Raw genomic sequence first — 57,671 nt, 5'->3', positions numbered from 1 at the left:
AGGAAAATGCTTATATCCTTCAGCCTTTAGCACGGCCGACTTCCGAAACATCACTACCGGATGATTCACCGGGCATCTTCCTTTGGAAAACCTCAAGATATCTTCATGCCATTCCGGTACTTTCCGCACGGAAAGCACATTCGATACCTCTCCTTCAAACTCATCGATCCAAGCCCCCACTACATCAATTTCCGGATGTTCCCGAAATATCGCCAATTGCTTCTCAAAACGATCCGGCTTAGCGATATCATCCGTGTCCATACGGGCCACAAGGTCATACGAACAATGCTTCAACCCCTCGTTCAGAGCCTTGCCGAGACCTTGGTTGGTGGGCAAAGAAATCACTTTTAACTCAGGATGCTGGCTTGTGAATTCTTTTATGACCGCATACAGCTCATCCGTCAAAGGACCATCTTCCACCAAGACAACTTCTATAGGCAATAGCGTTTGCGTGAAGATACTGGTCAGACTTTGACGTAAAAATAGTGGGCTCTCTTTATGATATAAAGAAAGTAATACGGAAAATAACATAAAAAGTATATATGTAATTTATTATTAATAATAAGAGAATATTTTCCTTTGCAATGCACAAAACACAAAAGGAACAAAGTATTTATTTGACTCAGGGAATATTAAAAACCATTCACTTATATTCCTAAAATGAGGATCTAATAACAATTTCTGTTTTGCAAACTGTTTGAGTACCGCTAATTTATTTCTATATTTATTAGATTTCCCTATAGACTCTACAAACCTATCCAAGTCTGAGACTGCTGCTATCATATGAGCAGGTACATCATAACTAAAAATAGTGGAACAAAGAGATTTACTATTGTATTGTGTATAATGATAATATATTCCTTCACAAAACATTATACTTTTAGCACACATCAAGCATTTAATTAAAAATATAGAATCTTCCCACATACAAACATTTTCAGGAAAAACAATTTCATTAATTCTAAACAGATCTGTCAAAACAAGTTTATTAACTATAGCCCCCCAACATTTTCCACACATTACAGCAGACAAATAATCCTCTATATCATTTGCTCTATACATCCTTACAGGCTCGGATCTATCCTCGAATTCTTTAACTAATCCCATATAAACTATATCCGCTTGAGTAGACTTCGCCTTACTTATCAGTTTTTCAAAGCAATCTTTATCTATCCAATCATCAGAGTCGATCTGTATGCAATACTTTCCTCTACAATGGTCTATACCAAACTGTCTAGTAGCGCTTACCCCATGATTAGAACGATTAAAAAAACGTATTCTAGAATCCTCTTTCTCATATCGTTCACAAATAGTAACAGAGCTATCGGTACTGCCATCGTTGATAAGTAACACCTCGAAATCCACAAATGTCTGAGATAAAACAGAAGATAGACATCTATCCAAAAAAAGTTCTGAGTTATAAACCGGTACAATAACCGATATGGTAACTTCCATATTATTATTTTTAAAGATTTACGAACTGGAAAGGAGAACATTTATGCACGGAGTTCCATATATAAAGCAGAAATGTAATATTTGTAATAAAAAAGATAGTGAACGAACACGCCATCATCACTAAATTACATTTCCTAATATGATGAAAGACATATCTGTACATATAAGCATAAACGATAAAATTCAAGCTTACTAACGGATAGATCAATCGAGAGAGCAATATAGAATTAGCGAATATAGCCGTAAACAGCATTCCCATAAAATATAATCTGTAATACACGACAAAAATTTCATCGGTATGCCTATGGAGGAGATATTTAGAGGATATGGCAATAATCAATGTAGTTACAAAATTTAAAAAGAGGCTTTGTTCACTGAGCCCTGTTTCCTTGGAAAATACTTGTTCTCCATACCCTGCATAGCCTCGGGGAGCATAATTTATAATAAGGTCAAACATGTACGATAATATAGGTTTGGACAGAAAAATCACCAACACACATAGCATACATTGAATCCGCCAATCATCAATAAGAATCTTACGTTTCACACCTAACAAATAACACGGCAATAAGATGAAGGACGAATAATGGAATCCCATCGCTATCAATATACAAATCAAAAATTTAAACAACGATCTATTATAAATATATCGGATAGAGAACAAAAATATACAAAAGGCCATTGCATGACGTTGTATGTTAAGAAAAGAAAACAGCGTACCCGAAATTAACAAAGTCACACTATACCATTTGACCATATCTCTATCTTTATCAAGAGAAATATAAAACAAAGAAAACATAATAAAACATACCAATATACTCATGCAATAATAAGGTAAACCGAACAAAAAAGGTATATGGTTTACAATTTGATATAAAGGTTCTATTCTTTCATTCAATATATTCCATAACAAGTCAGCATTTTGAGTGTCATATATTTCTTCATAAGCAAGATAATCTGTCCCTATATTATATCTTAAACCTAGGACTAACGACAATACCATAATAGGAATTGCATACACCAATTTTGTTTTTTTCCTGAAAGTATTGAAAGATACAGATCTATAACCTATAGAAGAAGCAAAAAGAGAAGAAAATTCATTACTCAGCCCAAAATACACGAATAAAAAAGTAATCAATGATAAATACAGAAAATAAGACTCAATCATACTTTATAGTACCATTATATGATTTAAAAAGGTAATATTCTAGCCATGGCATATAAAATCCGGATCGGCATAAGGCATAGAACATATTTAACCTTATTCTTCCAAGAGCAAGATAGAAGATTTATTCGATAAAAAAAGCGTTTATGCTTCCGCCCTAAACATTGTAACAGCTCACTCGCATATGCTTTGTCATTTAGTCTATACCCATTACATATCAAAGTAAGATAAAATGTTCTTAACTTTGAGTAAATACATGCTCGATGATACTTTTCGCTTAATGACAAACAGGTGTCAAAAATAAAAAGCATATCTTCCACATGTTTCATTGTCAAATTACTCATGATTGAACCATTTTTCCGAATTCGATAGAAATAAGTAACCCTATTACAAACAGCCATAGAATTAGCGACTAATGCTAATTTGAATGACCATAATTCATCCTCATGATATATATTGGGGGCAAAAAAAACTTCATTCTTCAAAAGAAATGAACGAGAGACCATCTTGTTCCAAGCCATCATATACCACAGAGATTCCGAATATGAATGGGATATCTTTTTATTTCCGAACAAATAGCCTGATTCCATACGTAGGTAATCCTTCTGTTCTGAATCCTCTCCGAAAGTTGCGATATCCCCAACCACAAAATCTACCGCATGTTTCTCCAACATCGTAACCATACGCTCTATGGCATCTTCCGCTATATAATCATCACTATCCAAAAAGTATAGATAATCACCCGTAGCTTCTCGGATACCACTGTTTCTAGCCTCTGACAAACCTTTATTGGCCTCATGAGTCACAATCCGGACCTCCAGACTAGGCGATTTAACTGTCAGGATAGATTTCACAATACGCATGGAATCATCTTGCCCACAATCATCTACAATAATACACTCTATATTTGGATAAGTTTGGCTCAATACAGAATTCAGACAATCCTCAATATAGGGAGCCACATTATAAACCGGAATAATAATCGAAACTTTCAACATATTATCACCATAAGAATTGATTTTCTTCTAAATTACTTAACCAAGAAAAGTTGATTTTCCTTTAAACAATACGCTTTTAAAATTATCATCTATTAAATCCTCACAGCCATTAAAGTTTTTTCAGACAAAAGCATTCTCCTCTTGCTTTCCGTAAAACCATACCCCTTTCTCCCTTCGTACAACCTAATAAAAAAACAGAGACACAAGCAATAATAAAAAGAACAAAGGATAATGCTATTGGATGCATCTGGACATATCTATCAATATAATAAGAAGGTACGATAGAGACCAATAATACCAATGCGCAAGGTTTCATCACCTCCTTTATATATCTACCGACCGAAAACGGCAACAATCTTTTCACTAAGATAATCCTTGTTACTTGTACGATAGGCGCCAAAAACAAACCACAATAAAACACACTTTCTGGACTTCCTCCACACTTGAGCATGATGTACGAGATCGGTACTATCAACATAATAACCGAACTCGCTATCACCTGATAATTACGCATCCGCCCCGTGGCATGAACCAAGGTGCCTATAGGACCGGAAAAGCATTCTATCATTACTGTCAAAAACGTGATATTCGTGAAAATCGGAGCATACGAAGGCATTCCCTCTCCTAACCATAAAGCAATAAAATAGTCGGCTGTAAACAAAAAGGGCAAATTTATCATCCACAAAAGCATAAAGGAAAATTTCGATATCTGATTAGTCAAGGAAAGCATCTCTGATATGTTATCTTGGGCGTAAAACCTCATGACCTGTGGACGAGCCGCAACCTGGAAATTTTGAAAGAACGAGGTTACTCCCGCCTTTACCTGAAAAGCCACACCTCGTGCGGCATTAATGGATGGCGAGAAAAACATACCAAGCAAAAGATTAACCCCGGCTCCCTCCCCCGCATGAGACAACGAGCCAAACAGGTTCCACCCGCTAAAGCTCATCAATCTCTTTTGCAAATCCTTATCAAAAGCAGGTCTAAAAACCAAGCTTTTATTCAAGCGCAAAGAATAACGCAGATATAATAAGACTGAGATAAGCTGAACCACGATGGTCAAGGAAGAGTACAAGATCAACTTGTCTTCTCCCACTATTATCATATATGCGATCGCCAGTTTTAAAATAGCATCTATGACACTTATACCTGCCATAATCCGCATCTCCTCATAAGCGATAATGATAGCCTCGCAAGGTGATGCGATCAGTGTAAGAAGAAACACACATATAGCACTTTGATATACGATATTGGCCGCAAATATTCGATCCTCCGGTATCGCTAGTTGGGTATTAACAAACCATAGTCCCACAGTCTCAGAGAAAAATAGAAAAACAACCCCGACTATCAATTGTACCCCTACCGATACAGAGAATAACCTCAAGAACTTTTCTAAGTCTCCTTTGCCTAGCTCTATATTAAAAAAACGCTGAAAGCCATGCGCCATGGATGTCCGCAAAAATGCCATAAATGAGACAACTCCACCCACCACATTATAAATCCCATAGTCCGTTATTCCCAATGTATGCAAAAGGACTCTCGTCGTAAATAGGCCAATACCCAACACGAAAGCCATACGGACATAGAGATATAAGGTATTTTTTGCGATTCGTTTATTAATGCTTTCTGTTTTCTCCATGCTTTTATCTCATTCCTTCCTTAACTTCTTCCGAAGAGAGCTGCTGCTTATCCCTTCCGTATGAGATAAATACTCTATACGTGCCTCATAGTTCGAGAATTCCTCTTCATATCGATTGTAGAGTTCTGTTCCCTTCCACTCATCCCCATGGAACATGACATCAAAATGACGCTCTTTCAAGAATGCCAATTTATCCATCGATACCTGGGGAACCACCTCATCCACATACCTAATCGCCTTTACAATGGCGCATCTTTGCTCAAAGGGAATGATGGGAGTCTTATGCTTATAAGACTGGACCAATTCGTCCGTACTAACCCCCACTATCAAATAATCACACTTCTCCTTCGCCCGGCGAAGGATATTGAGATGCCCGATATGAAACATATCGAATACACCTGTCGTATAACCTATTATCATAATCGATTATTATTGTTCTTCAACCGTAACCCGATGCGGCGCTTTCTCAAAAATGAGTTCCGTTTGATCCGAGAAAACTACCCTTTCCGGATAATGGCTTCTTCTCTTCTCTAAAGGAGGTAATAGCATATAGTTCTCCCCATAAATAGATCTCAAAACCTTCTGATACTCTGTCGGCGCATTATATTCTTTGCCCTCAAAAGATACGGTAACACCCTCGCCATACCACTCAACGGGCATCGTCTGTTTCCTCAACGCATATTGAGAACCAAAATTTGCGTAATGCGATTTTCCTTTTTCACATACGGAAAGCGCCACTCTTCTCTGCCATTTAAAACAATTTTCATTAGATATAAAAAAGGAGGCCATCTTATAAAGACACAACCTTAAAGTCTTTACCTCCTTCGCTCCTCTCGCTAAATATAAATAGCTAAGCCGTTGAATCCGCCTCTTCAAAACTTCCATGCCGGGAGAATAAGCGGGAGATAAATCCAAAGGGAAAACATCTATAAATATCCCCATCGGCCTATCACTTTTTATGACACCCTCATCAAACGTCGTATTTCGCAAACAAACCTTGGGGAAGAAAAGCCAGTAGTTAGGATTCGTCGTTATCCAATTCAGATAGAATTCAGGTCCAAGCTCCTTTTCCGCAATACGGATAAATCTATCGAAATCCACCCTTGGCATCGCAATATCCAAATCATCATCCCAAGGGATGAATCCTTGATGCCGGACAGCTCCTAGCAGTGTTCCTCCTACCAAATAATATCGAAGACCGTTTCTCGTACAGATACGATGGATCTCATCCATGATACGAAGAATCTCCCCATGTAATTTTCGCAAATAATCTTGATTTTCCATTATTGTGTATTCATTACGTTATTAATCAACGCATAAACCTTTCTTTTTACTCTCTTGAACAAGGAGAGTTTGGTCAGTTTGAAAACGGCTCCGCTAAAACCCAATTCCTCGAACAAGGCATAGAACTCCTCATCACGAGGATGAAGCGAGGTGGGGTGATTAAAGAGCCCTTGGCTATTCAACGCCCATTCTTTAGATATAGATTTCACGTTCAACGCGTCCCTCACATCCTCAAAATAAAGGGATGCCTTATCCGTATTGACAAGGATCAATGAGACGCCAGACAAAGGATCGTAGGATGGATCAACCTTATCGTAATTCCAAGCATCCGCGAACGTGAAATCCGAAACGCGTTGCTTCGTCGTGAACCTACAAGACCCACACGAAGGCCTATAGCCTATACGATGATAATAAAATGAGAGAAACGGATCCTCCTTTATGCCCACGATCCTAGAACTTCCGTCCTCATATTCGATGTAAGCGGTTCGTGAGTTGATCTCACCTTTAAAAGCCCTTTTGTTTTTGAACTGAAATCCGATCGTTTTTCTCCCGAAAAGTTGTTTTTGTTCCTCCCGATAGGATTCGAACATTTTTGGGGAAGGAACCCCGTGACAAAGAATATTCGCTGTCAAAAGATTATCCGTGGGTATATGTCGCTGACGAAGGAAGTTCATCAACGCAGCGCATTGACAAGAGACACCGGTAAAGAAGACCTTGCGTCCTTGTTTCAGATCCTCGCCGATACGCCTATAACAATGGTTGGTATCACTTTGCACGTATTTGGATTTCCGGAAGGCCTCGCATTCCTCAACCGTGGTCGCCCTATCGTGTATCACACTTAGGTCATGATCATACCGGACTCCATACACCACGAAACCTTTATCAATAAGACTTCTCGAAAGAATCGCTAATCCACCACCAGAGGCACTACTAAATACTTCCTCCGCGGATCCTTTCCCTACGTATGCCTTTACGTAATCGGGAGAGATAAATTCTGCGTTGTCAACCGGACACACATTCTCACACAGGTGGCAATCCACGCAGGACTCTTTATCCACCACCGGATAAATATGTCCCAACCTATCGTCTTCCTCCATGCGGATACATCCTTTGGGACAGATGTCGATACATGCGGCACAACCAGTACAGTCTTTTCCTACTTGAATCATCAATATCATTATTAATTTAAATCACAAACAATCATTCTCCCTTCAAATTAGGATCAACCGTAATACTCATCAAGTTTTCGAGCGTATAACGTCGGTAAAATTTCACGAAACCTAGATAAAAAACATATGTCGCACAAAAAAGAAGAGCCAATACGCATATAGCAGGCCAGTCTATATCCGAATGTATATCTATGGTCAACACTTCTATCCAAAGGCAGTAGATAAACAGACTACTGAACAAGAAGCTAAGACTCCTTAAAAATCCATAAAGAGCCACGTAATTGTCGTATTTAGGAATATGATTTTTGTAATTCTCGTAGCAATAATGCATAATAATCCGATGGATATCTTTATTCTCATCGATAGGAGATAAGGACAAATATTCCGACAATAATCTCATCTTCTTCCTTATTGATTCTTTCAAATAGCCATCCAATGGCTTCAAAACATAGACACGAAACTTCAACCATTTTCCAAAGAGAAGAGAGGCAAAAGCGATCGGAAAAATAAATACACAGACCAAACCTTTCCAGAAATTCGTCCAACACTTTCCTAATTGATCATTTACATCAAAAAAACTCTTATCATGATTGTCGTTCAGCAGAAATACGGAGGGATATCCATAACTCCAGATCAAGAACGGTTCTACTGTCAATGAGGAAAAGTAAGAGATAAAATGTCCCGCCACATAAGCCAAGACCGTATAAGGGATCGTATCATTCCAAGCGATGGATCCTTCTATACCTTTCGAATAAAGAGCTTGTATCGTCACAGGCCCTTCTACGGAATAGACCACCTTCACCAACATGACGCACAGTAAACCCGGGAAAAGATATCCCAAGAAATCATAAAACGAGAACGGATTCTTCAACATTTACACAAGAGCTTAAATCATTGATAATTTGAATATCATCAAATTGTAATACGATCGTATTTGTCCTTGAAGTATTCCCGCAGCTTATAATATCCTCCAAGGCTTCATCCTTCATATTCGTGATCCAAATAAAATCACCTTCACCAATTTTCATGTTTGGCAAACGAATCAGATCTCGAGTCCATAACACATTAAACTCAAATCTTATATCTGATAACTTGAATGATCTAATAGCCTTAAATATCAGCATCTCAACGCCTTCCGAAAAACACACTTTACGGATATACTTTAACCTTTCCATTTGGATAATATTTTCTTATTCATTTTTTTTGATTCCTTCTCTATATTATGGCACCCCGCCATAATATTCTTGAACAAGACTGAGTTCTCTGAATTCAACAACTTACAAGAGAAACTTGTCGTTATGGCGGTCTTATAGGGCTTGGTCTCCAAGATTATGGAGCCTGTAGCCTTTTTTTCATCCACGGCTATCACGGTTCCAAAAGGAATTGTATTATGCAGATAGATCTGAATTTTCTTGTTATTTTTACACAGTCTGAAAAGGGACTCTGCGGACTTCCTTATATTTGACCGTAAAGTTTCCTCTGGTAGATCCAATATAGGAGCCATCACTTTTATCAAACTGGGATTATCCGGATTCAATAACGAGATTTTCAGTTCCAATTCTTTGTTTTTCTTCAATAAGGATTCCAATACCCTTTCAAGATCATGATAAAGAATAGCGTTACTCAGAGAAACACTCATTATTCTTATGGAAGAGGTCGCCTTAAATAAATAGCTCTCTATACTAGAATCCTTGTCGCTCTCCCGATAGTTTTTCCTTGTAGGAACAAAGTCCGCCAATCCACTTCTCAATATGGCTTCTTCCTTTATAAAATCCTTACGCTTAAGAGAACAAGCACAACGCCCCTCATAACCCAATAAATCAAGAACGACCGATATTTTCTCCTTAAAGACAGTGTCAGCGATCCCCGGAAGTTCATCTATAGCCTTACTCACCTCATCCAATTCTATTTCTGAACGGACAGAGTCCGACGGATTGATATGTATGATGTTCTTTGAGTGAATCAGGTCTTCCGAATATTCTTTGGAAAATGATTCAGAGGAATTAAACATAGCACTTATCACGTTCTTTATCTTTGACGGGTTAAATGTCCTCAAGGAATTATATTGCCTTGCCTGTTCTCCCGGAGGAATACATTGGGTTCCAAGCGACAAGACCCGTATCCTATCAACAGGTATATCCAACTCATTCACGCAATACAAAACAGAAAGTAATGTAGGATTATTAGCCCACAACCCTCCATCCAAGAAATAATGATCCACATTGCTCGAAGCCCGATAAGCATCAAAATAAAACGGGGCAGCAGCACTTGACATCAAAGCATCCACCATAGAGGTGTTACTGTCCTGAGTGAATATATTATGCTTGTAATTCTCCAGGCTTGTCGAAGGGATGAGAAGCTTTGTTTTTGCCTCATTCAGACAAGTATCTCCAAAAGTCAAAGACAATTTCTTCTGTAGATTCTCACTGGAATACCAGGAATGTCTTATATACTTCAAATGTTTCCCCCTAAAAATCGCATTTCCATCCTTTTTATAGAGGTCAACAACCTTTTCCATTCTGATGCCACAAGCCAACGCAGCCCCCACTATAGAGCCAGTAGAGGTACCGGCCACCAGATCAAACACATCATATAAAGGAAATTCATACCTTTCCTCCAACAATTTCAAAAATGCAGCTTGGAAGATACCCTTTATTCCTCCTCCGGATAAAGCTAATATGTTGAACGTATTTTGAAACATCTACACGAACCTAATTTTATCTAATCCCATCATCCAACCCTGTATAAGGACTTCATCCAGTCTTGAATAAGGCGGTTATACAAGGCTGAATGAAGGGATCATACAGCGAGCCTATTCTATTTATGGATAAAGAGGGTTTGTCGTTCCCCAGATTTTAAATCTCATTAGGACTTTCGCTGTCGCCACCGCCATCAGCGGGTTTGCCGCCAATCCAAACTGGCACGCTTACGCTACGGGGCGTTTTCAAAAGACGGTTTGATGTGGAATACTGCGTCATCACAGTCAGCGTGTACTCACCTTCCGCCAAATCAGCCGGCAGGAGCAACGTGAGCGAAGAAGGGTTGTTGATGGTGATCTGGTCGTCCGTCAGTTTCGTGGTGGCACCTTTGGAATCGGTCAGCGTAACACCTACCGACTCGTGGTCACCAACCACCTTCAGCATCGCGCCACGGACAAAGAAGTTGTGGCCCGCAGTGGCACTGCCGTCCTTCAAGCCCGTCTTGCGATCCTCGGTCTCCAGGATGTACATGATATTAGACTTCTCGCCGAGGATCTCAACCACGGTCTTGGCGATCGCCTCGCGCAGGGCCTTGTCTTGCGTGAAAGAGACGTAGATGGAATTATTCTCCTTGTTCCAAACGCCGCCCTCGACCACGCCTTTCAACTGGGGGACGGCACGGAACAGACCCGTGTTCACGCTATAGCCGTTTAAGATCAAGTCCATTACTATCCGATGGTAGAGAGTCACAGAGTGACGCATCGTCTCCGGGCGTAGACCGGTGTCTTGCTTGTACATCTCCTCCAACACGTCATCCAAAGTTAAACTTCCAGCCGAAGCCAGCAGCAGGATCTTGTCCGTCTTGTTGTCGGTGGTCACCGAATTGTCGATAAGCCAGCCTTTCAATACTTTCTTCATGGTATTTTGATTTATGGGAAGGACGGAATTGCCCTTTCCGGTTATCCTTGCCTAGAACCTCTTGTCGAATGCCGATTCCCTCTTCTGCCGATTCCGGGCGATCAGCCAATCGATCACCAAGTGAAGAACCGTCCATAGAGACAGGTTTAAAAATAATATACAATTGACATTCAAATGATTAACCAATACAATATTCAATGCGATAAAGAAAACGGACACGCAAATGATCGTCACCATCACCATCCGCACCCGCATACCCGTGCGCAACAACTTATGATGGAAATGGTTCTTGTCCGGCAAGAACGGGTTCTTGTGCTCACGAAGGCGGCGCAGCACCACACGTACCACGTCCAGCAACGGTACCAAGACCGTGGAAAAGGCAATCACCAAATAAGGATTCAAACGCTCCGTAGAGGTACTATTCGATACGCATAAATGAATGATCAGGAAACTGATCACGTAGCCCAACGTCAAACTCCCAGCATCGCCCATGAAGAGCTTATGCCCGCGGTTGGCATTGCCAAAGACATTGTAGCACCAGAAAGGCATGAGGATTCCCAGCGTACAGATAGCGAGCAAGGCATAAACACATTGATCTTGAATGAAAAAGAACACGCTCAAGAGCGATAAGGCGATACAGCACAAACCGGAGGCCAGACCATCGATCCCGTCAATCAGGTTGATAGCGTTTGTCACATAAACCACGGCGAAAACCGTGACTGGCACACCCAGCAAGGCCGGGACCGAATAGATCCCGAATAGGCCTCCCAGCGTATCGAGCCAATTGCCGGACAACACCAGCAGGAGGGCCGACACGACTTGTACGATGAACTTGTAGCGGTAACCCACCCCGACCAAGTCATCGCAGACACCCACCAGATAAAGAAGTGTCATGCCCACGAACAAGAAAAGATACTCATGGAGCATCTCGATCGAGAAGCTAGACAGATCCGAGGGCCACAGATAAAGGCGAAAGCCTATCACCAAGGCAAACGACATCAAAACCACGGGAAAAAACGACAGGCCACCCAAGCGGGGAACCGGGGTCGTGTGTACCTTTCGAGAATCCGGGACATCATACAGTCTTTTCTTGTGGGAGATCACCAAGATCCTCGGGATGATCACCATGCCCAAAGACACGGAGATCAGATATCCGGACAGTAATAACAATAATAGAATTTGCACCTCACTCATACGATCTCACTTAATGAAGGCAACCCCTTCACCTCGCCGGCATGCCACGCTTGGTAGTCCTCATGGGAGAGTTGGGATGCTGTTAATAATTTGTAATCTATGTCGTCTCTTCGCAAGATGTGCCTGCGGACATACGAGCGGAGCGAACGATCCGTAACGGACACCATCACCACAGGAAAAGGGTAGCCGAGCAAACGCATTGGCGTAATCTCGCTGTCCGGGAACACATGGCGCAACTGATAGGCCGAGCGCTCAAATGCCACCCAGTAAGGACCCGTGCAATACAGGTGAATCGAGTTTTGGTTCGCACGCTCGCGGCTCATGATCTCACTAAAATGCTCGTTCAGCAACCGCACCAAACGAACGCCGGAAGGAAGGGAAGACATTTCTTTTTGATTTATGATTTTTGATTTAAACTGTCAACTGTCACTTGTCAACTGATTTCGTGTTTCAGCCAGCGATCGCAATCGTCCAGCCGGCGGATCAAGGATAACTTGCTTTTCTTGGGCGAGGACTCACCCCGCCACGGGTCCACCACCTCATGTGCCATCTGCCGGTAAAGGGCGCTGTCCGTGCAACCGTAGAGCGTCACCAGCAACAAGGCACGGGATTGCGGAGCTTTCACCACCGGGAGCATACCACGCATCGTGTCATGCAAACGTGTGAACTCCTCCTCATCGCCCAACAACTTGTAGGCAGAAAGAAGCAATGAGTAGATCTTGCAACGCATCACGTCCGTCTCCGCACGGAGCGAGCCATAGGATCTCAACACCTCACGGGCCAAACGAGTATCCTCCTCTGATACGCTGCCGGAGGCATGGTAACGTCCCAAGGCATCGTGCAAACCCTCCCGCAGACGGTCGTTGTCCAGATGGGTATAGACGTGCTTGCCCTTGGTGTTCAGCTCGATCAGCTCGTACTCGCCCGGCTTCACCTCCAACAAGGGGACCCACATGCAATCGAGGATACGCGCCATGACATCTTTATGCCCGCCACCCGGCTGGATCACCACCTCCGCCTCCATACCGGTAAAATAACCGGACGTGATACGCACACGGTCGCCCTTCAGCAAGCGGTCGCTGTCCGGTACGTACACCGGAAGCTCGTTGGAATAAGATTCCGCCACCCAACGTAAATTCCCCATCTCGTCATCCGACAGATAAGGGAAATGAGTCATGCCTCCGGAAGAGACCCGGGGAAGGAAATTGTATAGGGGAAGCGTGCGCTTCATCTGGAAGATCTCCTCAACCGAGGACCGGACAAACACGTAGTTGAACAGCAGGGGTCGTTTCATGTTGACCATCTTTCCGTCCACCTTCCTCACCTCCACATAGGAGGGGGCGAAATACTCGAACAACGTCTCCCCACGACGCTTGCGCCGGGAAAGCTCGGCATCCAAGCTTTTAGCGGGGCTGATCTTGTCACGTCGTGCCACACCCGTAGTAGGAAGCGTGAGCACGTACCAGCGTACAGTCTTCAAGTCATGACGCTTGCCAACCTGCGCCGTACCCCTCTCCGAGCAACCGTCTCTCAAAACATTCATCATTATGATTATCTTTTCCTAAGATTATAGCAGGATCTCCACTCAAGCCTCACGACAATTCAAAGCCCTACCAAGAGCACCATATTTACTCCTGATAAACAACACTTTACGTCTTTAAAAATGGCTTTTCTGAAAATCACCATCGCTTGAAATATTAAGCTACTTGGGAAGTAGCCTAAAAGGTAGGAGAATGGTTATTACCCAGTTGTAGAGACGGGGCGTGCCCCGTCTCCCACCGTCTGACAGTAATTTAGAATACCATTTTGAGGGGATGAGACGGGGCACGCCCCGTCTCTACAAAAATGTATGTTCGATTTTTAGGAGGGACGTGATGATGTAGGAAATACGAGATCATTTCGTCTCTATTGCCATGTCTATGCACTAGGAATAAGAACGAAGATTTAAGGAGAATCAAGGTCGGAGCACAAACTAATGAACAAACTAAGCCTTATGATTGCTTGTTATTTGTTATTTTTTATTACTTTTGCGCCGTGAAAGAATACGCTACTTCCCAAGTAGCAAGCCTCTTACCCCACTTTGGGTATCGGTTTACACACGCTCTCAAAACAATTCCGGTTCACTGTCGACAAACGTTCCAACGAGAAGCTCTTCAAATAGATCTGTGTTGTCTTAATAGACTTATGCCCCAACAACTCACTGATAACCTCGATCGATACATCTTGTTCCTTCAAGAACGAGGCGAATGAATGACGGATCGTATATGAGGTGACCGGAAGCGTAACGCCTGTCGATCTCGCCAACAACTTCAAGTCATGGTTAAAGCGGGACAAGGTCCTGTTATATTCTTTGTAGGCCGCCTCACCGGTTCTCGTTCCACTCAAAAAAGGAAATAAATAAAGGGATTCCTTTGCCGTACAAGCGGACAACTCATCCAACAGCCGCAACGCCCCGGAGGGAATCTCCAGCTGTATGAGAGACCCGCTCTTTTGTCGGTAATACTGCAATATCCCATCCCGGATATTCTCCCATTTCAAATGCGTGAGATCCACAAACGCTATCCCGCTGAACGCGAACATCAACCGAACGGTCAACTGTACACGCCGCAAGGACGGATCCTCCAACGGGGCGTTAAACATACGCTCCAGCATCTCTCGCGGCAACGCCTTCTTCCGCTTGCTTTCAACGCCCGTGAAGACATCTTTGAACAGGTTGGGTACAAAGGGAGCCTCGTTCGCCTCCACGGCTAAGTTATAAATGTGACGAATCCGACGCATATAGGTAGACACCGTATTCAACGAACGGCCCCCACCCAACAACCATGACTGATAGCACAAAAGCCTGTTCCTATTAATATAGGCATAAGGAATCGCCTCCATACCGCAAAAGCACTTGAACGAATTCAAGGCATCTTGATAACTCTTCGCCGTGGAATACCGTTTTTTCTCACGCAGACAAGCCATGTAGATGGACAGGCCCATAACAAAATCTTCTTCTTTTTTCATATCTTCTCCTTAATAAAAAGGCCAAAAATACTACCTTTGTACACTATTAATTAAGTAAACCATATTTAGAGTAAAAACATTACCATGAAGAGATTTTGGAGTATTCCACTTATGCTCATGCTATTCGCATGCCAAACTCCCAAAGAGAGTAGAGAGGAATTATCGCTTGCCGGTTGCTGGGAATTACGATTGGATTCAACAGATGTCACCGAGCAAGTTCAATTACCGGGTACCACGGACACCAACCAAAAAGGATACCCTAACAATGACAAGGAGGAGACAACTCATTTGTCTAGGCCCTTCCGCTATCAAGGTAAGGCTTGGTATCAGAAAGAGATCACGATTCCGGAGAACTGGGAAGGCAAGAGCATTTGGTTAATCTTGGAGCGAACAAAACCGACCCAAATATGGGTAGATAGCATATATGTCGGTTCATCCGACCATATTTCCACCCCTCAAGAATACGATCTGTCCGCATATCTCAGGGCTGGGAAGCATCACTTGACTATTCTTGTCGATAACGGTTTGAGCGTACCGCCCCAATTATTGGACAATTCACACGCTTATACGGAATCCACGCAGACAAACTGGAACGGTATTATCGGAGACCTAAAATTGGAAGCCCGTCCGCAATTCCATATCCGCCGGATACAAGTATATCCACATGCGGATCAAAAAACGGTGGACGTAAAAATAAAGCTTTCAAATCCATTCGAGCAAATGATAGTAGCCGCCGTTCAAATAGAGATGGAGGCTTTCAACACAGGCTTAGAGCACCATATCAAATTCAATAAGAATATCGTAGTTCAACAAGATGAGATCGTATTCCAAATACCAATGGGTGATGACGCCTTGGAATGGAGCGAGTTCTCCCCTACCTTGTATCGCTTGACAGCGAACATCCAAGGAGAGAATATCCAAGATAGCCAAAGTACTACTTTCGGGTTAAGAGATTTCAAAGCACTTAGAACACAATTCAACATCAACGGATTGACCACCTTCCTTCGTGGAAAACACGGATATTAATCTGTATGACAGACTTGGAAACCCAACAAGAGATCTCACCCCCCATTAGTCCGCCTCCGGGGCCTATCTCGATCACATAGTCCGCCGCTTTCAAGACATCCAGATTATGTTCGATCAAGAAGACACTATTGCCTTGATCTACCATAGAATCGAATAAGGAGATAATATGCCTGATATCTTTCACGTGCAAGCCATCCGTCGGCTCATCCAAGACAAAGACCTTGCTTTGGGTTCCTAGATAACACGCCAGTTTCACCCGTTGCAACTCACCTCTTGATAACGTGGATAAGGCTTGGTTCAAATGCAAATACCCCAGACCAACCAGCATAAGCGGACGGAGTTTCTCCGCTATCACCGTTCCCGCAAAACGAAGGGAAACCTTGCGGACTGTCAAGTCCATCACCTCGGCGATCGTAAGACCATCCACTGTATACCGCAAGGCTTCCGGGGAATAACGCAATCCTCCACAAGCCTCACAAACGGTCTCGATGGAATCCATAAAAGTCATATCAGACACGATCTAATCCTGTCTTTTTAATAGATATAAAGCGTATCTTGTAACACTACCTTTTGAGAGAGATTGCCAAGTAGAGGAAAGAGGATAGCTATATATGGCGCTTTTTATTCAAAAAGGCCGCTTTTTACACACGATAGGTCATGAAAGCCTACGCAACTAGTCGTGTTAGGCAACGCCAATAGTCACGTTGGGCATCGAAAGCAGTCATGAATAGGGTTATAAACTGTCATGAATAGGCATCATAACCCTATCATTTCCCCATCGTAACCCTATGAGATAGCCCAAACAACCCATAAGACATGAATTACGATGAACTAATTTCGCTAGAATGAAAGGCTATTTTTTGACATCTATCTATTTAACAGATGATTACCGATTTTCTCTTGCGTATTTAGGAGCGAGCTGTACTTTGTCCCGGGAAAATCGATTCTCCGGGACTTAACTTTACAATTTGTCAATTTGATTATTCTGTCGAAAGACACCATCTTATTAAGGCATTTAATTCGTCGCATGGAAAGGAGCCTTGAATTCCGGACGGAGCGTACAGGTATCTTCCAATGGGAAATCCCGTGGGACCTCTTGCGTCACCTCTCCGGTGGCTGCCCATTCAGCCCCTCTTAGTAAGGTTATCTGAAAACCCGTACACTCCATCGAGTAAATCATATTCGGGTCATTGCCGCAATGCCCCAACAGATCGACAAAGACACGCCCCTTCCCCCATTTCACCGTCCACATCAACGGTTCATGGCGTCCACGCTCATAAGCGGTAGCCAATATCTCCACATTCCGTACCGGACCACGCAAGCGGGTATAAATCTCGTCCTTGAAATGTTTCCATCTTATAGGCAGACCTTTCAAAATAGGGTGCTCCGGCGCACGATGCTCTAGGATCGTCTCATGCTGCAAGCCATGATAACCCGCATAACCGGGTGTATAATCGTATACATATTTGCCCTCCTTCCAATACAGGTAAGGACCGTCTTTCTCGTTCCGACCCTCCCAAGCTCCCATGCCGATTATCTCGTTGTACGCTTTCCAACCGGCCATAGGCACCACGGAAGAATGGATAATCACGACCCCGCCCCCATCCGCTACATAGTTCTCGAAAGCTTTTTGGACAGGCTCGGGCCAGACTTCACCTCCGTAATTAACAACAACCAAGTTATATTTAGCGAAATCGGGCTTAAAGGTATTCATATCTCCTCCGAAATCCGGGGTAAAAACGAAATCCACCTTGAACATTCCACTGTTCTCTAAGATCTGCTTCATGGCCTCGCAAGCCCCTCGCCAATAATGACTGCCATCTTGCCCGGCGATCATCATCGTTTTTATCACCTTTTTCTGGGCGTAAGAGGTTGAGGCTGATAAGGCGCAACAGATAAGCGCTATAAAATAGATATACTTTCTCATGGTTGTTGGGGTTTAATGTTTTTACTCTTGGGGTTCCATTCGATACGGTCGTAGCAACGGGTGGTTCGCAAATTATATCCTCGCTCATCAACCGTAAACTTCCCATCCTTGAAATAATCGATATATAACTCGGAGATCCCGTCATTATTACGATCCTCCACCGTAAGCGCATATTTATCCGTCACATAGATCTCATCCGATATATATTGGATCTCTTTCGTATAATTATCCACGATCACGTAATAAAACTTAAACAGGTCGAAAGTAGGGTAATGCCCATTATCCCGCCCGAAAAGCATGACCTCTTCCATAGCGGCATCATCATCCATATTCGCTAAAACGGATTGTTGAAACCAAAAGCCGTCTTTTTGCGCTTGCGGAGGAATCCGGTCCCAACCCTCTTGATGGGCTGTCACCCGGAATTGGGCATGGGCACCCATACAAACAAAAAGCAGGAGAGCCCAATAAATCAATCGTCTTATCATGTCTATCATTTTTGATTATTATTCATATTTATAAGGCACAAATGTAATGATATGTCTCTTATTGATTATATTTGTCTTGTATTAAATTCACCTTTAATCTAAATATATTATGAGCGATCAACCAATAGATTTTACGCAACGCAGCATAGCCATCGATATATTCCGGGCTATCATGATGTCTCTCATTATCTCGAACACGCTGATTCCATGCCGGAATGGACGAGGTCTTTTATATCGGACATGATAGTTGCGCCCGTTGCAGCGGACATGACAAGGCTGAGTTATATGCCGGTGAGGTCACTAAAATACAAAACCACTTAGCCTCACAAGGCAAACGATTGATGATATGATCCATTTCCGCAAACATTCAAATCCGGAAATGTCTCGCCATTTCCAAGGGATTATCGAGACAATCTGGTCCGGTGCAGACAGTTTCCTCGAGGCCTATTATAATCCGACCACCTATAAGCAAGAGGTCTCGGACGCTGTCACGGTCAAGAAACTAATCGAGAAATATAAGACCTTGGAGAATCGATGAACGTAATTTAGGTCATAATTCCTGTAATCTATCTACAAAAGTTTCTCCGGATTTCATCGATCTTTGCCGTTGGAATCGAAAAGAGATAAACAAACCAAGAAGTAGAACTTATTAAAATAGCAATTATGACATTAAACGAATTCTTGAAGTACGTAGAGACAAGAAAGCCTCTTAAAGGAGATGAGATCCATCAGTTTATGAACAAGATGAGTGATGAGGCCAGACGCATTACATTCGAGTTAAACGGCTCATATCACGCTCCCGAGGAAATCCGTGAGCAGTTATCTCACTTGTTTAATAAGCCGGTCGATCCGTCTTTCCGTGTATTCCCCCCGTTCTATACGGATTTTGGGAAGAATATCACAGTAGGTAAGAACGTTTTCATCAATGCTTGCTGTCATTTTCAAGATCATGGTGGGGTGACACTGGACGACGGTTGCCAGATCGGGCATAACGTGGTCTTTGCCACCCTCAACCACGGCTTCGCCCCCGAGGACCGGAGCACTACCTACCCTGCCCCGATCGTTCTGAAGAAGAATGTCTGGGTAGGCTCGAACGCAACGATCCTATCCGGCGTAACCATTGGCGAGAACGCTATAGTCGGAGCCGGCTCGGTAGTTACTAAAGATGTACCGGACAATGCCATCGTGGGAGGTGTTCCCGCCAAGGTCATAAAATACATCCAATAGCCCGTAACACCGATTACGACATCTGGGATTTCCGATATTCATTCGGGGTGCACCCCACGGTCTTCTTGAATATGCGGCTGAAATGCTGGGAGTATTGGAATCCTAGGTCGTAAGCGATTTGGCTGACGGTCTTGTTTGTCCCTACTATCCATTCTTTCGCCAAGGAAATAATCCGGTCTTGTATATTTTCTTGGGCAGTTTTCCCTGTCTCTTTCTTGATCAGATCACCGAAATAGTTCGGGGACAAACAAATCTTCTCGGCGAAATACCGTACAGTAGGTAGCCCTTCCTGTCTTAACAGATCGCTTTGCAAGTATTCATCCAATAATCGTTCGAACCTCACCAACACATCCTTATTCGTCTCCGCACGGGTCGTAAACTGACGGTCATAAAAACGCAGGCAATAATCGAGCAACAACTCGATATTCATCGCAATCAACCGTTTGCTATGCTTGTCGATGGAATGCTCCAACTCGATCTGGATTTTCCTCAGGCAATCCACGAAGATCCCCTTCTCTTCCTCAGAGAGATGTAACGCCTCATTTGATTCATAGGAGAAGAAAGAATAACGAGTGATGTCCCGTCCCAAAGCCGTACCACGGATCAAGTCCGGATGGAAAAGCACCCCATGTGCCAAAGGCCGGGTCCCGTCCTTAAGCTCAATACCCGTCACCTGCCCGGGAGCGAACCCTACCACGGTGCCTTCTTGATAATCATAATATTGCCTCCCGTACCGGATATCCCCGCACTTCGTATCTTTCAGGAAAAGTCCGTATATACCATAATTAACCCGGAAATTAGTAGGCCATGTCTCGGACTTGGATAAATCTACCACGCTCACCAAAGGGTGCAACGTCTCCAAACCAAACATCTTGTTGTATTGATCGACGGTATCGATCTTTATTAGATTCTCCATAAGGCTATTGTTTTATTGAAAGCAAAGATAAACATTCCAAATCTAACAGCCTCATGCCATCAGATAAAATCCACCAAGCCGGATGATGATGATATCGTATTGAAAAATATGTACGAAAGGAATATTGAAGAGGAGGAAGGAGAAATAAAAAGCGGTCTGGACGGGACTCGAACCCGCGACCCCATGCGTGACAGGCATGTATTCTAACCAGCTGAACTACCAGACCAAAATGTTATTCTTTATCGCTATTCCGTTGAATTGCGGTGCAAAGATAGGTGGATTTTTTGAATTAGCAATAGTTTAGGATGAAAAAATTAGAACAAATCGATAAATTTCATACTTTTGTCCCCATATATAATTAACACTAGCATGAAAAATACTCCTGTAGACTATCAGACAGCCAGACGAATTATCGATGGCTTTGGACTTCCCGATTTTGGGAAAGCGACTATCCGGGAGGTAGTTGCCATATCCACGCAATTGGAACAAGAAACGGGAACCGAGTTCATCCATATGGAAATGGGCGTACCGGGCTTGAAAGCTGCCCAAGTAGGCGTAGACGCTGAGATCGAAGCCCTTCGTAACGGTATAGCATCCATCTACCCGAACATCAACGGAACTCCCGAAGTGAAAAAGCAAGCTTCCCGCTTTATCAAAGCGTTTATAAATATAGATATAGACCCGGAGTGTTGCGTACCCGTAACCGGTTCCATGCAGGGCACATACGCCTCATTCCTTACGGCCGGACAATGTATGCCGGGAAAAGACACCATCTTGTTTATCGACCCCGGATTCCCCGTGCAGAAACAGCAAATAGCCGTTATGGGCTATAAATACGAGTCGTTCGACGTATACGAATATCGTGGTGAGCGATTACGTGAAGTCTTGGAAACACAACTTTCCAAAGGCAACATTGCCGCGATGATCTATTCTAACCCAAACAATCCGGCTTGGTTTTGCCTCACCGACGAGGAGTTAAAGATCATCGGCGAGATGGCCAACAAATACGACGTGATTGTCATAGAAGACCTCGCCTACTTTGCCATGGATTTTCGCAAGGACCTCGGATGTCCTTTCGAGCCTCCTTACCAAGCGAGCGTAGCCCGTTATACCGATAATTATATCATGCAGATATCCGGCTCCAAGGCGTTCAGCTATGCCGGACAGCGTATCGGCGTAACAGCGATCTCCAATAAACTTTATCATCGCTCCTATCCGGGATTGACTCAGCGTTATGGAGGCGGTACGTTCGGTACGGTATATATCCACCGTGTCTTATACGCCCTATCTTCCGGAACCAGCCACTCCGCCCAATTCGCCCTAGCCGCCATGTTCAAGGCCGCCGCGGACGGAACGTTCGACTTTGTCTCACAAGTGAAAGAATACGGACGTCGAGCGGAGAAACTAAAGAAGATTTTTACGGATCATGGTTTCACAATCGTTTATGATCACGATCTGGACCAACCGATAGCCGACGGTTTCTATTTCACGATCGGTTACCCGGGAATGACCGGCGGACAATTGATGGAAGAGCTGATTTATTACGGAGTAAGCGCCATATCATTAAGTACCACAGGCAGTAACCAACAAGGACTACGGGCTTGTACCTCTTTCATAAAAGAGCACCAATATGACTTGCTGGACGAAAGACTAAGATTATTCGAGGAAAATCATCAAGCATAAATTAACGATAAGCCCGATCAATTCACGTTTATTAACTCGAATTCCGGGCTTTTCATTTGCATCTTATTAAAAATCGTCTTATATTGTCGGTGAATTAGTAACAACCTAACATTCACGATCATGGCATCTTACAAAAATATATTCAAAATAACACATAACGATGTCCTTCCAGCCCAAGGAAGTATTCTGATTGCCGAGCCCTTTTTACAAGATGCCTACTTTCAACGTTCCGTCGTATTATTAATAGAGCATACGGAACACGGATCGATGGGATTTGTCCTGAATAAAAAGACGGATCTCATCGTAAATACTTTTTTCAAGGAGTTCGCCGAGTTTCCGGAGATACCGATTTATCTGGGGGGACCGGTCAGCCCCAACCGCTTGTTCTTTATTCATTCCTTAGGGGATAACATCATTCCGGACGCATTAAAGATCAATGATAATTTATATTTCGATGGGGATTTCAACGCATTGAAACAATATATCCTCAACGGGCATCCAATCGATAGGATAGTGAAGTTTTTCTTGGGATACTCCGGATGGACCGAAGGACAATTAAACCATGAAATCAAACGGAACTCATGGGCCGTAAGCCATATTACCACTGATAATATCCTGTCTGCCGATGGGGAGAGTTATTGGAAAGATTCCGTAGAATTATTAGGCAATGATTATAAGACTTGGACAAAATATCCGAAGGACCCGTATTTAAATTAACTGCATTATGCAGACATCAGAATAACCACCTGGTGTCCTGATCCAGTCCTTAAGCGTCCCCGCCTCAACAAATCCCAAACGGGTAAATAATTTTTTGCTAGGCTCGTTTGCCACGGGAATATGCACATAAAGTTGATGAAGTTTCAAGAACGTATAAGCGTATTCCATCAATAGCCTTAACGCTTCCGTAGCGAAGCCACGTCCTTGATACTTACGATCTAGCATAATACCGCAAGCCGCCCGGTTCGGATGAGGCTCGAAATCGAATAAGTCCACGATCCCCACGGAAATCCCCGTATCGCATTCCTCGATCATGAAGCGAAGTTGGCGAGACTCATAGATACTCCGGTCACTACCCGCTATATATTCCTTCAATAGATAACGGGAATAGGGAGCCAAAGTATTCCCTACTTCCCATAACACCGGATCATTCTCCCAACGATACAACAAATCCAGATCCTCTGGTTCCAATGCCCTCAAACGGACTCTATCATTCGATAACAACATATTTACCCAAGGATTACTTAAACAAGCCGGCCACTCTTCTTCGTATATATATGGTAAACCGCTTTCTTGTTCACGAGCTTGTCCATAAACAAGAGCATCTGCTCGTAACGGGCATCGGGGAAGCAGAAAGCGTAGTCCGTAAAGCCTTTCATCTGATTCTTGCGGCAGATAGCATCCATCACACGCTCCACGTCTAAATCCCAGAGATTCACAAACTCCAGATCCGGCATAGCTTTCAGGCAAACAGCCTTTACCTCCTCAAAATGATCCTCCCTACACAAGATCAAAAGGCGGCGATGCTTAGCCGCTTTAGTCTTCTTACGTAGAGGGGCGAAAATCGTCGCCCAACAAGCTTTCAGCAGGACAGCCAACCGGATCAATATTCGCATCAACCAGCCGGACCCCGGATAATATTTCTTATAGAAAATCAACATGGCACCGTAAAAAGCCTTTATGTACTTCAAGTCGCCATGCTTCGTACTCTCCCCCTTATAATGCAGGATCCGTTCCGGCACGTACAAGTTCTTATAACCTCCCAACACGATCCGATAAGACAGATCGATATCCTCCCCATACATGAAGAACGACTCGTCCAACAAACCAACCTTATCCAACGCCTCATGACGAAGCAACATGAACGCACCCGCCAGCACTTCCACCTTATGCGTCTGCTCTTTATCCAGATACGGAAGGCTATAACGTGCGAATGCCGGAGAGTTAGGAAACAGCTTTGAAAGGCCGAATATCTTGCAGAACGACACCCAAGGCGAAGGGAAAGCCCGTTTGCTCTCCGGCAAGAATACCCCATGCCCATTCAACATCTTCACGCCGATAGCTCCGATCTCCGGGTCCTCATCCATCTGGAAGCACAGGCTGCGGAGGCTCTCCTCTCCCACCACGGTATCGGGATTCAGCAATAACACGTATTCCCCGGCGCACTGGCGAATCGCCTGATTATTGGCCTTGGCGAAACCGGGATTATCTTTATTCTCAATGAAAACCACCTCCGGGAACTTAGGCCGGAGATATTCGACAGATCCATCCGTCGAGTTATTATCCACCACGAACACCTCGGCATCCATCCCCGTTACGGCGGCACGGACAGAATAGAGGCATTGCTCCAGAAAATACTTCACGTTATAGTTAACGATGATAACGGACAACTTGGTTTCTTCGTAGGTCATTCCAGATATTTATGAATTAGGATTTATGAATTAGGAGAAGTGAGGTTGAACTCAGTACGATTGATAATGGACCGCCCTAAGGTGATCTCGTCGGCATACTCGATCTCATCGCCAATAGACACGCCACGTGCGATGACACTGATCCTCACATCGTAACCGGATAACTTCCGGTAAATAAAAAAATTAGTCGTATCGCCTTCCATGGTGGTGCTCAACGCCAAGATGATCTCTTTCACCTCACCTTCGGCCACACGTCGCACCAGACTGTCGATACGCAAGTCTCCCGGTCCGATACCATCCATTGGCGAGATGATCCCGCCCAACACATGGTATACGCCACGGAATTGCCCGGTATTCTCTATCGCCATTACCTCCTTGATATTCTCTACCACGCAAACCAAGGAATGGTCACGGCTGGGGTTGGCGCAAATAGAGCAAACCTCATCATCACATATATTATGACAGACCTTGCAGTACTTCACGTCTCGACGGAGGGCGACCAAGGCCGCAGCGAAGTTTTCCGTATAACCGACATCCCGGCGCAACATATAAAGCGCCAGCCGGAGCGCTGTCTTCCGCCCCACTCCCGGCAAGGAAGCCAATTCATTCACGGCATTTTCCAACAAGGCAGAAGGATATCTTTGATTCATCTACTTTCTCTATTTGACTACAAAAATAGGAAGAATTTACGAGTTAGTCATAGGGTAACCACACCAAAATCAAAATCACATTCAAAGAGAAATTCCGGACAATAAGCACACAAAACGAAATAAGAGCATAAGCCTTTGAATACCAATTGCAAAAAAACACGATCATGTATTCATCAAAATACGTACGTGTTTTCGGGAAAAGTCGTACATGTTTCTCACGAAGTACAACTGGGAAATATTAAGGTATACTAAAGAATCGACAATAAACCTCTATTATCATCGGATTTAATTAAGGAAGATCTTCTCTTTTTATATATTTTGCCGCAGTTATCTTGGTTCTATTTAAAGATATGAATGAGGCCAAAACAACAATTTACTTATTTATAAAAAAATCAGAACAATTACCCTATGAGTCATATAAAAAACGTATATTTGCAAACGTTTCCACGCCGATATATGGGTGGGGACATATATATATTAGAAAGGCGTTTACTTGACGCTTTGGTTTTGACGCTAAGGAACTTCGCAATTTCCAAATCAAGTCGAAAACAAAGCAACAGTAGATGTCTACGGGATGTGTACACATATATCTTAGCTGATTTTATACGGTTGAGACTATATTACATATCGGCGTGGGCTTCTGCGTTGCTCGTTCAGACTTGATGGGCAATGCGAAGGCCTCTTAGCGTGGAACGAGTGACAGGTACAGTTCCCACGCCTTTCGTTTTTTAAGAGGTACAATCCTACACTGTTTGGGGAACAGCAGGTTAAAAACACATGCATCATGAACCAAACAAATTACAAGAAATTATTCTCGTTGATTGCGTTTACCGCATTCGCCGCAGTCAGTTGCTGGGCGACCGCTGAGTCCTTGCACCTACTTCTTCCCGCTTTTCCCAAAGTCATGTGCTGGGTGGTCACGGTGGGCTTCTTCATCATCGCCTCCATAGGTACCAAGATGATCACTGATAGCATAAGCCAAAACATCTATGTCGAAAGACGAGGATCTAAGTTGATCCTAGGCATTCTTATACTGCTCATGTTTTGGCTGATATGTAGCATGCCGACAAACACCCATACATTCTTTTATCGCAACATCATCAATGATAAAGTAAACACAGACATTTCCTCCACACGAGGATACCTCGGACAAATAAAGAACAATACGAACAATAAGAACCAAGCCACGATAAAGATCAATGAGCTGAGAAATGATGTAGACATCTTATTGGATGAACTAGAGGCGGAGATCAAAAACGAGGCGAATCCCGGGTTTGGTCCGAAATCAAACGATATTCTTCGCAAACTGGCCGCTCAATTGGGCGTAGATAAAATCGAGCCTCTCACGTATCAAGGATTATCCGTGCAAGAGCGAAACAAACTATGCAATGCTTACCGCAAGAAAGTGCTAATTCTTACAGATTCCAAAGCGACTAACCTTATGTCACACATATTAAGCCCAAACCAAGACAACCTGAAAGAGGTGAAACTTCATGACGAAAATCTTACACTGGTTAAAAAATATATCGATGATGGAACCATCAACCTCAACGATGCCAAGGACATAACCGATGTTTGCGACAAATTGAACGTAGGTTACAACACTGTCAAGAAAAACCAGAATTTCGTGAACTTCGCTTCTGAAAACGACAAAGCCAAATACACGGCCGACAATCCCATCACCGAAGTGAAACGTATCACCAGCGTATTCGACGTATGGATTGATTACCTGAAGGGTAACTATAATGGATATGGCTTCACCTTTTGGATCATCATATCCATACTCGTAGATATCGCAGCATTCATATTTTTTGACATCGCCTTCAAGGAAAGTGAATACTAATCATAAACAAATAAAAAAGAAATGGCAGACATAGATTTCAGCTCTCCCGCTGACGAGAGCAACAGAAAGACACAGAACAAAGGGGGAATCTCTACATCCTCCACTAACATCCGACAAGACATCCTTACTCAAGACAATGATGTCGAAACCGAGAATGACCCAAATAAAATCACCGTGACCATAGCGGACGAGACTACACCGCTAGTGATTCTGTTCGGTCCTCCCTCTTGCGGGAAGACTATGACCTTGGTACGTTTGGCGAGATACCTACGAGGCTTGAATGGATATACCATACAACCCGTCACGTCGTTCCGACCATCGACCGACAAAAATTATAAGGAGATATGTACCCACTTCGACTCTATGATAAATAGCGAAAACGCCGCTGATAGCACGAACCTAATCAACTTCATGTTAGTAAAAATACTGTATCAAGGCAAATCGATTTGCCAAATACTGGAAGCACCCGGAGAGCATTACTTCAATCCGCAAGTTCCTACAGGAAAACCTGAAGATATACGCTACATAAACACCATCATCAATAGCAAGAACCGGAAAATCTGGGCGATCATAGTGGAGCCTGATCATACCAACAAAAATATGAAGAACGAGCAAGACCGAAAAAATTACGTAGACAAGATCACTAATCTGAAAAAGAACATAAAATCAAGGGATAAGATCTTATTTGTATTCAACAAGATCGATGAGACCCCCTATATCATAAATCCGGGGAAAGTACAGATGAGAGAGGCCATGAGGGAGATCCGGAATCTCTATCCAAACGTGTTTGTTCCATTCAAAAATGAGGTGCCGATCTTCAAGTGGTGGAAAGAGTACAACTTCGAATTTATAGCCTTCCAAACAGGAAGTTATCCCAAGTGTACAGATGGGACATTGGGGTTCGAGAACGGACACGATATCTATCCTGAGAATTTTTGGAAGACAATTGTTAAACTGATTAGAGGATAAGACAATGAATGTAGAGTTTTTCATATACGGAACGCCACTTGGCTACAGCTATTGGGGCAAAGAAGAAGACAAAGCTTACTTCGATACCATGTACAACAATTCGAACGAGAACAAAATGCTCATTGAGATCCGACGATCAAGCAATGGCATCCTGTATTGTTATTACAACTATCTAATATATAGAGATGTAATAGATTCCGAAGGGCGACCGGGTTCTTTTTTTGGCATCTCGTTACGATTGGATGCCTATTGCTCAGATATCCGGAATATGTATCGGCTGCTGGACACGTTCTATTATATGTACATTAAAAATACGCTCGTCAAGAAGATCGGCGAAAAGACTCAGTTCCTAGTTGGCGGCTTCAAGGATACCTCGATATCCAAAAAGATCGAAGAGCTAAACCTAAGCGCATTCGAATTACTCAAAAGAGCTTTCACTTCAGACAACTTCCAGCCCTTGGACTCTACTTTTTCAGCAAAGACCAGACAAAGCAACTTTGTCAATTTGTATGATTATTCGGAGACCGACCTACAAAAAATGATCTGGCAGACAGGGAAGCTCGATGTATCTCCAGACTACCCAACCATTAAGATCAATCAAGTGAAAGAGCTGTGTGACAAAAATCTGCAAAACACGATCCAACAATATGAGGTAATAAAAAATACAAATGAGGAGAAGAAAGAGCAACTCCACCAAGAATTAGCAGCCGCACGAGAAAGGGTACAAAAACAAGAGTCCGAGATCAAGCAATTAAAACAAGACATTCATGACTTACGTTCCAAGTTGAAAAGCATCGAACGAGCTAAAAATGTGGAGCAATTGATCGAACACATCAAAGTTCCTATCGCACAAATAACGGATTACTTCACGCAAGCCGCACCTCCCTTTAAAGACAAGCTGGAGGAGCAAAAAGAGAAATGGCTTGGCAAATCAATAAAAGCTATAAGGCGGTTCATACCCTTCTTAAATATGTGCATGTTAATTCTTCTGTTATCATGCGTATTTCAAAACGGGATGTTCAAAATCCCAGTTCCCTTGAATCAAGAAACTGACAATGATATAGAAAGACTCAAACTAGAGAATGATAGCTTGAAGAATGCCAACAGAGAATTGGAGGAAAAATGGCAGGCGCAAATGGAAACAGAAAAAGATTCGACTAGCACAAACAAAAACCATTCTCAAAAGGACAAGGGATGAAAACAGTATTATACGCTTTGATGATTGTTTTTTTACTCTCCTGTACCCAAGAAAAAAAGAGACCCGTCTATTACTCCGATGACACGAACTTGGAGTATCAGGACATCACATTGTCCGATAAAGAGATTTCGATCCCTTTCCGAGAAGAGAATGGCGTGAAATACATACAGGTAGAGGTCAACGGAATGCCTTTGGAAATGATATTCGACACAGGCTGTTCCAGTACGCTTTTATCGTTGGCAGAAGCCAACTATCTTTACCAGAAAGGGAAGTTGGCAAAAGAGGATCTTTTAGGTATCAGCAAATCCCAAATAGCGGATGGTAGTATCGTGGAAAATATGGTCGTGAACTTAAAAGAGATAGTCATAGATGATCAAATTGTCTGTCCGAACGTCACTGCCACCGTCTCGAACAATCTCAACGCCCCGCTATTGTTAGGGAATGAAATTCTAAACCGCCTCGCAACCATAACGATCGACAACGATAACAACAAACTCAAATTCAAACTAAAATAGCGATGAATACCACGACTTATATATTCGGAAACCTCGGGACTGGTTATGCCCAATATCCCCAAGATTATACACAGAACATCTTCAAAAATGTAAACAAGAAGCAATCCTCCCCGGCGCAATTAGTCATACACAGGAGCAATAACTTAATGTATTATACCTATACACGCCATTTGGAGAGAAATGAGTATATCGGATTCTGCTTCCTACTTAACTCAGTCATGATAAGCGATCTCAACGGTCTTTTCGAGTTGTTTGAAAACACGATCACCCATCTTTCCGTGAGCGGGGAGATCTTAAAGATCAATAATCTAGGAGAGATCGTGGCTCATGCGGCCTCGTTAGTCTCTCATAAACGCATCCTGCTTCAAATAATCAGTTCATTAGAGAACGATCTGAACAAGCTGGAACCCAGCCTACAGAAACTACCGACCCAGCCCTATAGTATATCTAAGGAAGAAGAAAAGCGATTCGCCATCTCCTCGGATACGCAGGAAGATATATTGAGAGCTTCTTATACGTATGGTTATACGTTCATAACGAAAGAAGAGGACTCGCAAGCGTTGACTGGCTATAAAAGGAGGATCAAACGACTCAACCAAGAAAAAAAAGAGTTGCAAGAAGATAATGATAAACTAATGGCCAATATAATCAGATTAGAAAAAGAGAAGAAACAAAAAAACAAGGTCATATTCCTGAGCATAGTAGCCTCGATATGTATCTTAGGATTGTTCATATTCGCTGGAAAGATCAACAAGACGAGTCATTCTTTAATCGAGACACAGGAAACATTGAGCAAAGTTGAAAGTGATTTGTCATCAGAGCAAAGCCAGCACGAAAACACGAAAAACAGACTTTCGAAACTAAGGCAAGACCAAGCAGATGAACGCTCAACGTTCTTAACCCATATGGCAACGAAAGATAGAGAAATCGAAGAATTACAGCAAGAATTAAGCGATGCCTTGGCAAACAACGCTAAACTAAGAGCATCTCTTAATGGCGCAATCTCAGACCGGGATTATTATTATAACCTTCTAGCTGCCCAAAACCAAAGGAAGCATGAGAGCTCGACCTCTTCCACTTATAAATCGAACAACAATCAATCCTCTTCATCCCATAAGAGATCAGGCAACAGACAAACCATAACCGGCACAGTGAAATTCAATAACATCGATCTTCGAGTGGACAGAGACCCGTTAGCTCGCCCAATCATCACCCTGCACAAAGGTTGGAAAGTAGATGTCTTCTATCTGAATCACAAAGACGGATACTATAGAGTGAAATATGGGAATGCCGAAGGATACTTGCATGAAGTCACGCTTGACTTAAGCCGATAGCGGCCTCGCACATGTAGCCACAACGGCTCCAAATACAATTGTTCGTATCCCCAAACAATAAACATTCTTTTTGCCATATACAAACATACTTGCTACTTGATCTATTTCCAAAAGATCGACATGGGATGTACAGACCACGACGTGATCTGTATATTCCACGGCGTGGTCTGTACAGATCACGCCGTGGTTTGTAGAATTATACAGCATGCGAACAAGAATGCATACGCTACCGGGCAAGAATTCCCCTAACTATTCTAAAGAATCCTTGCAGGTCTCAGCCAGAAAACATAAATTTGTCACCCAACACCCGTTTGGTGGGGCTATTACGAACTAATAATCTAACATTTTAATATCGTGAAACCAGAAAATGAAGAAAAGGTAACCGGGCTGCCTGAAAACGCCTACCGAGAATTAAAAGAAGGGGAAAGCTACAAGCCTCTTATGTCTCCCAACAAACACTATCCGGAGATTACGCCTTGGTCCGTCCTTTGGGGATTGGTCATGGCGGTGATATTCAGCGCGGCGGCCGCCTATCTGGGCCTGAAGGTCGGTCAGGTATTCGAGGCCGCCATCCCGATCGCTATCATCGCCGTGGGGTTGTCCAGCGGATTCAAGCGGAAGAACGCTTTGGGAGAAAACGTCATCATACAGTCTATCGGGGCCAGTAGCGGCGTGATCGTGGCGGGAGCCATTTTCACCTTGCCCGCCCTTTATATCCTGCAAGACAAATATCCGGAGATCACGGTCAATTTCTTCGAGGTTTTCATGAGTTCCTTGTTAGGAGGTATCATCGGGATCTTGCTCTTGATCCCGTTCCGTAAATATTTCGTATCCGATATGCACGGTAAGTATCCTTTCCCGGAGGCTACGGCAACCACGCAAGTACTCGTCTCCGCCGAGAAAGGCGGAAGTCAAGCGAAGCCCTTGATATTCGCCGGATTAATCGGTGGTTTGTACGACTTCATCATCGCTACCTTCGGTTGGTGGGGCGAGACGATCAGTACCCGTATCGTCGGGGCCGGCGAGATGCTGGCGGAGAAAGCCAAGATCGTGTTAAAGGTCAATACGGGAGCCGCCGTGCTTGGTTTGGGTTACATCATCGGATTAAAATACTCCTTGATTATCTGTGCCGGCTCATTCTTGGTATGGCTGGTGATCATCCCGGCCATGTCCGCTATTTTCAGTGCCGACGTACTTACGTTCGGCAATGACGCTATCACGGCGACCGTCGGAAGCATGAGCGCCGAGCAAATCTTCACCACCTACGCCCGCCACATCGGTATCGGGGGTATCGCTACCGCCGGGGTGATCGGCATCATCAAATCTTGGGGGATCATCAAGGGAGCCGTAGGCTTGGCTGCGAACGAATTGAAAGGAAAAGGAGACACCGTGGAGAGTAATACCATACGTACGCAAAAGGACTTGTCGATGAAGGTGATAACGATCGGTATCATCGTATCGCTGATCGTCACCTTCCTGTTCTTCCAGTTCGGCGTACTTCATAATTGGTTCCATGCCGCCATCGGCTTATTGCTGGTCGGGGTGATCGCATTCCTTTTTACGACCGTAGCGGCAAACGCTATAGCTATCGTAGGAACGAACCCGGTATCGGGCATGACGCTCATGACGTTGATCCTCGCCTCCATCATCTTGGTCGCCGTAGGGTTGAAGGGGCCGGCCGGTATGGTATCCGCCTTGATTATCGGAGGCGTGGTTTGTACGGCGCTTTCCATGGCAGGAGGTTTCATTACCGACTTAAAGATCGGCTATTGGCTGGGGAGCACACCCGCCAAGCAAGAGACTTGGAAATTCTTAGGCACATTAGTTTCTGCCGCTACGGTAGGAGGCGTGATCTTGATATTGAACCAGACGTACGGTTTCACGACCGGACAATTGGCCGCTCCGCAAGCGAACGCTATGGCCGCCGTTATCGAGCCGTTGATGAGTGGTTCGGGGGCACCATGGGCTTTATACGCGATCGGGGCCGTCCTCGCCGTCGTATTGAACTTCTGCAAGATACCGGCGTTGGCATTCGCCTTGGGTATGTTTATCCCTTTGGACCTGAATACGCCGCTTTTGATCGGTGGAGCGATCAGTTGGTACGTAGGAAGCCGTAGCAAAGACCAAAACTTGAACTCAGCCCGCTTGGAGAAAGGTACGTTACTGGCTTCCGGCTTTATCGCCGGCGGTGCCTTGATGGGCGTGGTCAGCGCGGCCTTACGTTTCGGCGGAATCAACTTGATGAACGAGGAATGGGCATCTAGCAATGCCGCCGAGATACTGGCGGTTGTCATGTACCTTGTCATGATCGCTTACCTCACATTTAATTCCCTGAACGCGAAAAAAGAATAGAATATAAGGAATAAGGATATGGAAGCACCTGTAATCAATGTGGGAATCATGACCCACAAAGCAATCTCATTTGTTTTTAACGAGGAGTATGTACATGCAGAAACCGGCACGTTCACGATAGGCGAGCAACGTGCCCTCTGGGTAAACGGCAAAATCGTGTACAATGGGAAGCTTTATCAGGAGCTATTCTTCGAGCCGACCAGCCCGCAATCCTCTTTCGACTTGAAGGCGGTCACGATCGGCGTGGATTTCCACTGGCAACGACAGGAGGATCAACGCTTCAAGGGAGCGTTGAACCTCGTGGCGACCGATAAAGGTATCGTCACGATCAATCAAGTGGACGTGGAGGAATACCTTACCAGCGTAATCTCCTCGGAGATGAGTGCCAACGCCTCCAAAGAGTTGCTGAAAGCCCATGCCGTGATCTCGCGAAGCTGGCTCTTGGCACAGGTCGAGAAGAATTTCAACTTGAACGGATCGGTTACGTCCTATAAAAGTTGTTACCGCGACAACAAGACCTTGATCCGCTGGTACGACCGGGAGGACCATGATTTGTTCGATGTCTGTGCCGACGACCATTGCCAGCGTTACCAAGGTATTACCCGGGCATCAAACCCGATAGTCGGGGAGGTGATCAAAGAGACATGTGGAGAGATATTGATGGATAACGATACGATCTGCGACGCCCGCTTCTCGAAATGCTGCGGAGGCGTGACCGAGAAATTCGAGAATTGCTGGGAACCGGTTCCTCACTCCTATCTTACCGCCTTGAGGGATGATGAGGCTCCCTCCTATCCCGACTTGACAGACGAACGGGAAGCGGAACAATGGATACGTACCTCACCCGAAGCCTTCTGCAATACGGCAGACAAGGAGATCCTTAGCCAAGTGCTAAACCACTATGATCAGGAGACCACGGATTTCTACCGTTGGAAAGTAGAATATACGCAGGAGGAACTATCGGGGTTGATCCTCCGGAAAACGGGTATGGATTTCGGGCCGATCATCGATCTCATACCGTTGGAAAGAGGTTCGTCCGGACGTATCACGAAACTCAAGATCCTAGGGGTACGCCGTTCGTTCACCATCGGCAAAGAGCTTGAGATACGCAGGACATTGTCCGAGACGCATCTATACAGCTCGGCCTTTGTTGTCGATAAGAAGGATATCCGCCTTGATATCCCCTCTCGCTTCATCTTGACAGGAGCCGGATGGGGACATGGCGTAGGGCTTTGCCAGATCGGAGCCGCCGTGATGGGAGCCAAAGGGTATTCGTACCGGAAAATCCTCACGCATTATTTCCCCGGAGCCTCTATTGAGAAAAGGTATTAAACAAGGATGTCCAAAATCTGGATGCTTTCATGGACTACCGTGATGAGTTTCTTGAAACCCATCACGGTAGAATTCACGCATATGCCGGTTATTTCAAAGTAAAGCTGTATCTTTGCGGAAAAGAAGAAAGAAGTTAGCAATACATGAACAGCTATATGATCCTTTTTATTATCGCTGCCTATTTCGCCGTCTTGTTGCTGATAGCATGGATTACGGGGCGTAATAACAGTAACGAGGCATTCTTCCTCGGGAACAGGAAATCCCCTTGGTATATCGTCTCGATCGGCATGGTAGGGACATCCTTATCGGGGGTGACGTTCGTATCGGTACCCGGTATGGTGCGAGCGATCGATATGACGTATATGCAGACGGTATTGGGCTTCTTCGTAGGATATATCATTATAGCCAAGATATTGCTACCGCTATACTATAAGTTGCGACTTACCTCCATCTACTCGTATCTGGAGGACCGGATCGGAAGAAGGGGGTACAAGACAGGGGCCTCGTTCTTCTTGCTCTCGAAGATCGTAGGAGCAGCCGCACGCTTATATCTGGTAGTCTTGATCTTGCAAACCTACGTGTTCAATGCTTGGGACATTCCATTCGCCATGACCGCTATCCTAAGTATCCTGCTGGTATGGCTATATACGTTCCGGAGCGGCATCAAGACGATCATCTGGACAGATACGTTGCAGGCTCTTTGTCTTGTAGTGATGTTGATCGTGATCATCTGGCAGGTGAAGGACAAGATGGGACTGGATTTCGGGGGTATGGCGCAGACCTTGGTGGAAAGCCCCCATTTCCGGATCTTCGAGTTCGGCGATTGGCATAGTACGCAGAACTTCTTCAAGCAGTTCTTCAGCGGTATTTTTATCACGATCGTCATGACCGGGCTGGATCAAGACATGATGCAAAAGAACCTCTCCTGCAAGAGCTTGAAGGATGCCCAGAAGAATATGTACACATATGGCTTCGCTTTCACGCCAGTCAACTTCCTGTTTCTCGCACTGGGGGTACTGCTACTGACATTGGCGGCACAACAAAACATCCAATTGCCGACCTTAGGCGACGATATCCTCCCGATGTTTTGTACCTCGGGGATATTAGGCGGGAGTATCTTGATCTTCTTCACGATCGGCATCATAGCGGCGGCTTTCAGTAGTGCCGACTCGGCGTTGACAGCACTCACCACTTCTTTTTGCGTGGATATCCTCGGCGTGCAGAAAGAGGAAGCTAAAAGAGCGAAACGTACCCGCTTGAAGGTACACGTGATGATATCCATCTTGTTCGTCTTGATCATCTTGGCGTTTAAGGCCGTAAATAACCGGAGCGTTATCGATGCGATCTACATGATAGCGTCGTACACGTATGGTCCTCTATTGGGGCTGTTTGTTTTCGGGCTTTTCACGAAGCGGAAACCTCGTGACAAATACGTGCCTTATATCTGTATAGCCTCCCCGTTGATTTGCCTCGCCACTGATTTCTTGGTGAAACAATACGCAGGCTATACATTCGGCTACGAGATGCTTATGGTAAACGGTAGCATCACGTTCGCCGGGCTGTGGCTTTCGGCAATTGAAAATGGAAAATTAAAAATTGAGAATTAGGCCTCGCCATTATTCATTTACTCATTATTCATTAATTTATATCTTATGGAAATTAAAAGTGCAGAATTTGTTATCAGCAACACAGACGTAAGGAAATGCCCCGAAGGTAATAAGCCGGAGTATGCCTTCATCGGACGAAGCAACGTAGGCAAATCCTCCTTGATCAATATGCTTACCAACAAGAAGGGCTTGGCGATGACTTCGCAAACACCGGGTAAGACCTTACTTATCAACCATTTCCTCATCAACAACGAATGGTATTTGGTAGACCTTCCGGGATATGGTTTCGCCCAACGAGGTAAAGAAAACCGGGAGCAATTGAAACGTATCATCGAGAACTATACCCTCGGCCGGGAGCAACTGACCAGCCTATTTGTCCTTTTAGACTGCCGTCACGAGGCACAGAAAATCGATCTGGAATTCATGGAATGGCTAGGTGAGAACGGGGTTCCTTTCTCTATTATCTTCACGAAGATCGACAAGATCAGCAAAGGACGCTTGAAAGAGAACTTAAAAGCCTATACGGATAAATTACTGGAGACTTGGGAAGAGCTTCCTCCGATCTTCGTCTCTTCCTCGGAAAAGAAAGAAGGACGGGATGAGATCCTTGACTATATCGAGTCTATCAACAATAGTTTGAATCATTAAAAAGGGTTGAACCGATATGGGGCCAGCTTCAGTTCTTCTAGTTTTATCTCCGTTTACGCAGATCAATACGCCTTATCCTTCCACGGCTTACCTAAAGGGTTATTTGGAAGCAAAAGGAATACATGCCGGGCAAACCGATCTGGGTATCGAGACGATCTTGGCTTTGTTTTCCACGCAGGGCCTCAGAGGGTTGTTTGCCGAAATCGAGCGATGGAAAGGTAAATATCCGGATAAAGTCCGGAGGGTACTGGCTAATAAGCAACGGTATATCGACACGATAGCCGCCGTCGTCGCTTTCCTTCAAGGAAAGAACGATCCTCTCGCTTATCGCATCTGTAATCAAGATTACCTTCCCGAGAGCGATCGCGGGAGCCAAAACGAAGAGGAGCTGGAATGGGCGTTCGGCACTTCCGGATTACGAGATAAAGCCCGTTATCTGGCGACCTTGTATTTGGAGGATCTCTGTGACTTGATCCGGGAAACGATCGACCCGGATTTCGGTTTCAGCCGATATGCCGAGCATCTGGGCCGTTGCGCCTCCTCCTTCGACGAGATCGAGGAAGCCCTTAAAAAGCCTTTCGGCTTTATCGACCGCTTGACACAGCCGCTATTGGAAAAGCACATAGCCGAAAGCAAGCCCAAGGTGATCGCTTTCAGCGTACCTTTCCCGGGGAACTTATTCAGTACCCTCAGGCTCGCCCAGTGGCTACGGCAGGTACATCCCGATATCCCAATCCTCATGGGAGGTGGTTTCGTGAATACGGAACTTCGTTCCATCACAGATACCCGCTTCTTCAAATACATCGATTACCTCTTGCTAGATGATGGAGAGGACCCGCTTTACCAAGTATTACGCTATCTGGACGGGGCGATCCCCAAAGAGGAATTGGTGCGCACCTTCTCCTTGGACGAGAACGGCAGCCGGGTCGTTTATCGAGATAACCCCGCTCACCCCGTTTGCCGGCAAAGCGAGACCGGATTCCCGGATTACAAGGGCTTGCCGCTGGACAAATACATCTCCGTCATGGAAATGGCCAACCCGATGCACAAGCTTTGGAGCGACGGCCGCTGGAACAAACTGACCTTGGCGCACGGTTGCTACTGGGGGAAATGCGCCTTCTGCGACGGCTCATTGGATTACATCAAACGATATGAGCCGAATACAGCCAAGACCTTGGTAGACCGTATGGAGCGCTTGATCGAGCAAACCGGCGAGATCGGTTTCCATTTCGTGGACGAGGCCGCTCCGCCTGCCTTGCTGCGGGAAATGGCACAGGAGATCATCCGCCGCAGGTTAACCGTCGTATGGTGGGGAAATATCCGTTTCGAGAAAAGCTATACCGAGGAACTATGCGATCTTCTTCAGCGAAGTGGTTGCATCGCCGTATCGGGAGGTCTGGAAGTAGCCTCTCCCCGACTCCTCAAACTGATAAATAAAGGGGTGACAGTGGCTCAAGTGGCACGGGTCGCCAACAACTTTACCGGGGCAGGTATCATGGTCCATGCCTATTTGATGTATGGTTTCCCGACCCAAACCGCTCAAGAAACTATAGATTCCTTGGAAACAGTCCGGCAGATGTTTGAGCTAGGGCTGATCCAATCCGGATTTTGGCATCGTTTCGCCATGACAGCACATAGTCCTGTGGGGTTACACCCCGCCGAGTACAGTTGCCGTGTCACGGAGCCTCCCTTTGGGGGATTCGCCCGTAATGACGTACAGTTCGAGGCGCTTTCCGGCTGCGATCCGGAGCTTTTCAGCGAGGGGCTTCGTATCTCCCTCTATAATTACATGAATGGAACTGGTTTCGATTTGCCTTTGCATAAATGGTTTGGCGGCATGAAAGTGCCACGCACCACCCTGCCGCCAAATTATATAGAGAGAATAGTAGAGGAATAGCCCCGCAGAGGCTCGCCGAGTATTTAATAACTGATCTTGCACCCCACGAAATAACTTCGGGGAATCCCCGGGCCATAGATATATCCGGCATCCCGATGCGCTCCCTTGTCGAAATCATCTTGATAAGAGTCGAATATATTCTGGATTCCGGCATTTACCTGTAAAGTCACGGACTTGAAGATCGGGAAGTCGTAAGCCAGCTTAAGATTCAAATCGAAGAAATCACGAGTCTTCTCTTCACGATCCTCGGGAATGTAACCCGCCAAGTGCTGCACCAACATGCTGCCCGTATAGGTTCCCGTCAATGAGGCGGAGAAACGTTTCACGGGCGTGAAGGTAGAGGTGAAATAGCCATACACGTCCGGAGAGCGGAACATCTTCTTCTGCGGGGCGATATTCGGATTCTCGCTCCATTGCTCCGCCTCTTTGTAGCGGCTCCGTTGCAAGGTAGCACCCGCCTGTATCTGCATCCAAGAATAGGCCATCTTACCCTCCAGATTGATACCCATCACACGGGCACCCTTTCCATTACGGCGTTCCATCAGCAGGTTATTGTCCTCGTCACGGCCGATCTCCTCCAAAATAAACACGTTCCGTAAATCCGTATAGAAACCTTCTACCAAGAAATTCACTTGAACCGGGCCGAAGCGATGATAAAAATCCACGGAAGCGCTCACACTCTGCGAGTTCTCCTCCTTCAAATCCGGAGAGATCTGGATGATCGCCACGTCGCCCCCCACGGCGGTGATATGCAGATCCTCGTCGAACGCTTGAGGGGCCCGGAAACCACTGGAGTACGACATACGCAGGTTGATATCCTTCGTCGGATTGAAACGCACGTTCGCACGAGGGCTAAAGATCACATGATCCATCATGTTGTGCTTATCCAAACGGCCACCGATCAAGAAACTCCAACGGTCGTTTTTCCACTCGTTCTGAGCAAAAGCGCTACCGATATGCACGGTCTGAGCGATCGTACGGTTATAGCCAAGCATCTCGTCCTGCAAATCATCGTAGTTATACTCGGCACCTCCCGTAAAGGTAGCGGGCATAAAAAGGCATTTGTCCCATTCGTAGGAGTATTGGGCACCACCGATAAAAGTCATGTCTGTTGTGTTACCATAGGCGTTCGGGTCTTTTCCGGCACCGTAATAACTCTGGCGTTTCGTATGCTGGGCGGAGGTGTACACATTCAGCCGATGATGATAGTCACGAGAGAAAAGATCGAATTTCAAACCTCCCCCATTGATTTGGTGATCAGTCTGCTCGGTGATATCCGTTTCGTGAGGCGGAAGATCCAATAAATTACCGCCCCGACGGAACTCGCTGATGTTATGGTACTCGAAAGTTAACTTGGAGTAATTGCTGGTCTTTAGGTAAGAACGGAATCCGAGGGTCTTCGCCTCCAGTTTACCTAACTCCGAGTAGCCATCGCCATCATGGTCGTAAGAGGCACGATGGCGGCCTTGTCCGAAGAGGTAGATACCCGCTTTATGATCATCCGTTACCAACGAGGCGTTCACGGTCGTATTATTATCCGGACGGCTTCCCCCGATCATCGTCAACGAATGGGCGATCTGGGCGGAGTTACGCATCGGCTCCTTCGTGATGATGTTGATCGTTCCAGCGATAGCAGACGAGCCAAACAAGGCCGAGCCTCCTCCGCGCATCACCTCTACCCGCTCGATCATATTCGCCGGTATCTGTTCCAAGCCATATACGCCAGTCAGGGCACTGAAGATCGGCCGGCTATCCACCAAGATCTGAGTATAAGGGCCTTCCAGACCATTGATACGCACTTGTTGGAAACCGCAATTCTGGCAGTTGTTCTCCACACGCACGCCAGGCTGGAAGTTCAGACCGTCGGCCAAGGAAGTGGCGTGCGTAGTCTCGAACACCTTGGAGTCGAGTACATTTACCAAAGAAGGAGCCAAACGGCGGGTTGTCTCGTTACGGTTTGCCGATACGACAACACCGTCCAAGGAGACAGCGTCTTCCTCAGCGTTAAAATTGATCTCCAAGGTTTTCCCTTTCTTAAGAGTCACCGTCTTTTCCTCAGTTTTATAACCGATAGATTTCATGACCAAGGTGTATTTCCCCTCGGGAAGATTCTTCATATAGTAATGACCAGTAGCGTCGGTAGTCGTACCGATTGTCGTACCGTGGAGGTAGACATTAATAAAAGCAAGATGCTCTCCTGTTTTCTTATCGAGGATATGGCCTATGATATTAGCATCGGAAGGATTCAAGGAAACATGATCGTCTCCCTCTGCCCACGCTGATGTAAAGACACAGCACAGACATAGTATAAGTGTAATAAACTTATTCATTGTTTGATTAATAGTTGTTTGAATATTAATGATTACGAAATGCCGAGGAGACAGGGCATACCTCGTCTCTACAGACAGTATTGATTTCTGAATATGTAATCAAACAATCGGAGGAGCCCGCAGATACCGCAGTCCCTCAACGGAAGCGACATGATCCAGATAGACTGGAGACTCAGAGAGATTAGATATTTTTAAAGAATAGAATTGTAAACGCAACGGGTGAATTGCCCCATCCATCACGTGAATAGACGAGAGCGTATGAAACAACTGTATCTCCGCCAAAGAGGTATGATGATGGCAAGTAGCGTCCGCCATCTTCTTGAAAGGGTGCGCATGCACGATAGTCGTACCATGCTCCACATGGACGTGCGTAAAAAGCAAAATGCTACTATAGTACGCAATAAAAAGTACCGGAAGCAACCACTTTATATATTTAACCATCGTTTCCCTCACCCTGTATCATCGTTATTTTGAGGGCAAAGATACTACAATTTTTTTAATTGCTTTGTTTTATGTATTTTCGCGCTCCTAAAGCAAAAAAGAAACGCTTATGAATTGGTTACTTGAGACGCTTACAGAACCTTCGATGATACAGGCCGTGGCTATCATTTCTATCGTGGCGGCGATTGGTGTGTATTTAGGGCGGCTAAAAATATTTGGCATTTCATTAGGCATCACTTTTGTATTCTTCGCCGGTATTATGGCAGGGCATCTAGGTATTGTCGTAAATAAGGACATGCTGAACTTCGCCCAAAATTTCGGGCTTATCGTTTTCGTATATACCTTGGGATTGCAGGTAGGTCCCGGTTTCTTCTCTTCTTTAAAAAAAGGTGGGGTGGAAATGAATACGATGGGATTAGGAGTAATCGCTTTAGGGTTGATTTTGACGTTGATGTTTCATTGGATAACAGGAATCTCTGTCCCCGTTATGGTAGGGTTACTATCCGGTGCCGTAACGAATACCCCAGCTCTAGGTGCCGCCCAGCAAGCACTTTTACAGATGGACCCAGAAAATACGAGAAACATAACGGATATGGCTTTGGCCTGTGCCGTAGCTTATCCATTAGGAGTTGTAGGTGTAATTCTGGCTATTATCATTTTGAGGGCCTTATTCGCTAAAAAGACACAAAACACACATAAGGAGCAAGACACGACGACAAACGTAGCGGAATTTCAGGTATTAAACCCCTCTATTTACAATAAGAGTATCCAGCAGGTTATGAAATTAACAGAGAAACATTTCGTGATCTCCCGCCTCTGGAGGGATGGAAAGGTGACGATCCCCACCTCTGAAACCATCTTAAAGGAAAAAGACCATTTGCTTATTATATCCGTAAAGGCAGATGTAGAATCCATCAAGGTACTTTTCGGAGAACAAGAGACTACAGACTGGAATAAAGAAGATATTGACTGGAACGCTATCGACAGCCAATTGATCTCCCGCCGTATTGTCGTAACCCGCAACCGGGTAAACGGGATAAAGCTAGGCTCACTCCGGCTCCGCAACCTATACGGGATCAACATCACCCGAGTAAACCGAGCGGGTATCGATCTGGTGGCCTCCCGTGACCTCCGTCTGCAGATCGGGGATAAACTAACGATCGTAGGCGAGGCTAATTCTGTGAATAACGTAGGTAAAATCTTGGGAGACGAGTTGAAACGGCTGGATAACCCCAACCTGCTTGCCATATTCGTTGGACTTACGCTGGGCGTATTAATCGGGGCGGTCCCAATCGCCATACCAGGAATGAGTACCTCCATCAAGCTGGGTATTGCCGGAGGACCAATCATCGTTGGAATCTTGATGGGTGCGTTCGGCCCCCGTTTCCACCTAACAACTTATACCACCCAGAGCGCAAACCTAATGATGCGGCAGTTCGGTATAGTGATCTATCTGGCGGGACTAGGAATTGACTCTGGAGCTCATTTTTTCGAGACCGTCTTCCGTGCCGAAGGATTATTATGGATCGGCCTCGGTTTCCTATTGACGATCGTGCCAGTCTTAGTCGTCGGGTTCATCGCCTCGCAATTTTTCAAGTTGGATTACGCCCACAACATAGGTATGCTATGCGGAAGCATGGCCAATCCGATGGCCTTGAGTTATGCCAATACAACCGTCGAGGGCGATGAGCCTTCCGTATCTTACGCTACGGTTTACCCGTTATCCATGTTCATCCGGGTGATTTCCGCCCAATTATTGATCATGTTATTCACTTAACCGCTTAAAAAAGTCTAATATTCGACCTGTTTTTTGTTTCACTTACCTTATCTTCGGACGATATTCGAAACAGTAGCATAATCAAAAGCCCGCTGTTCCTGCCAGTTTATTATAGTGGTGTCCTCGATGTATTCAATCAGAATGAACATAAGGAACGTATTTATTAACCGGAAAAGATATCAAGTGCAAGCTTGTGAGTTTTGATAAGTATCTTATCCCCATTTTCCAGAGTAGTGGCGAAAAGATAAATGGTTCCTCCATCCGCAATTTTGGTTCGCTTACGTAACTCATCCACCGAGAGAGGGAAATTGCGGACTGTTATATTCGCTTGAGGGATCAGTCTCGACAAAGTCTTACATTGTTTATTCGTAAAGGGGATCACCTCGTCTACCACAAAAGAACGTCCCGGGAAACAAGGAACTACATCATCCGACGTATATAAATGACTGCTGACATGCAATTTACTCAACCCAAAACGAATAGCGACCGCTTTAAACGCACCCGCCTTCAAGATGGAAGCGTTCGGTTCATATAAATAACGCTTGACTTCCCCACGGATGGAGACGACAGCTTCCCGCTCTTCCTCCATTGAGAACGTAAACAATTCCGGTTCTTCCTCCGAGATAAAATTCACGCAACAGATCCGAGGGCTACCGCCTCTCGAGCCTCGTTCCAACACAAACAAAAGTTCCTTACATTCATTTTTCACCGAAAGTACCTGTATGGCTGTCACATCCGGAAGCAAATCCATCGTCATATGAATATCCGCCATCGGGGATAGTTTCGCAATCACTTTAGGGGCATGACTAAACAAGACAGGAACCAACTTTGTCAAATCCGGCTCGCAATCTTGCAGCGCAAAAACCCGCTTATTTCCCTCTCCCCTACGAGCCGGATCGATATAAAACACATCTATTCCATCGATCTTATCTATCAACTCTGTAGAATCACCATTCAATACCGTTATATTACCAACATCTAAGACCTTGAAATTATGAATAGCCGCCTCGCAATAAACAGGAAAGCGTTCGATATAAGTAACCTGCCGTACTTTCAGGGAGAAAAAATAACTATCGATCCCCAATCCTCCGGTTAAATCACATACATGTGCGTGCGGTTCTACCAACCTCTGTTTGTACAAGGCGGTCTGTTCCGAGGAACATTGCTCCACCGTTATCTTCGCCGGAAAAACCAGTCGATCGTTTTGATACCATGAAGGCAGTTTATCCTTGATCTGCCGCCGGGATTTTAATTGATCCACCACGAAAGGAATATCAATCCCCGGATAACGAGAGGCAGAAAGCAACAGACGATTCAAATCATCCGACGCATGTTCCTTGATAAATCGTGAAAGTTCCTTTATTTGCTCCATACTTTGTCAACCTATACGTTCTTTAGGCAAAGTTAGCGTAAAACGACTATCTTTACCATATTCCAAGTTCAATTGTATCTCACCGTCGAAATGCTGCGCTATCACTTGACAAATCGCCAATTCGAGTCCGGTGCCTTGTGCGAACTCATCCAATTTGCAAATATGATCAAATACTTGCTTCTGTTTCTCCTCAGGGATACCGATACCCGTGTCTTCTACATAAATATGAAAACAGTCGCCTTTCGTACAGAGATAGTACCCCACTTCTATATAGCCTGAAGTCGTGAACTTGATGGCATTATTGATATAAATACGAGACTTTCCCATTTGCTGATCAATCAAACGAAGGTTTTCCTTATAATCAATCTTGTCCCAACTACCTGTTACGTTCGGATATTCTTCCAGCAAATCCCAATTAGGGAAATTGACGCCAGAGAAAACAACCGGAACTTTCTTTACAAAAGGACAGCCGCATTCCATCAACGTATAGGTAACCTGATCATCATTCACCGAGATGATGTCGGGATTCCAAAGACGGATCGTATCGATAAAGTTATACATCCGTTCCTCTTCCTCCTCAGCCATATAGCACTCGCAGTCGAGATAAAATGTGCGGATGCCCGAGTTTAATTCCGGATAACTCTTGTCGCCCCACCGAAAAGATTGGATCACAAACACACGGCTCCGCTTCGCCTCGGGTTTGCACCCCAACGCTAATAAAAGCAGAATAAAAACACCCCCGGCATAATTTAAAAATCTCATGTCCAATCTTTAAACAGTAAATGTGACAAAAGTACGACTATTTTCAGTATTCACATTCATTAGTTGTGTCTTTCTTTTCCTTCATCCCTTCTAAAATGAATAAATAAATCTTTTATAGGGATTGTCAAGGAAAAGCCGTATATTTGTCCATTGGTTGAAAACCTTGTAAACTGTATATTAACAAGATTAATTCTATTAGTAAATGGGAAGAGTATTAGTTATTGGTGCAGGGGGCGTAAGTACCGTTGCTGTTAAGAAAATAGCGATGAATGCGGATGTCTTCACGGATATCATGGTAGCTAGCCGTACGAAAAGTAAATGCGACAAGATCGCTGCCGATATCAAGAATGTGAACGTGCAAACCGCACAGGTAGACGCAGACAACGTACAAGAGCTCGTTGCCTTGTTTAACGCCTTCAAACCGGATTTGGTGGTAAATCTGGCCTTACCTTATCAAGACCTGCATATCATGGACGCTTGTTTGGAATATGGTGTTAGCTATTTAGATACGGCCAACTACGAACCGCTCGATGAAGCCAAATATCAATACAGCTGGCAATGGGCCTATAAAGATCGTTTCGAGAAAGCCGGTCTTACCGCTATCTTGGGATGTGGTTTCGACCCGGGGGTTACCGGTGTGTACACAGCTTATGCGGCAAAGCATCATTTCGACGAGATACAATATTTGGATATCGTAGACTGTAACGCCGGAGATCACCATAAGGCTTTCGCTACCAATTTCAACCCAGAAATTAATATCCGCGAGATCACTCAACGTGGCAAATATTTCGAGGATGGGGAATGGAAGGAGACCGATCCGCTGAGCGTACATAAGGCATTGAATTATCCGAACGTAGGACCGAGAGAATCGTATTTGATGTATCACGAGGAATTGGAAAGTCTGACTAAAAATTTCTCGACCCTCAAACGGGCTCGTTTCTGGATGACTTTCGGACAGGAATATTTGACTCATTTGCGTGTCATCCAAAATATCGGCATGGCTCGTATCGACCCGATCCTTTACAATGGGCAGGAAATCGTTCCGATCCAGTTCTTAAAGGCCGTACTGCCGAATCCGGGTGATTTGGGAGAAAATTATACAGGCGAGACTTCCATTGGTTGCCGCATCCGTGGTATCAAGGACGGTAAGGAATTAACTTATTACGTATACAACAACTGTAGCCACCATGCCGCTTATCTGGAAACAGGAGCGCAAGGCGTTAGCTATACCACCGGTGTTCCTGCCATGATCGGCGCCAAATTATTTATGCAAGGTATTTGGAAGAAACCGGGTGTATGGAATGTGGAGGAATTCAATCCAGACCCATTCATGAAAGAGCTGAATGAGCAAGGTTTGCCTTGGCATGAATTGTTTAACATTGACCTAGAATTGTAATATGGCAATACAAATAGGCGATAAGGTTCCCGAATTTTTGGGAACCGATCAAGATGGTAAAGAGGTAAAGATGAGTGACTACCAAGGAAAGAAAGTAGCGCTCTATTTCTATCCGAAAGATAATACGAGCGGTTGCACGGCGGAAGCATGCAGCTTACGTGACGGCTATCAAGCCTTACAAGCGAAAGGCTTCGAGATCATCGGAGTAAGTAAAGATAGCGCCAAATCGCATCAAGGTTTTATACAAAAGCAAAACTTACCTTTCCGTTTAATAGCGGACATAGACACAACCTTACAAGAACAGTTTGGTGTGTGGGCTGAGAAAAAAATGTACGGACGTTCATACATGGGGACTCTCCGGACCACCTTTATCATCAACGAGGAAGGTATTGTTACCAATATCATCGGGCCGAAAGAGGTGAAGACAAAAGACCATGCAAATCAAATCCTTAATTTATAAAGGACACATATGGCAAAAGAAGAAAATTTGTTCGAAGAAAAAGCGAAAGAAGAAGGTGGTAAACCAGCCGCTAACACGGATAAGCTAAAGGCTTTACGTGCGGCAATGGATAAAATCGAGAAGAACTACGGAAAAGGTTCGATCATGAAACTAGGCGATGAGAGCATCGAGGATATCGAGGTGATACCGACAGGTTCTATCGCTTTAAACGCAGCGCTAGGCGTAGGCGGATATCCGAAAGGACGTATCGTCGAGATCTATGGTCCGGAATCTTCCGGTAAGACAACCATAGCGATCCATGCGATCGCCGAGGCTCAGAAAAAAGGAGGTATCGCCGCATTTATTGATGCGGAGCATGCTTTTGATCGTTTCTATGCTGAAAAGTTAGGCGTTGATGTAGAGAACTTATGGATCTCTCAGCCGGATAACGGTGAGCAGGCCTTGGAAATAGCCGAGCAGTTGATCCGTTCATCCGCTGTAGATATCATTGTTATCGACTCAGTAGCCGCTTTGACTCCTAAAGCCGAGATTGAAGGTGATATGGGAGACAGCAAGATGGGGCTACAAGCTCGTCTAATGTCACAAGCCCTTCGTAAGTTGACGGCCGCAATCAATAAGACGAATACGACCTGTATCTTCATCAACCAATTGCGTGATAAGATCGGCGTAATGTTCGGAAACCCGGAAACAACGACTGGAGGTAATGCGTTGAAGTTCTACGCTTCAGTCCGTTTGGATATCCGTAGCATTGGAAAGCTGAAAGATGGTGACGAGATCAAGGGAAACCAAGTGCGTGTGAAAGTTATAAAAAACAAGGTGGCTCCTCCATTCCGCAAGGCAGAGTTCGATATCATGTTCGGGCAAGGTATCTCCCGTTCCGGAGAGATCATCGATCTTGGCTCAGAACTGAATATCATCAAGAAAAGCGGTTCATGGTACAGCTACAACGATACCAAATTGGGACAGGGTCGTGATGCGGCAAAACAATGTGTCGAGGACAATCCCGAATTGGCAGACGAATTATCCGAATTAATATTTGAGGCATTAAAAGCCAACAAGTAATTTGCGGGGGCGGGCAACCCCCGCCCCTATACGAAATTGTAATGAGTAATAAAGACAAATATCGTTTACTTTGCAATATTGAAAAAAATATACCAATCTTCTCACATGACTGGTGGTTAGATACAGTTTGCGGAGAAAAAAAATGGGATGTCTTACTTATAGAACAAAAGGGAAGGATACAGGCAACCCTCCCCATTTACGTCCCCCATTCCGATATTGTCTCAATGCCTTCTTACACCCAAACGATGGGCCCTTGGTTCACCGCAAGTTCCTCCGACACGAAATATACGACCGAGTTAGGACGACGTCAAGAATTATGCAAACAATTCACGGAAGAACTAAAACGCTATCAGTATTTCCTCCAAAATTTCAATTATGACGTCACAGATTGGCTTCCGTTTTATTGGGCGGGATATAACCAAACGACACGTTATACCTATTTATTAAAAAATATCCGGGATCATCAAGCGATATGGGAGAATATGAGCTCCAATATTCGGCGAAATATTACGAAAGCTCAACATAAATACCATATATCCGTAAAAAAGGGGATTCCCTTGGATGAGTTCCTGACCGTACAGTCCCAAACATTTGACCGCCAGCACGTACGGATCAAGGAAGACACGAATGTACTGAAAGATTTGATCGTCACTTGTAGGCAAAGAGGACAAGGTGATTTATGGGGAGGTTATGACGAGCAAGGCCATTTACATGCGGCCGCTTTCATCGTATGGCAAGATCGATCGGCTTACTATCTCGCAGGAGGAGGAAATCCGGCCTATAGAGGTTCCGGAGCGCAAAGCTACGTCCTGTGGGAATGCCTTCATTTCGTTTCTCAATTTACGACGGTATTTGACTTCGAAGGATCTATGCTACCTGGAGTAGAACGTTTCTTCCGGGAGTTCGGAGCTATCCAAACCCCGTTTTTCACAATATCTAGGGGGAAACTAAGTTTATTAGACAGAGCACGCATTAAACTAAGCAAATGGATATGAAAAATCGTACTTTACATTATATAATACGTTTTCTTGTAGGAGATGACGTCCCTAGCGAACTGGTAGAAACGATCGGGTACACGGCTGATCCCAATAAATTCGACCGTTATAACGTCGTTATCATCCCATCCGGCTTTTTCGATGGACAGACATACGGGACTTCCGCTTCCTTACCAGAACTTCCCTTGCAAGAGGTTCAGGGTATCCCTTTGTTATTCGGCTCGCCGAAAGAGGAATGGGTAAGAGATACATGGGTGGTTCATGCGGATATTATCGCAAGTACTTATTTTCTAATTTCCAGATACGAGGAGATGGTACGGCGTGGGCTTCGAGATGAGCATGGAAGGTTTCCCGGTAAAGAGTCCTTACCTTACCGGGCCGGTTTCTTACATCGTCCGATCGTGGATGAATATCGCATGCTACTTCGTCGCTGGTTACGCCAATCCCGGTTACGTGTACCCGAGGTAAAAAAGCAAATCCGGAAGATTTACCTTACACATGACGTAGATTCTCCGACTCTATATCGTTCGTGGAAAGGTTTGATACGGTCTATTAGAGATAGAAGAGGACTATATAAATCCATTCAAGGTAAATTTGGTTCCCTTGAAAAAGACCCGTTTTATACCTTCCCTTGGTTCTTCCGCCAGAATAGTATCCTTCAGGACTTGATCGGGAAAGAACAATGCCACCCTATCCTATTTATCCGGAACGGGGGCAAAGCCAAACACGACAAACCCCATTACGATTTGAGGAATAAAGATATTCGTAAATTGATAAAAAGTGCTCTAGAGCATAATGTAACTATAGGTTTACATAGTAGCTACCAAGCGGGTACGACTCCTAGCCTTATCCGAAAAGAGAAAACCGATCTGGAAGATCATATCGGCAAAAATGTTCGGTTCAACCGTCATCATTTCTTGGCAATCCGAGAACCAGAAGATATGGATCAAATAGAAGCAGCCGGGGTTACGGACGATTTCACCATGGGGTACGCCGATGTCTCCGGGTTCCGGTTAGGGACTTGTTACCCGGTTCGTTGGATCAATCCGATCACCCGTCGGCTATCTCCTCTCCGACTGCATCCACTTATCATAATGGATTGTACCCTAGAGGAGAAGAAATATATGGGACTGGATTTTGATAGGGCTTTAACCTATTGCCGGAATTTAGTGGAACAAGTAAATAATGTAGGAGGTGAATTGGTTTTACTATGGCATAATGACTCCGTACAAGAAGGATCTGGAAGTTATTTACGTAAGTTATACGCCCAGCTATTGAAAGAATTAGCGAAGCTGTAAAAACAATAAAATCCCTGTATTCAAATAAATAAGAAAGAATGATTACTAATTGTAAAAATATTTTAGTCCTCGCCCCTCATACGGACGACGGAGAACTTGGATTGGGGGGAACCATCTCACGCTTGATAGAAGAGGGTAAGAAAGTGACCTACGTGGCTTTCTCCACCGCACAGCAATCGGTTCCCGAGGGTTTTCCGAAAGATATCCTAAAGACTGAGGTCAAGCAAGCTACCCAGACCTTAGGTATAGAACCGGAAAACCTAATCATATACAATTACGAAGTAAGAAAACTGGGATACGCAAGACAAGAGATATTAGAGGAGTTAATACGCCTGAAAAAAGCTTCCGATTTTGATCTGGTCTTCATCCCTAGCTTGCACGACATCCACCAAGATCATACGACGATCGCCCAAGAGGGGCTACGAGCGTTCAAAAACACGAATATATTAGGTTATGAGTTAATCTGGAACAATTTGACATTCAACACGCAATGTTTTATAAGGCTGGAAGAGTGCCATATCGGCACAAAGGTAGAATCATTGAAAGCCTATAAATCGCAAGGAGCGAGAGATTATCTATCCAAAGACTTTATCTATTCATTAGCCAGAGCCCGGGGCGTCCAGGCTGGATGTACCTATGCGGAAGCGTTTGAAGTCGTTCGTCTATTCTTATAACCCTGATTGAATCCATGAATAAACTCCTTATCATATGTGATATGTTCCCACCCGCTTTCGCCCCCAGAATGGGATATCTATGCAAATATTTAACACGCATGGGGTGGGAAGTTACCGTAGTGACAGAATACATAAAAGACAATACATTCGAATTTCTCACAGGATATGCGAACGTGTATTGTGTCCGCTACTACAAGGCTTCAGGCAAGATATCAAAGTATATCGAATGGATATGGGTCATGTTTCTAGACATCTTGTTTGGTTATAAAGACATAAGAATAATCAACGCATGCATCCCCTTGATAAAGACCAACCAGTACAAGGGAATATTGTGTAGCACATACCGCACCTTTCCTTTAACCGCCGCCAAGACGTTAGCGGTCCATACCAATCTCCCTTTCGTCGTGGATTTACGAGATATTATCGAGCAATACGCCTCCAACGAATACATATCGCATAAATTCCACACATTTCCATGGCTAGACGCATTTATCACAAAACGATTTCGCAAACGATTACTTAGAAAGCGGAATAACGCTTTGGAGGTAGCAGATTGTGTAACGACCGTATCGCCTTGGCATGTGGAGGTACTCAAACAATATAATCCTAACGTAAAACTGATTTATAACGGATTCGATCCCGAGTTATTCTACCCGCAACAAATCAAGACCTCCCGGTTCATCATTACCTATACCGGACGGTTGTTAAGCTTAGCGATCCGAAATCCAGAATTATTATTTGCGGCCATCACCCATCTCATGAAGGACAAGATCATTGTCCCCGAAACTTTTCGAGTAGTATGGTATACCGATCAAGAATCCCGCTCCATCATCCACCAAGAGGCCGAACGACATGGAGTGCAATCTTTCATGGATTATCATGAGTATGTACCGGCATCCGATATTCCCCTCATATTGAACAAAAGCTCGGTGCTGCTTTCTTTGACGAATAAGTTTGACACGTCTGGTCCAAAAGGCTTCATGACAACTAAGTTCTTTGAATCGCTCGCAGTAGAAAAGCCTATCTTATGCGTACAGAGTGATGAGGCTTACCTCGCCGAAGCCATCAAGGAGACCCATTCCGGATTGGCCGCTACCCACGTAGACGAGGTATACGATTTCTTGAAACATTACTATGAGGAATGGCAGGAAAAAGGATATACAACCTCACCCGTCGATCGGGATAAGCTATCAAATTATTCCCGAAAAGAGCAAGCGAACCAATTTGTGCGTATCTTTGAGGAGATTTAAACAAATGGATAAATACCTCAACATAGTATCGTTCAATATACCTTATCCCGCCAATTACGGAGGGGTTATTGATGTGTATTATAAACTGGAAGCCTTGCGTGCTTGTGGTGTGAAACTCATATTACATTGCTTTGAATATGAACGTCCTCACGCATCGGAATTAGAAAGTATTTGCGACAAGGTTTTCTATTATAAACGCCGTACCGGGGTAATCGCTAATTTAACATGGCTCCCTTACAATGTATATAGCCGTAAAGATCATCGCTTGATCAAGAATCTCTTACAAAATGATTATCCGATCTTATTTGAGGGGCTCCACTCCTGTTATTATATGAACGACCCCCGTTTAAGAAACCGGATGAAGATATTTCGGGAATGCAATATCGAGCATGATTATTATCGCCACTTGGCAAAGTCGGGCGAAGGATTGATTCGCAATGCCTTTTTTAGGATAGAGGCCATGCGTTTCCAAGCCTATCAGAAAATAGTACGGTGCGCAAATCTGATAATCGCCGTATCCACGACAGACGCAGACTATTTACGAAAGCAATTTCCCAATCAAAGAATCGAGTTTGTTCCTTGTTTCCACAAGAATAACCAAGTTACGGCTGAACCAGGGAAATCCGATTATATTTTATATCATGGCAAGCTATCCGTTATCGAGAATGAGCGAGCCGTGTTATTTCTCATCAAGCATGTTTTCAGCCAATTAAAACACACCTGCATAATAGCGGGCATGAACCCGACCCGTTTGATACGAGAGGCGGCCGCCTTTTACCCACATATAATAGTAGAAGCAAATCCCTGTAAGGTACGTATGGACGAATTGATCCATAACGCACAGATCCATATGCTGATCACATTTCAAGATACCGGCTTAAAATTAAAGCTTTTGAACAGCTTATTCGCCGGAAGGCATACGATTGTCAATCATCTCATGCTAGCTGGTAGCGGATTAGATCCTTTGTGCCATATCGCCGATACGCCGGATGAGATGATACGGACTTGTGAACGATTAATGGCCCTCCCTATAGATAAAGAGGCGATAGATAAACGAAAACAATTATTGTTCCCTACTTTTTCCAATAAAGATCAGGGGAAACGTTTATACAAGATGATATATGATGAAAGAGAATAGAAGTGATTTATTACATACATTAACCGAGCGTTTGAAAGCGATCGACTATAACAAATTACCGATCAGCGATTATAATAAGCGATACATCGGCAACTTAAAGCCGGCGTTAAGCTATTTCATGCATATATATGCGGATTGCCTACAAAGAGGACTTCAAGCAATACAGACCCCAATCTCCGATGTCACGCTAATCGATTATGGAGGAGGAACCGGCTTCCTTAGTATCCTGGCGAAATCCATGGGGATAGGACAAGTTATTTATATTGATCTTAACCCATCTTCCGTGGAGACGATTCAGCTATTGAAACAAATAATAGGAACAGGGCCTGACATCATACTCCATGGAAATTCTGATGTTCTTGCGAACTGGTGCGCAGGGAACAAAGTTTGTCCCCAGCTTTTAATCGCTACGGACCTGATAGAGCATGTCTATGATTTGTCTTTGTTCTTCAAAGATTTAATCCATATAAACAATTCCATGTATCTACTATTCACGACAGCCTCCACCCCATTCAACCCGTATGTCCAACAACGGTTACATAAGATGATGATCGGGTGCGAAAACGGATCTTTGGAATCCCCCAACTATTATACTTTACGAGAGCAATTCATAACAAAGCTTTGCCCGGATTTCTCCCAAGAAGAGGTAGAGACATGGGCCCGACAGACTAGAGGCTTGACCTATCCCGATATCCAAAAAGTGATTGAAGAAAAGAGTCTACCAATCCCGGAAGACCCCTACAATACTTGCGATCCGGCTACAGGTAATTGGACCGAGCGAATCCTTCCCATACAGACTTATGAGGATTTATTAGCACCTTACCAGTTCAAGCTTAAAGTAGAGAAAGGATTTTATAACGCAGACCGGAACAATCCAATTCTTTCTTTGATATGCAAAAGTATTAACGCATTGATCCGCAACAGCGGCTCCTTTGGTTTTCTATTGGCACCATTCATCATTCTCTCCTGCGGTAAGGAGCGAGCGAATGCCGTCTAGAACATATCCGCGAGTCAAGTCCTCAGCTTTCAAGACCAGGTCGTTCCACTGCAATAAGTCAATGTCTATCGGCACACGCCCACAGGATTTATCTTCCGGCCTACGTCCGATGCGGTACTCTATATCTTTCAAGACATTCTTTATTTGCACCGGATTCTCCTCGCTATACAGAACAGCTACCCGATTCAAGAATGTAGTTGATAATGGGCAATCGATCGGTTCCGTATAAACTGGCTGGGAAAACCGTATAAAAACAAAATGAGCACGCAGCATCTCCGCCGCACACTCCATATTTTTCTCTTTATCCCAATTAGAGCCTAAGCACAACAGGACCCGGTTCCGTTTATTTTCCATTTCTGGCTAAAAGCATTTGGTTATTCTTATGATTATTTAAGAATGTATTGATAAATGAGACCTGATATCCCCTAAATCCCAATTCGTCTCCTTCTCAAAGCCATAAGAGTCTTTCATCTTAAAGAAATTACATTTTTGCAGAATCGGTTTTAAGGAAGCAAACTCCTCATCAGTCAATGTCCCCTCCATAATTTTAGGGTCTCGTTTCTTGGCGAAATTGTCCATATAATAATTATACTCCTCGATACGGAATGTCTCGTCACTATCAAACAAAACCATTAACTTGTACTTATTTACACTTTCCATACTTATAACTAAAAGAGAAATCCTTCAATTCTTTTTTACAGCCTGTAAAACAAGCTGACAGAAGAACCAATAAGGTGGCGAACAAAGCAATTCGTAGTTTCATTTGTCTAAAGTTGAAATTTGCAGCACAAACATAAATAAAATACTCGAAAAACAACCCCTAGAAACAAAAAAATACCTATTAGTTGGTATTGGTGGTACGAAGTTTTCAAGCTACCTTTGCGTAACATTTTAATAGGACATGAGATTATCAGAACTTCGCACAGGCGATAAAGGTGTTATAGTAAAGGTAATGGGTCGAGGAGCTTTCCGTAAACGCATTATCGAGATGGGATTTATCAGAGGGAAAGAAGTGATTGTTATACAAAACGCTCCGCTCAAGGACCCTATTCACTATCGTGTAATGGGATATGATGTCTCATTGCGACGCTCAGACGCCACATTAATCGAAGTCGTTAGTGCGGCGGATTTCGAGAAGGAACAAGCTACCTCGATACAAGATACGAGCAGGAGCGCTGACTCTTTTATCCTACCTTCCGACAATGAATTGCAAGCCATCGCATTACATAAAGGGAAAACGATTAACGTAGCCTTGGTTGGAAATCCGAACTGCGGAAAGACCTCTCTTTTCAATTTTGCGTCCGGAGCACATGAGCATGTGGGTAACTATAGCGGCGTGACCGTAGATGCCAAGGAAGGAACCTTCCAACAGAATGGCTATACATTCCGCATCGTAGATTTACCGGGAACCTACTCCCTATCCGCTTACACACCAGAAGAATTATATGTGCGCAAGCATTTGAATGAAGAGCAACCGGATGTGGTGATCAATGTTATTGACGCATCCAATCTGGAGCGAAACCTATACTTGACCTCCCAACTGATCGACATGGACGTTCGTATGGTGATCGCCCTCAATATGTATGATGAGTTGCAACGTCATGGAAATAAGTTTGATCATGAGTCCTTAGCAAAAATGATCGGAGCACCCATTATTCCGACCGTAAGTAAAACAGGCTTTGGCATAGAGGATCTATTTAACCGTGTAATCAAGGTATACGAAGAGGAAGATCCTGTCATCCGTCATATCCATATTAATTATGGAGAATCTTTAGAGAAAGGGATCAGCAACGTTAGGAAGACCTTGAAAAATAGCGTAGATATACCCAAAAGCTTATCAAAGCGGTATCTATCCATTAAGTTATTAGAGGGAGACCGAGAGGTAGAGACATTTATCAAAACGTTACCCGGTGCCGAAACGATCTTTCAAGAAAGAGATCGTAATACCATCCAAATAGAAAAGTTATTGCAAGAGGATTGTGAGACCGCATTCACGAATGCCCGTTATGGCTTTATTTCCGGAGCGTTGCGTGAGACCTACGAGCAAAATATGATCAAAGAGGCGACGAGTACGCAAATCATCGATCTATTCGTCACACATAAAGTTCTAGGCTTCCCAATCTTTATCCTGTTTATGTGGATCATGTTCGAGACTACTTTCCGTTTGGGAGGCTA

The 57,671-nt window shown here is 44.3% G+C and carries 54 protein-coding genes, 1 tRNA gene and 2 pseudogenes (2 of these 57 cut by a window edge); 27 read left to right on the top strand and 30 right to left on the bottom strand.

Annotated elements, in window-relative coordinates:
* The 16 genes from E5342_RS00600 to E5342_RS00520 all read right to left on the bottom strand — a co-directional run.
* Window positions 1-531, bottom strand: partial view of a glycosyltransferase family 2 protein gene (locus tag E5342_RS00600; protein ID WP_008771875.1) — the 5' portion only. The gene continues 282 nt to the left of window position 1, outside the view; 531 of the gene's 813 nt are visible here — the first part of the coding sequence; it begins with the start codon at window positions 529-531; the stop codon falls past the left edge of the window.
* Between the two features lie 24 nt (window positions 532-555).
* Window positions 556-1,455 carry a glycosyltransferase family 2 protein gene (locus E5342_RS00595; protein WP_135958587.1) on the bottom strand — a complete coding sequence of 300 codons (900 nt, stop codon included), beginning with the start codon at window positions 1,453-1,455 and terminating at the stop codon, window positions 556-558.
* A 10-nt stretch (window positions 1,456-1,465) separates the two neighbouring features.
* The gene (locus tag E5342_RS20245) at window positions 1,466-2,623 is read right to left on the bottom strand and encodes an EpsG family protein (RefSeq protein ID WP_135958586.1); all 1,158 of its coding nucleotides are present in this window, start codon (window positions 2,621-2,623) and stop codon (window positions 1,466-1,468) included.
* Window positions 2,624-2,646: 23 nt separating this feature from the next.
* Entirely contained in the window at window positions 2,647-3,618 is a 972-nt protein-coding gene (locus tag E5342_RS00585; protein WP_135958585.1) for a glycosyltransferase family 2 protein, read from the bottom strand.
* 109 nt (window positions 3,619-3,727) lie between these two features.
* Window positions 3,728-5,257 (bottom strand): lipopolysaccharide biosynthesis protein, encoded by a 1,530-nt coding sequence (locus E5342_RS00580; RefSeq protein ID WP_135958584.1) that lies wholly within the window; start codon window positions 5,255-5,257, stop codon window positions 3,728-3,730.
* Window positions 5,258-5,266: 9 nt separating this feature from the next.
* On the bottom strand, window positions 5,267-5,677 hold the full coding sequence (locus E5342_RS00575) for an adenylyltransferase/cytidyltransferase family protein (protein ID WP_135958583.1): 411 nt from the start codon (window positions 5,675-5,677) through the stop codon (window positions 5,267-5,269).
* Between the two features lie 9 nt (window positions 5,678-5,686).
* Entirely contained in the window at window positions 5,687-6,541 is an 855-nt protein-coding gene (locus tag E5342_RS00570; RefSeq protein ID WP_135958582.1) for a LicD family protein, read from the bottom strand.
* The gene (locus tag E5342_RS00565) at window positions 6,541-7,710 is read right to left on the bottom strand and encodes a Coenzyme F420 hydrogenase/dehydrogenase, beta subunit C-terminal domain (RefSeq protein WP_168354432.1); all 1,170 of its coding nucleotides are present in this window, start codon (window positions 7,708-7,710) and stop codon (window positions 6,541-6,543) included. The genes E5342_RS00570 and E5342_RS00565 overlap by 1 nt, the downstream gene beginning before the upstream one ends.
* A 31-nt stretch (window positions 7,711-7,741) precedes the next feature.
* Window positions 7,742-8,584 (bottom strand): hypothetical protein, encoded by an 843-nt coding sequence (locus E5342_RS00560; protein ID WP_135958580.1) that lies wholly within the window; start codon window positions 8,582-8,584, stop codon window positions 7,742-7,744.
* A complete protein-coding gene (locus E5342_RS00555) occupies window positions 8,556-8,885 on the bottom strand; it encodes a hypothetical protein (RefSeq protein WP_135958579.1) in 330 nt (109 codons plus the stop codon). Before E5342_RS00555 ends, E5342_RS00560 begins: the two co-directional genes overlap by 29 nt.
* Window positions 8,873-10,411, bottom strand: coding sequence for a patatin-like phospholipase family protein (locus E5342_RS00550; RefSeq protein ID WP_135958578.1), 1,539 nt, complete (start codon window positions 10,409-10,411; stop codon window positions 8,873-8,875). The genes E5342_RS00555 and E5342_RS00550 overlap by 13 nt, the downstream gene beginning before the upstream one ends.
* Before the next feature lie 154 nt (window positions 10,412-10,565).
* Window positions 10,566-11,327, bottom strand: coding sequence for a DNA-binding domain-containing protein (locus tag E5342_RS00545; RefSeq protein WP_135958577.1), 762 nt, complete (start codon window positions 11,325-11,327; stop codon window positions 10,566-10,568).
* Window positions 11,328-11,378: 51 nt separating this feature from the next.
* Window positions 11,379-12,521 (bottom strand): MraY family glycosyltransferase, encoded by a 1,143-nt coding sequence (locus tag E5342_RS00540; RefSeq protein ID WP_135958576.1) that lies wholly within the window; start codon window positions 12,519-12,521, stop codon window positions 11,379-11,381.
* Window positions 12,518-12,907, bottom strand: a complete 390-nt coding sequence (locus E5342_RS00535) for a hypothetical protein (RefSeq protein ID WP_135958575.1) — start codon at window positions 12,905-12,907, stop codon at window positions 12,518-12,520. The genes E5342_RS00540 and E5342_RS00535 overlap by 4 nt, the downstream gene beginning before the upstream one ends.
* A 47-nt stretch (window positions 12,908-12,954) precedes the next feature.
* Window positions 12,955-14,067, bottom strand: a complete 1,113-nt coding sequence (gene nusG / locus E5342_RS00530; RefSeq protein WP_135958574.1) for a transcription termination/antitermination protein NusG — start codon at window positions 14,065-14,067, stop codon at window positions 12,955-12,957.
* A 524-nt stretch (window positions 14,068-14,591) separates the two neighbouring features.
* Complete coding sequence (locus E5342_RS00520) at window positions 14,592-15,527, bottom strand: tyrosine-type recombinase/integrase (protein ID WP_135958573.1); 936 nt, start codon at window positions 15,525-15,527, stop codon at window positions 14,592-14,594.
* Window positions 15,528-15,611: 84 nt separating this feature from the next.
* On the opposite strand from E5342_RS00520, the gene E5342_RS00515 reads away from it, so the two are divergent.
* Window positions 15,612-16,553: a sugar-binding domain-containing protein gene (locus E5342_RS00515; protein WP_246867032.1), complete on the top strand. Its 942-nt coding sequence runs from the start codon at window positions 15,612-15,614 to the stop codon at window positions 16,551-16,553.
* Between the two features lie 31 nt (window positions 16,554-16,584).
* Here the strand turns inward: E5342_RS00515 and E5342_RS00510 are convergent.
* From E5342_RS00510 to E5342_RS00500, 3 genes and pseudogenes are all read right to left on the bottom strand, one after another.
* A pseudogene (locus E5342_RS00510) lies at window positions 16,585-17,073 on the bottom strand (ATP-binding cassette domain-containing protein); the annotation flags it as partial.
* Window positions 17,074-17,568: 495 nt separating this feature from the next.
* Complete coding sequence (locus E5342_RS00505) at window positions 17,569-18,480, bottom strand: ThuA domain-containing protein (RefSeq protein WP_135958572.1); 912 nt, start codon at window positions 18,478-18,480, stop codon at window positions 17,569-17,571.
* A complete protein-coding gene (locus E5342_RS00500) occupies window positions 18,477-18,974 on the bottom strand; it encodes a hypothetical protein (RefSeq protein WP_135958571.1) in 498 nt (165 codons plus the stop codon). The genes E5342_RS00505 and E5342_RS00500 overlap by 4 nt, the downstream gene beginning before the upstream one ends.
* A gap of 194 nt (window positions 18,975-19,168) precedes the next feature.
* On the opposite strand from E5342_RS00500, the pseudogene E5342_RS20060 reads away from it, so the two are divergent.
* Both E5342_RS20060 and E5342_RS00490 read left to right on the top strand, forming a co-directional pair.
* Window positions 19,169-19,503, top strand: a pseudogene (locus tag E5342_RS20060) (family 20 glycosylhydrolase); the annotation flags it as partial.
* 125 nt (window positions 19,504-19,628) lie between these two features.
* A complete protein-coding gene (locus E5342_RS00490) occupies window positions 19,629-20,192 on the top strand; it encodes a DapH/DapD/GlmU-related protein (RefSeq protein WP_121734725.1) in 564 nt (187 codons plus the stop codon).
* A gap of 13 nt (window positions 20,193-20,205) precedes the next feature.
* On the opposite strand, the gene E5342_RS00485 is transcribed toward E5342_RS00490, so the two are convergent.
* Window positions 20,206-21,108 (bottom strand): helix-turn-helix domain-containing protein, encoded by a 903-nt coding sequence (locus tag E5342_RS00485; protein WP_121734726.1) that lies wholly within the window; start codon window positions 21,106-21,108, stop codon window positions 20,206-20,208.
* A 152-nt stretch (window positions 21,109-21,260) separates the two neighbouring features.
* Window positions 21,261-21,334, bottom strand: a tRNA-Asp gene (locus E5342_RS00480).
* Between the two features lie 143 nt (window positions 21,335-21,477).
* On the opposite strand from E5342_RS00480, the gene E5342_RS00475 reads away from it, so the two are divergent.
* Entirely contained in the window at window positions 21,478-22,791 is a 1,314-nt protein-coding gene (locus tag E5342_RS00475) for an aminotransferase class I/II-fold pyridoxal phosphate-dependent enzyme (RefSeq protein ID WP_121734727.1), read from the top strand.
* Between the two features lie 120 nt (window positions 22,792-22,911).
* Entirely contained in the window at window positions 22,912-23,508 is a 597-nt protein-coding gene (locus tag E5342_RS00470; protein ID WP_135958570.1) for a YqgE/AlgH family protein, read from the top strand.
* Here E5342_RS00470 and E5342_RS00465 read toward each other — a convergent pair.
* From E5342_RS00465 to recR, 3 genes are read right to left on the bottom strand one after another with little or no spacing between them, the layout of a single operon-like run.
* Entirely contained in the window at window positions 23,500-24,015 is a 516-nt protein-coding gene (locus E5342_RS00465) for a GNAT family N-acetyltransferase (RefSeq protein ID WP_135958569.1), read from the bottom strand. The genes E5342_RS00470 and E5342_RS00465 overlap by 9 nt on opposite strands.
* 17 nt (window positions 24,016-24,032) lie before the next feature.
* Complete coding sequence (locus tag E5342_RS00460) at window positions 24,033-25,199, bottom strand: glycosyltransferase family 2 protein (protein WP_121734730.1); 1,167 nt, start codon at window positions 25,197-25,199, stop codon at window positions 24,033-24,035.
* 23 nt (window positions 25,200-25,222) lie between these two features.
* Window positions 25,223-25,849 (bottom strand): recombination mediator RecR, encoded by a 627-nt coding sequence (gene recR / locus E5342_RS00455; protein ID WP_121734731.1) that lies wholly within the window; start codon window positions 25,847-25,849, stop codon window positions 25,223-25,225.
* 784 nt (window positions 25,850-26,633) lie between these two features.
* On the opposite strand from recR, the gene E5342_RS00450 reads away from it, so the two are divergent.
* From E5342_RS00450 to E5342_RS00400, 11 genes are all read left to right on the top strand, one after another.
* A complete protein-coding gene (locus tag E5342_RS00450) occupies window positions 26,634-27,692 on the top strand; it encodes a hypothetical protein (RefSeq protein WP_135958568.1) in 1,059 nt (352 codons plus the stop codon).
* 21 nt (window positions 27,693-27,713) lie between these two features.
* A complete protein-coding gene (locus E5342_RS00445) occupies window positions 27,714-28,661 on the top strand; it encodes a hypothetical protein (RefSeq protein ID WP_135958567.1) in 948 nt (315 codons plus the stop codon).
* A gap of 4 nt (window positions 28,662-28,665) precedes the next feature.
* Window positions 28,666-29,859 carry a hypothetical protein gene (locus E5342_RS00440; RefSeq protein WP_135958566.1) on the top strand — a complete coding sequence of 398 codons (1,194 nt, stop codon included), beginning with the start codon at window positions 28,666-28,668 and terminating at the stop codon, window positions 29,857-29,859.
* Window positions 29,856-30,374, top strand: a complete 519-nt coding sequence (locus tag E5342_RS00435) for a retropepsin-like aspartic protease (protein WP_135958565.1) — start codon at window positions 29,856-29,858, stop codon at window positions 30,372-30,374. The genes E5342_RS00440 and E5342_RS00435 overlap by 4 nt, the downstream gene beginning before the upstream one ends.
* A 2-nt stretch (window positions 30,375-30,376) precedes the next feature.
* A complete protein-coding gene (locus tag E5342_RS00430) occupies window positions 30,377-31,708 on the top strand; it encodes a hypothetical protein (protein ID WP_135958564.1) in 1,332 nt (443 codons plus the stop codon).
* A 96-nt stretch (window positions 31,709-31,804) separates the two neighbouring features.
* A complete protein-coding gene (locus E5342_RS19495; RefSeq protein WP_210434953.1) occupies window positions 31,805-31,957 on the top strand; it encodes a hypothetical protein in 153 nt (50 codons plus the stop codon).
* A gap of 105 nt (window positions 31,958-32,062) precedes the next feature.
* Window positions 32,063-34,060, top strand: coding sequence for an OPT family oligopeptide transporter (locus E5342_RS00420; RefSeq protein WP_121734736.1), 1,998 nt, complete (start codon window positions 32,063-32,065; stop codon window positions 34,058-34,060).
* An 18-nt stretch (window positions 34,061-34,078) separates the two neighbouring features.
* Window positions 34,079-35,392 (top strand): SpoIID/LytB domain-containing protein, encoded by a 1,314-nt coding sequence (locus E5342_RS00415; protein WP_135958562.1) that lies wholly within the window; start codon window positions 34,079-34,081, stop codon window positions 35,390-35,392.
* 143 nt (window positions 35,393-35,535) lie between these two features.
* Window positions 35,536-36,999 (top strand): sodium:solute symporter, encoded by a 1,464-nt coding sequence (locus tag E5342_RS00410; RefSeq protein ID WP_121734738.1) that lies wholly within the window; start codon window positions 35,536-35,538, stop codon window positions 36,997-36,999.
* A gap of 45 nt (window positions 37,000-37,044) precedes the next feature.
* Window positions 37,045-37,647, top strand: coding sequence for a ribosome biogenesis GTP-binding protein YihA/YsxC (gene yihA / locus E5342_RS00405; RefSeq protein WP_121734739.1), 603 nt, complete (start codon window positions 37,045-37,047; stop codon window positions 37,645-37,647).
* A 16-nt stretch (window positions 37,648-37,663) separates the two neighbouring features.
* On the top strand, window positions 37,664-39,544 hold the full coding sequence (locus E5342_RS00400) for a B12-binding domain-containing radical SAM protein (protein WP_121734740.1): 1,881 nt from the start codon (window positions 37,664-37,666) through the stop codon (window positions 39,542-39,544).
* 23 nt (window positions 39,545-39,567) lie between these two features.
* Here E5342_RS00400 and E5342_RS00395 read toward each other — a convergent pair whose 3' ends face one another.
* Entirely contained in the window at window positions 39,568-41,874 is a 2,307-nt protein-coding gene (locus E5342_RS00395; RefSeq protein WP_121734741.1) for a TonB-dependent receptor, read from the bottom strand.
* Window positions 41,875-41,973: 99 nt separating this feature from the next.
* Entirely contained in the window at window positions 41,974-42,315 is a 342-nt protein-coding gene (locus tag E5342_RS00390) for a hypothetical protein (protein WP_202036744.1), read from the bottom strand.
* Window positions 42,316-42,424: 109 nt separating this feature from the next.
* Here E5342_RS00390 and E5342_RS00385 point away from each other — a divergent pair, with 109 nt between their 5' ends.
* A complete protein-coding gene (locus E5342_RS00385) occupies window positions 42,425-44,092 on the top strand; it encodes a putative transporter (protein ID WP_121734743.1) in 1,668 nt (555 codons plus the stop codon).
* A gap of 163 nt (window positions 44,093-44,255) precedes the next feature.
* Here the strand turns inward: E5342_RS00385 and E5342_RS00380 are convergent, their stop codons facing one another.
* Both E5342_RS00380 and E5342_RS19250 read right to left on the bottom strand, forming a co-directional pair.
* Window positions 44,256-45,464: a class I SAM-dependent methyltransferase gene (locus E5342_RS00380; RefSeq protein WP_135958561.1), complete on the bottom strand. Its 1,209-nt coding sequence runs from the start codon at window positions 45,462-45,464 to the stop codon at window positions 44,256-44,258.
* A gap of 6 nt (window positions 45,465-45,470) precedes the next feature.
* Window positions 45,471-46,226 carry an ATP-binding protein gene (locus E5342_RS19250; protein WP_121734745.1) on the bottom strand — a complete coding sequence of 252 codons (756 nt, stop codon included), beginning with the start codon at window positions 46,224-46,226 and terminating at the stop codon, window positions 45,471-45,473.
* 202 nt (window positions 46,227-46,428) lie between these two features.
* On the opposite strand from E5342_RS19250, the gene E5342_RS00370 reads away from it, so the two are divergent.
* From E5342_RS00370 to E5342_RS00330, 9 genes are read left to right on the top strand one after another with little or no spacing between them, the layout of a single operon-like run.
* Window positions 46,429-47,622 carry a saccharopine dehydrogenase family protein gene (locus tag E5342_RS00370; RefSeq protein WP_121734746.1) on the top strand — a complete coding sequence of 398 codons (1,194 nt, stop codon included), beginning with the start codon at window positions 46,429-46,431 and terminating at the stop codon, window positions 47,620-47,622.
* Window position 47,623: 1 nt separating this feature from the next.
* Complete coding sequence (gene bcp, locus E5342_RS00365) at window positions 47,624-48,082, top strand: thioredoxin-dependent thiol peroxidase (RefSeq protein ID WP_121734747.1); 459 nt, start codon at window positions 47,624-47,626, stop codon at window positions 48,080-48,082.
* A 9-nt stretch (window positions 48,083-48,091) separates the two neighbouring features.
* Window positions 48,092-49,144 carry a recombinase RecA gene (gene recA / locus E5342_RS00360; RefSeq protein WP_008771841.1) on the top strand — a complete coding sequence of 351 codons (1,053 nt, stop codon included), beginning with the start codon at window positions 48,092-48,094 and terminating at the stop codon, window positions 49,142-49,144.
* 41 nt (window positions 49,145-49,185) lie between these two features.
* A complete protein-coding gene (locus E5342_RS00355; protein ID WP_121734748.1) occupies window positions 49,186-50,139 on the top strand; it encodes a GNAT family N-acetyltransferase in 954 nt (317 codons plus the stop codon).
* Window positions 50,130-51,437: a polysaccharide deacetylase family protein gene (locus E5342_RS00350; RefSeq protein ID WP_183128521.1), complete on the top strand. Its 1,308-nt coding sequence runs from the start codon at window positions 50,130-50,132 to the stop codon at window positions 51,435-51,437. The genes E5342_RS00355 and E5342_RS00350 overlap by 10 nt, the downstream gene beginning before the upstream one ends.
* A 38-nt stretch (window positions 51,438-51,475) precedes the next feature.
* On the top strand, window positions 51,476-52,111 hold the full coding sequence (locus tag E5342_RS00345) for a PIG-L deacetylase family protein (protein WP_135958560.1): 636 nt from the start codon (window positions 51,476-51,478) through the stop codon (window positions 52,109-52,111).
* A gap of 14 nt (window positions 52,112-52,125) precedes the next feature.
* Window positions 52,126-53,361, top strand: a complete 1,236-nt coding sequence (locus tag E5342_RS00340) for a glycosyltransferase (protein ID WP_121734750.1) — start codon at window positions 52,126-52,128, stop codon at window positions 53,359-53,361.
* A 4-nt stretch (window positions 53,362-53,365) separates the two neighbouring features.
* Window positions 53,366-54,499: a glycosyltransferase family 1 protein gene (locus E5342_RS00335; RefSeq protein ID WP_121734751.1), complete on the top strand. Its 1,134-nt coding sequence runs from the start codon at window positions 53,366-53,368 to the stop codon at window positions 54,497-54,499.
* Window positions 54,483-55,496 carry an SAM-dependent methyltransferase gene (locus E5342_RS00330; protein ID WP_121734752.1) on the top strand — a complete coding sequence of 338 codons (1,014 nt, stop codon included), beginning with the start codon at window positions 54,483-54,485 and terminating at the stop codon, window positions 55,494-55,496. The genes E5342_RS00335 and E5342_RS00330 overlap by 17 nt, the downstream gene beginning before the upstream one ends.
* Here E5342_RS00330 and E5342_RS00325 read toward each other — a convergent pair.
* Both E5342_RS00325 and E5342_RS19545 read right to left on the bottom strand, forming a co-directional pair.
* A complete protein-coding gene (locus E5342_RS00325; protein WP_121734753.1) occupies window positions 55,440-55,850 on the bottom strand; it encodes a 2-amino-4-hydroxy-6-hydroxymethyldihydropteridine diphosphokinase in 411 nt (136 codons plus the stop codon). The two genes, E5342_RS00330 and E5342_RS00325, sit on opposite strands and share 57 nt — an antisense overlap.
* Window positions 55,851-55,886: 36 nt before the next feature.
* A complete protein-coding gene (locus tag E5342_RS19545) occupies window positions 55,887-56,156 on the bottom strand; it encodes a hypothetical protein (RefSeq protein ID WP_236651328.1) in 270 nt (89 codons plus the stop codon).
* Window positions 56,157-56,397: 241 nt separating this feature from the next.
* Between E5342_RS19545 and feoB the strand changes: the two genes are divergently transcribed.
* On the top strand, window positions 56,398-57,671 hold the 5' portion of the coding sequence (gene feoB, locus E5342_RS00315; RefSeq protein ID WP_135958559.1) for a ferrous iron transport protein B. Its footprint extends 1,216 nt past the window's final position; 1,274 of the gene's 2,490 nt are visible here — the first part of the coding sequence; the start codon lies at window positions 56,398-56,400; its stop codon lies beyond the right edge, outside the window.

The organism is Parabacteroides distasonis, assembly GCF_004793765.1.
GTDB classification, from domain to species: Bacteria; Bacteroidota; Bacteroidia; order Bacteroidales; family Tannerellaceae; genus Parabacteroides; species Parabacteroides distasonis_A.
This window is presented reverse-complemented; position numbering and strand designations above follow the sequence as displayed.

What these genes read in the sequence shown, in the direction of transcription:
- E5342_RS00595 (WP_135958587.1), bottom strand. Translation starts at nt 1,455, where the DNA reads ATGGAAGTTACCATATCGGTTATTGTACCGGTTTATAACTCAGAACTT.
- E5342_RS20245 (WP_135958586.1), bottom strand. Translation starts at nt 2,623, where the DNA reads ATGATTGAGTCTTATTTTCTGTATTTATCATTGATTACTTTTTTATTC.
- E5342_RS00585 (WP_135958585.1), bottom strand. Translation starts at nt 3,618, where the DNA reads ATGTTGAAAGTTTCGATTATTATTCCGGTTTATAATGTGGCTCCCTAT.
- E5342_RS00580 (WP_135958584.1), bottom strand. Translation starts at nt 5,257, where the DNA reads ATGGAGAAAACAGAAAGCATTAATAAACGAATCGCAAAAAATACCTTA.
- E5342_RS00575 (WP_135958583.1), bottom strand. Translation starts at nt 5,677, where the DNA reads ATGATAATAGGTTATACGACAGGTGTATTCGATATGTTTCATATCGGG.
- E5342_RS00570 (WP_135958582.1), bottom strand. Translation starts at nt 6,541, where the DNA reads ATGGAAAATCAAGATTATTTGCGAAAATTACATGGGGAGATTCTTCGT.
- E5342_RS00565 (WP_168354432.1), bottom strand. Translation starts at nt 7,710, where the DNA reads ATGATTCAAGTAGGAAAAGACTGTACTGGTTGTGCCGCATGTATCGAC.
- E5342_RS00560 (WP_135958580.1), bottom strand. Translation starts at nt 8,584, where the DNA reads ATGTTGAAGAATCCGTTCTCGTTTTATGATTTCTTGGGATATCTTTTC.
- E5342_RS00555 (WP_135958579.1), bottom strand. Translation starts at nt 8,885, where the DNA reads ATGGAAAGGTTAAAGTATATCCGTAAAGTGTGTTTTTCGGAAGGCGTT.
- E5342_RS00550 (WP_135958578.1), bottom strand. Translation starts at nt 10,411, where the DNA reads ATGTTTCAAAATACGTTCAACATATTAGCTTTATCCGGAGGAGGAATA.
- E5342_RS00545 (WP_135958577.1), bottom strand. Translation starts at nt 11,327, where the DNA reads ATGAAGAAAGTATTGAAAGGCTGGCTTATCGACAATTCGGTGACCACC.
- E5342_RS00540 (WP_135958576.1), bottom strand. Translation starts at nt 12,521, where the DNA reads ATGAGTGAGGTGCAAATTCTATTATTGTTATTACTGTCCGGATATCTG.
- E5342_RS00535 (WP_135958575.1), bottom strand. Translation starts at nt 12,907, where the DNA reads ATGTCTTCCCTTCCTTCCGGCGTTCGTTTGGTGCGGTTGCTGAACGAG.
- nusG (WP_135958574.1), bottom strand. Translation starts at nt 14,067, where the DNA reads ATGATGAATGTTTTGAGAGACGGTTGCTCGGAGAGGGGTACGGCGCAG.
- E5342_RS00520 (WP_135958573.1), bottom strand. Translation starts at nt 15,527, where the DNA reads ATGAAAAAAGAAGAAGATTTTGTTATGGGCCTGTCCATCTACATGGCT.
- E5342_RS00515 (WP_246867032.1), top strand. Translation starts at nt 15,612, where the DNA reads ATGAAGAGATTTTGGAGTATTCCACTTATGCTCATGCTATTCGCATGC.
- E5342_RS00505 (WP_135958572.1), bottom strand. Translation starts at nt 18,480, where the DNA reads ATGAGAAAGTATATCTATTTTATAGCGCTTATCTGTTGCGCCTTATCA.
- E5342_RS00500 (WP_135958571.1), bottom strand. Translation starts at nt 18,974, where the DNA reads ATGATAGACATGATAAGACGATTGATTTATTGGGCTCTCCTGCTTTTT.
- E5342_RS00490 (WP_121734725.1), top strand. Translation starts at nt 19,629, where the DNA reads ATGACATTAAACGAATTCTTGAAGTACGTAGAGACAAGAAAGCCTCTT.
- E5342_RS00485 (WP_121734726.1), bottom strand. Translation starts at nt 21,108, where the DNA reads ATGGAGAATCTAATAAAGATCGATACCGTCGATCAATACAACAAGATG.
- E5342_RS00475 (WP_121734727.1), top strand. Translation starts at nt 21,478, where the DNA reads ATGAAAAATACTCCTGTAGACTATCAGACAGCCAGACGAATTATCGAT.
- E5342_RS00470 (WP_135958570.1), top strand. Translation starts at nt 22,912, where the DNA reads ATGGCATCTTACAAAAATATATTCAAAATAACACATAACGATGTCCTT.
- E5342_RS00465 (WP_135958569.1), bottom strand. Translation starts at nt 24,015, where the DNA reads ATGTTGTTATCGAATGATAGAGTCCGTTTGAGGGCATTGGAACCAGAG.
- E5342_RS00460 (WP_121734730.1), bottom strand. Translation starts at nt 25,199, where the DNA reads ATGACCTACGAAGAAACCAAGTTGTCCGTTATCATCGTTAACTATAAC.
- recR (WP_121734731.1), bottom strand. Translation starts at nt 25,849, where the DNA reads ATGAATCAAAGATATCCTTCTGCCTTGTTGGAAAATGCCGTGAATGAA.
- E5342_RS00450 (WP_135958568.1), top strand. Translation starts at nt 26,634, where the DNA reads ATGAACCAAACAAATTACAAGAAATTATTCTCGTTGATTGCGTTTACC.
- E5342_RS00445 (WP_135958567.1), top strand. Translation starts at nt 27,714, where the DNA reads ATGGCAGACATAGATTTCAGCTCTCCCGCTGACGAGAGCAACAGAAAG.
- E5342_RS00440 (WP_135958566.1), top strand. Translation starts at nt 28,666, where the DNA reads ATGAATGTAGAGTTTTTCATATACGGAACGCCACTTGGCTACAGCTAT.
- E5342_RS00435 (WP_135958565.1), top strand. Translation starts at nt 29,856, where the DNA reads ATGAAAACAGTATTATACGCTTTGATGATTGTTTTTTTACTCTCCTGT.
- E5342_RS00430 (WP_135958564.1), top strand. Translation starts at nt 30,377, where the DNA reads ATGAATACCACGACTTATATATTCGGAAACCTCGGGACTGGTTATGCC.
- E5342_RS00415 (WP_135958562.1), top strand. Translation starts at nt 34,079, where the DNA reads ATGGAAGCACCTGTAATCAATGTGGGAATCATGACCCACAAAGCAATC.
- E5342_RS00410 (WP_121734738.1), top strand. Translation starts at nt 35,536, where the DNA reads ATGAACAGCTATATGATCCTTTTTATTATCGCTGCCTATTTCGCCGTC.
- yihA (WP_121734739.1), top strand. Translation starts at nt 37,045, where the DNA reads ATGGAAATTAAAAGTGCAGAATTTGTTATCAGCAACACAGACGTAAGG.
- E5342_RS00400 (WP_121734740.1), top strand. Translation starts at nt 37,664, where the DNA reads ATGGGGCCAGCTTCAGTTCTTCTAGTTTTATCTCCGTTTACGCAGATC.
- E5342_RS00395 (WP_121734741.1), bottom strand. Translation starts at nt 41,874, where the DNA reads ATGAATAAGTTTATTACACTTATACTATGTCTGTGCTGTGTCTTTACA.
- E5342_RS00390 (WP_202036744.1), bottom strand. Translation starts at nt 42,315, where the DNA reads ATGGTTAAATATATAAAGTGGTTGCTTCCGGTACTTTTTATTGCGTAC.
- E5342_RS00385 (WP_121734743.1), top strand. Translation starts at nt 42,425, where the DNA reads ATGAATTGGTTACTTGAGACGCTTACAGAACCTTCGATGATACAGGCC.
- E5342_RS00380 (WP_135958561.1), bottom strand. Translation starts at nt 45,464, where the DNA reads ATGGAGCAAATAAAGGAACTTTCACGATTTATCAAGGAACATGCGTCG.
- E5342_RS19250 (WP_121734745.1), bottom strand. Translation starts at nt 46,226, where the DNA reads ATGAGATTTTTAAATTATGCCGGGGGTGTTTTTATTCTGCTTTTATTA.
- E5342_RS00370 (WP_121734746.1), top strand. Translation starts at nt 46,429, where the DNA reads ATGGGAAGAGTATTAGTTATTGGTGCAGGGGGCGTAAGTACCGTTGCT.
- bcp (WP_121734747.1), top strand. Translation starts at nt 47,624, where the DNA reads ATGGCAATACAAATAGGCGATAAGGTTCCCGAATTTTTGGGAACCGAT.
- recA (WP_008771841.1), top strand. Translation starts at nt 48,092, where the DNA reads ATGGCAAAAGAAGAAAATTTGTTCGAAGAAAAAGCGAAAGAAGAAGGT.
- E5342_RS00355 (WP_121734748.1), top strand. Translation starts at nt 49,186, where the DNA reads ATGAGTAATAAAGACAAATATCGTTTACTTTGCAATATTGAAAAAAAT.
- E5342_RS00350 (WP_183128521.1), top strand. Translation starts at nt 50,130, where the DNA reads ATGGATATGAAAAATCGTACTTTACATTATATAATACGTTTTCTTGTA.
- E5342_RS00345 (WP_135958560.1), top strand. Translation starts at nt 51,476, where the DNA reads ATGATTACTAATTGTAAAAATATTTTAGTCCTCGCCCCTCATACGGAC.
- E5342_RS00340 (WP_121734750.1), top strand. Translation starts at nt 52,126, where the DNA reads ATGAATAAACTCCTTATCATATGTGATATGTTCCCACCCGCTTTCGCC.
- E5342_RS00335 (WP_121734751.1), top strand. Translation starts at nt 53,366, where the DNA reads ATGGATAAATACCTCAACATAGTATCGTTCAATATACCTTATCCCGCC.
- E5342_RS00330 (WP_121734752.1), top strand. Translation starts at nt 54,483, where the DNA reads ATGATGAAAGAGAATAGAAGTGATTTATTACATACATTAACCGAGCGT.
- E5342_RS00325 (WP_121734753.1), bottom strand. Translation starts at nt 55,850, where the DNA reads ATGGAAAATAAACGGAACCGGGTCCTGTTGTGCTTAGGCTCTAATTGG.
- E5342_RS19545 (WP_236651328.1), bottom strand. Translation starts at nt 56,156, where the DNA reads ATGGAAAGTGTAAATAAGTACAAGTTAATGGTTTTGTTTGATAGTGAC.